General features: G+C 62.0%; 54 protein-coding genes (1 of these 54 running past the window's edge). 20 read left to right on the top strand and 34 right to left on the bottom strand.

Going from position 1 to position 56402, the window contains the following annotated elements; translation table 11 throughout:
- The 3 genes from gltB to CO666_RS28770 form a co-directional block, all read left to right on the top strand.
- Positions 1–679, top strand: partial view of a glutamate synthase large subunit gene (gene gltB, locus CO666_RS28780; RefSeq protein WP_179869779.1) — the 3' end only. Its footprint begins 4046 nt before the window's first position; the window shows 679 of its 4725 coding nt (coding positions 4047–4725); its start codon lies beyond the left edge, outside the window; the stop codon is at positions 677–679.
- Between the two features lie 224 nt (positions 680–903).
- On the top strand, positions 904–2358 hold the full coding sequence (locus CO666_RS28775; RefSeq protein ID WP_097615422.1) for a glutamate synthase subunit beta: 1455 nt from the start codon (positions 904–906) through the stop codon (positions 2356–2358).
- 267 nt (positions 2359–2625) lie between these two features.
- Positions 2626–3252 carry a hypothetical protein gene (locus CO666_RS28770; protein WP_097615421.1) on the top strand — a complete coding sequence of 209 codons (627 nt, stop codon included), beginning with the start codon at positions 2626–2628 and terminating at the stop codon, positions 3250–3252.
- 19 nt (positions 3253–3271) lie between these two features.
- Here the strand turns inward: CO666_RS28770 and CO666_RS28765 are convergent, their stop codons facing one another.
- Together CO666_RS28765 and CO666_RS28760 are read right to left on the bottom strand one after the other, a co-directional pair.
- Complete coding sequence (locus CO666_RS28765) at positions 3272–4507, bottom strand: SGNH/GDSL hydrolase family protein (RefSeq protein WP_179869778.1); 1236 nt, start codon at positions 4505–4507, stop codon at positions 3272–3274.
- A 92-nt stretch (positions 4508–4599) separates the two neighbouring features.
- Positions 4600–5823 (bottom strand): lytic murein transglycosylase, encoded by a 1224-nt coding sequence (locus CO666_RS28760; protein WP_097615419.1) that lies wholly within the window; start codon positions 5821–5823, stop codon positions 4600–4602.
- 203 nt (positions 5824–6026) lie between these two features.
- Here CO666_RS28760 and galU point away from each other — a divergent pair, with 203 nt between their 5' ends.
- Positions 6027–6914, top strand: a complete 888-nt coding sequence (galU, locus tag CO666_RS28755; RefSeq protein WP_097615418.1) for a UTP--glucose-1-phosphate uridylyltransferase GalU — start codon at positions 6027–6029, stop codon at positions 6912–6914.
- A 70-nt stretch (positions 6915–6984) separates the two neighbouring features.
- Here the strand turns inward: galU and CO666_RS28750 are convergent, their stop codons facing one another.
- The 3 genes from CO666_RS28750 to CO666_RS28740 form a co-directional block, all read right to left on the bottom strand.
- Complete coding sequence (locus CO666_RS28750; protein WP_097615417.1) at positions 6985–8220, bottom strand: aromatic ring-hydroxylating oxygenase subunit alpha; 1236 nt, start codon at positions 8218–8220, stop codon at positions 6985–6987.
- Positions 8221–8341: 121 nt separating this feature from the next.
- Entirely contained in the window at positions 8342–10795 is a 2454-nt protein-coding gene (locus tag CO666_RS28745) for a GcvT family protein (protein ID WP_097615416.1), read from the bottom strand.
- Positions 10792–13242, bottom strand: a complete 2451-nt coding sequence (locus CO666_RS28740; RefSeq protein WP_097615415.1) for a GcvT family protein — start codon at positions 13240–13242, stop codon at positions 10792–10794. The genes CO666_RS28745 and CO666_RS28740 overlap by 4 nt, the downstream gene beginning before the upstream one ends.
- 132 nt (positions 13243–13374) lie before the next feature.
- Here CO666_RS28740 and CO666_RS28735 point away from each other — a divergent pair, with 132 nt between their 5' ends.
- The gene (locus CO666_RS28735; RefSeq protein WP_097615414.1) at positions 13375–14226 is read left to right on the top strand and encodes a LysR family transcriptional regulator; all 852 of its coding nucleotides are present in this window, start codon (positions 13375–13377) and stop codon (positions 14224–14226) included.
- A gap of 121 nt (positions 14227–14347) precedes the next feature.
- Here CO666_RS28735 and CO666_RS28730 read toward each other — a convergent pair whose 3' ends face one another.
- The gene (locus tag CO666_RS28730; RefSeq protein ID WP_097615413.1) at positions 14348–15886 is read right to left on the bottom strand and encodes an outer membrane beta-barrel protein; all 1539 of its coding nucleotides are present in this window, start codon (positions 15884–15886) and stop codon (positions 14348–14350) included.
- A 143-nt stretch (positions 15887–16029) separates the two neighbouring features.
- Between CO666_RS28730 and CO666_RS28725 the strand changes: the two genes are divergently transcribed.
- Positions 16030–17025, top strand: coding sequence for a KpsF/GutQ family sugar-phosphate isomerase (locus CO666_RS28725; RefSeq protein WP_097615412.1), 996 nt, complete (start codon positions 16030–16032; stop codon positions 17023–17025).
- 14 nt (positions 17026–17039) lie between these two features.
- On the opposite strand, the gene CO666_RS28720 is transcribed toward CO666_RS28725, so the two are convergent.
- The 11 genes from CO666_RS28720 to CO666_RS28670 form a co-directional block, all read right to left on the bottom strand.
- The gene (locus CO666_RS28720) at positions 17040–17495 is read right to left on the bottom strand and encodes an NfeD family protein (RefSeq protein WP_097615411.1); all 456 of its coding nucleotides are present in this window, start codon (positions 17493–17495) and stop codon (positions 17040–17042) included.
- A gap of 3 nt (positions 17496–17498) precedes the next feature.
- Positions 17499–18533 (bottom strand): SPFH domain-containing protein, encoded by a 1035-nt coding sequence (locus tag CO666_RS28715; protein ID WP_097615410.1) that lies wholly within the window; start codon positions 18531–18533, stop codon positions 17499–17501.
- Between the two features lie 185 nt (positions 18534–18718).
- Positions 18719–19753 carry a ferrochelatase gene (gene hemH / locus CO666_RS28710; protein ID WP_097615409.1) on the bottom strand — a complete coding sequence of 345 codons (1035 nt, stop codon included), beginning with the start codon at positions 19751–19753 and terminating at the stop codon, positions 18719–18721.
- Between the two features lie 123 nt (positions 19754–19876).
- On the bottom strand, positions 19877–21856 hold the full coding sequence (locus CO666_RS28705) for a bifunctional metallophosphatase/5'-nucleotidase (protein ID WP_097615408.1): 1980 nt from the start codon (positions 21854–21856) through the stop codon (positions 19877–19879).
- 170 nt (positions 21857–22026) lie between these two features.
- Positions 22027–22347: a hypothetical protein gene (locus tag CO666_RS28700; protein ID WP_097615407.1), complete on the bottom strand. Its 321-nt coding sequence runs from the start codon at positions 22345–22347 to the stop codon at positions 22027–22029.
- Between the two features lie 25 nt (positions 22348–22372).
- A complete protein-coding gene (gene omp10, locus CO666_RS28695) occupies positions 22373–22741 on the bottom strand; it encodes an outer membrane lipoprotein Omp10 (RefSeq protein WP_097615406.1) in 369 nt (122 codons plus the stop codon).
- 169 nt (positions 22742–22910) lie between these two features.
- Positions 22911–24362 carry a homospermidine synthase gene (locus CO666_RS28690; protein WP_097615405.1) on the bottom strand — a complete coding sequence of 484 codons (1452 nt, stop codon included), beginning with the start codon at positions 24360–24362 and terminating at the stop codon, positions 22911–22913.
- A 151-nt stretch (positions 24363–24513) separates the two neighbouring features.
- A complete protein-coding gene (locus tag CO666_RS28685) occupies positions 24514–24798 on the bottom strand; it encodes a YciI family protein (RefSeq protein WP_097615404.1) in 285 nt (94 codons plus the stop codon).
- Between the two features lie 2 nt (positions 24799–24800).
- Positions 24801–25430, bottom strand: a complete 630-nt coding sequence (locus CO666_RS28680) for an aminotransferase class IV family protein (protein WP_097615428.1) — start codon at positions 25428–25430, stop codon at positions 24801–24803.
- Entirely contained in the window at positions 25427–26581 is a 1155-nt protein-coding gene (locus CO666_RS28675) for an aminodeoxychorismate synthase component I (RefSeq protein ID WP_097615427.1), read from the bottom strand. Before CO666_RS28675 ends, CO666_RS28680 begins: the two co-directional genes overlap by 4 nt.
- 306 nt (positions 26582–26887) lie before the next feature.
- Complete coding sequence (locus tag CO666_RS28670; RefSeq protein WP_097615403.1) at positions 26888–28741, bottom strand: M3 family oligoendopeptidase; 1854 nt, start codon at positions 28739–28741, stop codon at positions 26888–26890.
- A gap of 207 nt (positions 28742–28948) precedes the next feature.
- Here CO666_RS28670 and CO666_RS28665 point away from each other — a divergent pair, with 207 nt between their 5' ends.
- Both CO666_RS28665 and CO666_RS28660 read left to right on the top strand, forming a co-directional pair.
- Positions 28949–30493 carry a sigma-54-dependent transcriptional regulator gene (locus CO666_RS28665; protein ID WP_097615402.1) on the top strand — a complete coding sequence of 515 codons (1545 nt, stop codon included), beginning with the start codon at positions 28949–28951 and terminating at the stop codon, positions 30491–30493.
- Between the two features lie 178 nt (positions 30494–30671).
- On the top strand, positions 30672–32531 hold the full coding sequence (locus CO666_RS28660) for a peptidoglycan L,D-endopeptidase MepK (protein WP_097615401.1): 1860 nt from the start codon (positions 30672–30674) through the stop codon (positions 32529–32531).
- Positions 32532–32694: 163 nt separating this feature from the next.
- Here the strand turns inward: CO666_RS28660 and CO666_RS28655 are convergent, their stop codons facing one another.
- From CO666_RS28655 to CO666_RS28645, 3 genes are all read right to left on the bottom strand, one after another.
- Positions 32695–32958, bottom strand: a complete 264-nt coding sequence (locus CO666_RS28655; RefSeq protein WP_008533181.1) for a DUF2312 domain-containing protein — start codon at positions 32956–32958, stop codon at positions 32695–32697.
- Positions 32959–33049: 91 nt separating this feature from the next.
- Complete coding sequence (locus CO666_RS28650) at positions 33050–33355, bottom strand: DUF1244 domain-containing protein (RefSeq protein WP_097615400.1); 306 nt, start codon at positions 33353–33355, stop codon at positions 33050–33052.
- A 32-nt stretch (positions 33356–33387) separates the two neighbouring features.
- Positions 33388–34176, bottom strand: coding sequence for an N-formylglutamate amidohydrolase (locus tag CO666_RS28645; protein WP_097615426.1), 789 nt, complete (start codon positions 34174–34176; stop codon positions 33388–33390).
- A gap of 202 nt (positions 34177–34378) precedes the next feature.
- On the opposite strand from CO666_RS28645, the gene CO666_RS28640 reads away from it, so the two are divergent.
- The 3 genes from CO666_RS28640 to CO666_RS28630 all read left to right on the top strand — a co-directional run bounded on the left by CO666_RS28640 (position 34379) and on the right by CO666_RS28630 (position 37062).
- Positions 34379–34864, top strand: coding sequence for a DUF1036 domain-containing protein (locus tag CO666_RS28640; protein WP_089152718.1), 486 nt, complete (start codon positions 34379–34381; stop codon positions 34862–34864).
- Entirely contained in the window at positions 34864–36303 is a 1440-nt protein-coding gene (pyk, locus tag CO666_RS28635; protein WP_064822726.1) for a pyruvate kinase, read from the top strand. Before CO666_RS28640 ends, pyk begins: the two co-directional genes overlap by 1 nt.
- A 123-nt stretch (positions 36304–36426) precedes the next feature.
- Positions 36427–37062, top strand: coding sequence for a LysE family translocator (locus tag CO666_RS28630; protein ID WP_097615399.1), 636 nt, complete (start codon positions 36427–36429; stop codon positions 37060–37062).
- 2 nt (positions 37063–37064) lie between these two features.
- Here CO666_RS28630 and CO666_RS28625 read toward each other — a convergent pair whose 3' ends face one another.
- From CO666_RS28625 to CO666_RS28615, 3 genes are read right to left on the bottom strand one after another with little or no spacing between them, the layout of a single operon-like run.
- Positions 37065–37622: a DUF4865 family protein gene (locus CO666_RS28625; RefSeq protein ID WP_097615398.1), complete on the bottom strand. Its 558-nt coding sequence runs from the start codon at positions 37620–37622 to the stop codon at positions 37065–37067.
- Positions 37619–38023 carry a cupin domain-containing protein gene (locus tag CO666_RS28620; protein ID WP_097615397.1) on the bottom strand — a complete coding sequence of 135 codons (405 nt, stop codon included), beginning with the start codon at positions 38021–38023 and terminating at the stop codon, positions 37619–37621. Before CO666_RS28620 ends, CO666_RS28625 begins: the two co-directional genes overlap by 4 nt.
- Positions 38020–38439, bottom strand: a complete 420-nt coding sequence (locus tag CO666_RS28615; RefSeq protein ID WP_097615396.1) for a tautomerase family protein — start codon at positions 38437–38439, stop codon at positions 38020–38022. Before CO666_RS28615 ends, CO666_RS28620 begins: the two co-directional genes overlap by 4 nt.
- Before the next feature lie 117 nt (positions 38440–38556).
- Here CO666_RS28615 and CO666_RS28610 point away from each other — a divergent pair, with 117 nt between their 5' ends.
- Positions 38557–39444, top strand: coding sequence for a LysR substrate-binding domain-containing protein (locus CO666_RS28610; RefSeq protein WP_097615395.1), 888 nt, complete (start codon positions 38557–38559; stop codon positions 39442–39444).
- 23 nt (positions 39445–39467) lie between these two features.
- Here CO666_RS28610 and CO666_RS28605 read toward each other — a convergent pair whose 3' ends face one another.
- The 8 genes from CO666_RS28605 to CO666_RS28570 form a co-directional block, all read right to left on the bottom strand.
- Complete coding sequence (locus CO666_RS28605) at positions 39468–40442, bottom strand: threonine ammonia-lyase (protein ID WP_097615394.1); 975 nt, start codon at positions 40440–40442, stop codon at positions 39468–39470.
- A 123-nt stretch (positions 40443–40565) separates the two neighbouring features.
- On the bottom strand, positions 40566–42302 hold the full coding sequence (ggt, locus tag CO666_RS28600; protein WP_097615393.1) for a gamma-glutamyltransferase: 1737 nt from the start codon (positions 42300–42302) through the stop codon (positions 40566–40568).
- Between the two features lie 114 nt (positions 42303–42416).
- Positions 42417–43469, bottom strand: a complete 1053-nt coding sequence (locus CO666_RS28595) for an alpha/beta fold hydrolase (protein WP_097615392.1) — start codon at positions 43467–43469, stop codon at positions 42417–42419.
- A 71-nt stretch (positions 43470–43540) separates the two neighbouring features.
- Positions 43541–44149, bottom strand: a complete 609-nt coding sequence (locus tag CO666_RS28590; protein ID WP_097615391.1) for a tetratricopeptide repeat protein — start codon at positions 44147–44149, stop codon at positions 43541–43543.
- A 111-nt stretch (positions 44150–44260) separates the two neighbouring features.
- Positions 44261–44386 carry a type B 50S ribosomal protein L36 gene (gene ykgO / locus CO666_RS28585; protein WP_003582204.1) on the bottom strand — a complete coding sequence of 42 codons (126 nt, stop codon included), beginning with the start codon at positions 44384–44386 and terminating at the stop codon, positions 44261–44263.
- A 164-nt stretch (positions 44387–44550) separates the two neighbouring features.
- Positions 44551–45627 carry a 5-(carboxyamino)imidazole ribonucleotide synthase gene (locus CO666_RS28580; RefSeq protein ID WP_097615390.1) on the bottom strand — a complete coding sequence of 359 codons (1077 nt, stop codon included), beginning with the start codon at positions 45625–45627 and terminating at the stop codon, positions 44551–44553.
- Positions 45624–46118: a 5-(carboxyamino)imidazole ribonucleotide mutase gene (gene purE, locus CO666_RS28575; protein ID WP_097615389.1), complete on the bottom strand. Its 495-nt coding sequence runs from the start codon at positions 46116–46118 to the stop codon at positions 45624–45626. Before purE ends, CO666_RS28580 begins: the two co-directional genes overlap by 4 nt.
- Before the next feature lie 17 nt (positions 46119–46135).
- Positions 46136–46339: a YdcH family protein gene (locus CO666_RS28570; RefSeq protein ID WP_003566445.1), complete on the bottom strand. Its 204-nt coding sequence runs from the start codon at positions 46337–46339 to the stop codon at positions 46136–46138.
- A 228-nt stretch (positions 46340–46567) separates the two neighbouring features.
- On the opposite strand from CO666_RS28570, the gene CO666_RS28565 reads away from it, so the two are divergent.
- Positions 46568–46741, top strand: coding sequence for a YdcH family protein (locus CO666_RS28565; protein WP_085738324.1), 174 nt, complete (start codon positions 46568–46570; stop codon positions 46739–46741).
- Between the two features lie 221 nt (positions 46742–46962).
- On the opposite strand, the gene CO666_RS28560 is transcribed toward CO666_RS28565, so the two are convergent.
- A complete protein-coding gene (locus tag CO666_RS28560) occupies positions 46963–47223 on the bottom strand; it encodes an ArsR/SmtB family transcription factor (protein ID WP_097615388.1) in 261 nt (86 codons plus the stop codon).
- 67 nt (positions 47224–47290) lie between these two features.
- Positions 47291–48055: a sulfite exporter TauE/SafE family protein gene (locus tag CO666_RS28555; RefSeq protein ID WP_097615387.1), complete on the bottom strand. Its 765-nt coding sequence runs from the start codon at positions 48053–48055 to the stop codon at positions 47291–47293.
- Positions 48056–48162: 107 nt separating this feature from the next.
- Here CO666_RS28555 and CO666_RS28550 point away from each other — a divergent pair, with 107 nt between their 5' ends.
- A complete protein-coding gene (locus CO666_RS28550; RefSeq protein ID WP_097615386.1) occupies positions 48163–48816 on the top strand; it encodes a thiamine phosphate synthase in 654 nt (217 codons plus the stop codon).
- Positions 48817–48826: 10 nt separating this feature from the next.
- On the top strand, positions 48827–49909 hold the full coding sequence (locus CO666_RS28545; protein WP_097615385.1) for a tetratricopeptide repeat protein: 1083 nt from the start codon (positions 48827–48829) through the stop codon (positions 49907–49909).
- A 9-nt stretch (positions 49910–49918) separates the two neighbouring features.
- On the opposite strand, the gene CO666_RS28540 is transcribed toward CO666_RS28545, so the two are convergent.
- Complete coding sequence (locus CO666_RS28540) at positions 49919–51661, bottom strand: chemotaxis protein (protein ID WP_179869780.1); 1743 nt, start codon at positions 51659–51661, stop codon at positions 49919–49921.
- Between the two features lie 342 nt (positions 51662–52003).
- Here CO666_RS28540 and CO666_RS28535 point away from each other — a divergent pair, with 342 nt between their 5' ends.
- The 5 genes from CO666_RS28535 to CO666_RS28515 form a co-directional block, all read left to right on the top strand.
- Positions 52004–52333, top strand: a complete 330-nt coding sequence (locus CO666_RS28535) for an STAS domain-containing protein (protein ID WP_097615383.1) — start codon at positions 52004–52006, stop codon at positions 52331–52333.
- On the top strand, positions 52330–52698 hold the full coding sequence (locus tag CO666_RS28530; protein WP_097615382.1) for a response regulator: 369 nt from the start codon (positions 52330–52332) through the stop codon (positions 52696–52698). Before CO666_RS28535 ends, CO666_RS28530 begins: the two co-directional genes overlap by 4 nt.
- A complete protein-coding gene (locus CO666_RS28525; RefSeq protein ID WP_097615381.1) occupies positions 52695–54746 on the top strand; it encodes a chemotaxis protein CheA in 2052 nt (683 codons plus the stop codon). The genes CO666_RS28530 and CO666_RS28525 overlap by 4 nt, the downstream gene beginning before the upstream one ends.
- The gene (locus tag CO666_RS28520; RefSeq protein ID WP_097615380.1) at positions 54743–55252 is read left to right on the top strand and encodes a chemotaxis protein CheW; all 510 of its coding nucleotides are present in this window, start codon (positions 54743–54745) and stop codon (positions 55250–55252) included. Before CO666_RS28525 ends, CO666_RS28520 begins: the two co-directional genes overlap by 4 nt.
- A 31-nt stretch (positions 55253–55283) precedes the next feature.
- On the top strand, positions 55284–56402 hold a 1119-nt coding region (locus CO666_RS28515), incomplete at its 3' end, for a methyl-accepting chemotaxis protein (protein WP_097615379.1).

Below are 56402 nucleotides of genomic sequence, written 5' to 3'. Positions count from 1 at the left end.
CGGCGTTACCTTCAACCTGATCGGTGACGGCAACGACTATGTCGGCAAGGGGCTTTCGGGCGGCAAGATCATCATCCGGCCGCCGGAGAATTCCAGGATCGTCGCCGAAAACTCGATCATTGTCGGCAACACCGTGCTTTACGGTGCGACCGAAGGCGAATGCTATTTCCGCGGCGTGGCGGGCGAACGGTTCGCCGTGCGCAATTCGGGTGCGATCGCCATCGTCGAGGGTGTCGGCGACCACGGCTGCGAATATATGACCGGCGGCGTCGTCGTCGTGCTCGGCGCCACGGGCCGCAACTTCGCGGCCGGCATGTCCGGCGGCGTCGCCTACGTGCTCGATGAAACCGGCGATTTCGCCAGCCGCTGCAACATGGCGATGGTCGAGCTCGAGCCGGTGCCGGAAGAGGACGACATGCTGGAGAAGCTGCATCATCACGGCGGCGATCTCATGCACAAGGGGCGCGTCGACGTCTCGGGCGACATGACCCGCCATGACGAGGAGCGTCTCTACCAGCTGATCTCCAACCATCTGCACTATACGGGCTCGGCCCGCGCCAAGCAGATCCTCGATCACTGGGCCGACTACCGTCCGAAATTCCGCAAGGTCATGCCCGTGGAATACCGGCGTGCGCTCGAGGAAATGGAGCGCAGCCGGATGGGCATCGCCGCGGAATGATTTGAACCGGGGCATCCGCCACCTGCCGATCGCAGATGGCGGATGACGGAAACATCTCGATGGTCCGTGCCGATCATGCCGATGGCGGAAAGCCATCCAGATCGCGCGGGTGTTTCAGGAGCGTGTTCCATGACGGTCAAGACAAGCAACCCTCCCGGAACACCGGGGACTGACGACAGACAACTGGCCGCGGTGAGGCGGTCATGAGGGTAAGGGACGAAGACATGGGCAAGGTAACAGGGTTTCTGGAAATCGACCGGCAGGTGGCGAAGTACCAGCCGGCGTCGGATCGCATCCGTCATTTCCGCGAGTTCACGATCCCGATGTCGGACCCGGAAGTGCAGAAACAGGCCGCGCGCTGCATGGACTGTGGCATCCCCTACTGCCACGGTCCGACCGGCTGCCCGGTTCATAACCAGATTCCGGACTGGAACGACCTCGTCTACAACAACAACTGGGAAGCGGCGATCCAGAACCTGCATTCGACCAACAATTTCCCGGAGTTCACCGGCCGTGTCTGCCCCGCACCCTGCGAGGAAGCCTGCACGCTGAATCTCGAGGATGCGCCCGTCGCCATCAAGACGGTCGAACAGGCAATTGCCGACAAGGCCTATGAACTCGGTTTTATCAGGCCGCAGCCGGCGACCGTCCATACGGGTAAAAAGGTCGCCGTCATCGGCTCCGGTCCCGCCGGTATGGCGGCCGCCCAGCAGCTCGGCCGCGCCGGCCACGATGTGCATGTCTACGAGCGCGAGACCAAGCCCGGCGGCCTGCTGCGCTACGGCATTCCCGATTTCAAGATGGAGAAGAACTTCATCGATCGCCGTGTCGAGCAGATGAAGGGCGAGGGCGTCACCTTCCATTGCGGCGTCAATGTCGGCGTCGACGTCAAGGTCGAGCAGTTGCTTGCCGATCACGATGCCGTTCTCTATTGCGGCGGCTCCGAGACGCCGCGTGAGGCGGGCATTCCGGGCACGGAGCTTGCCGGCGTGCATGATGCGATGCCCTATCTCGTGCAGCAGAACCGCCGCGTCGGGCGCGAGAACATCGACAGCGTCGGCTGGCCGTCGGACCCGATCCTGGCGGGCGCCAAACATATCGTCGTCGTCGGCGGCGGCGACACGGCTTCGGACTGTGTCGGCACGGCGTTCCGGCAGGGCGCCGTCAAGGTCACCCAGCTCGACATCCGGCCGCAGCCGCCGGAGAAGGAAGACAAGCTTGCCGTCTGGCCCTTCTGGGCGACGAAGATGCGCACCTCCTCCTCGCAGGCCGAGGGCGCCGTGCGCGAATTCCAGGTGGCGACGCTTGAATTCGTCGGCGAAGACGGCGTGCTGACCGGCGTCAAGTGCTGCGAGGTCGACGAGCGCCGGCGGCCGGTTGCGGGCACGGAATTTGTCATCCGCGCCGATCTCGCCTTCATCGCCATCGGTTTCCGCGGGCCCTTCACAACAAGCGTGCTGAAGGAGCTCGAGGGCAAGCTGACGCTCAACACCGACAAGCGCGGCTCGACCAATGTCGTCGCCAACGACCGCGACTACAAGACCTCGGTCGACAAGTTCTGGACGGCGGGCGACGTGCGCCGCGGCCAGTCGCTGGTGGTCTGGGCGATCCGCGAAGGCCGCCAGGCGGCGCGCGCCATCGACGAGGCGTTGATGGGCTCGACCGTTCTGCCGAATTGATTGCAGACTGCATAAAGTCCCGAGACAAAACTCCGCCTTCCCGGCGGAGTTTTTGTTTGGGTTAGGTGCGACCGCTTGCCGCGCCGGCATGCGCCGCAAGCCTCAAGCAATCCCGGGAAGCGAGATTTTCGACCGGACGCCGGGCTCAAGAGGAGCCGGCGGCGACCGGAGCGGAGGCGCCCCGCCGTTTCGGCCGTACAGGCATTTCACCATCGGCCGCGGCGTCGGAATATTGACCGCTGCGAATGATCGACAAGGATTTTTCAAATGGTTTCCGCACTTGACAGCACCCGGCTGGTTTCGGCCCAGTATGCCCTGAAAAACCTTCGCACCTCCGACGACAGTTCGCAGGATACGCAGAGTTCGTCGGCCGCCAGTATTCTCAGCAGCTACGGACTCGATTCGAGCTCGGCCTCGCTGCTTTCCAACAACGCCCTGTCAGGGCTGCTCGACACGCTCTCATCCCAGAGCGATACGTCTGACGAGACCGAAGCGACCGGCGCCGATGTCACCAGCGCCTCGTTCATGTCGATGCTGAAGAAGCAGCTGCAGGATGCGGCTGCGGCCGAAGGCGAAAGCGGCAAGGCTCACGATATGCTGGCCGCGTTGGAAGCCGGCACGCTCACCATCTCCGATCCGACGCAGGGCGTATCGATCGCCGCCTGGGACGTCGACGATCCCGATGAGGTCGATACGGACAGCAAGACCGGCAAGGCGATCGACGTCAGCGGCTGGAGCGACTTCCTCGATGCGCATCTCGAGCGCGGCGCCGACGCTGCTTTCGTCAAGGAAAACGGCAGCTATGTCGACCAGACGAACGACAGCAATGCCTACTTCGGTCTGATCGGCCAGAACTATTATTATCTCAGCTGGCCGCAGGCGGCGGCGAAGTAAACGGAACGAAGCGGTCCCTTCATTTGACCGAGACTTCGGCCGGCGTCTTTGCCGCAGGCAGGCGGTAATCGTCGACGCGGCCGGGAGGGGGCGGCGTCATTTCGCCCTGCTCGACCAGCAGATCGCGCGGCGACCGCGTCAAAACCATCGGCGGGGGTCTCGCGCCGAGAAGCTCGGCGCCGCCGTCGAGATTGGGATCGGAGAGGCTGATCGGCACGGTATGTTCGACCGGATTGGCGGGAAGGCCGAGCCCGGGCAGATTGCTGGAGTCGAGGCGGACCAGATCGGGGCTTGCCTGGGTGCCGAGAAGACGGCGGGCCGGTTTTTCCACGTAAAAGGCGAGCTTGCGCCGGCCGGCCTGGGTCAGGTTGATGCCGTCGGAGGTGCGCAGGCGCACCTGCTGGCCGTTCACATCCGAACCGGTGACGATGAAATTGCTGTTTTCATCGACGAAGCCATCCCAGATGTCGACGAATTCGCCGCCGATGCTTTCGACCTGGTTGCGGTAGAGCTGGTTCAGCTGGACGGCATCGGCCGTCATCTGATCGGATTCGAAGGCGGGAAGGCCGACCCAGAGCAGCGGGATCTTGCGGTCGGTGACCTCCTTGCCGAAGGAGAGGACACGGCGGCGGTATTCGCTAAACCAGCCGTCGGTGCGGAATTTCTCCTTGGCGATATCGGTCACCATCTGCTGGCGGTCGTTGGCGCCGATCATGACGACGACCATTGCCGGCTTCAGCTCGTCGATCATCTTCGGCAGCTGTTCCGGCCAGTCGTAATAATCGTCGCGGACGAGACCCGATGAGACATTGCCGCGGGCTTCGACGACGACACCCGGCGAGGTCTCGAAGGCGGCGGTGAGGCCGTCGCCGAGGCCGCTGGCCAGGAAATCGCCGACGATCAGGATTTTGCGGGCGTCGCCGAGCTTCTGCACGGTCGGCTCTTCCTGTACGGGAGCGCGGACCGGCGGCGCGGTGCGGGTATTGACCACGGCCTTCGGCGCCGGCGGTTTTTTATGCTGCTGGCGCTTCGGCTGCGGTGCGTCGGGAGCCTGAGGCCCGTCGTCGAGATAGCGCCGGCCAAGGAAGAAATCGAGGATCGAACGGCGCTGATAGCGCTGTTCCTGGGCTTCTGCGACATGCACCGGTGCGACAGCGCCAAGGCATAGCGAAGCCGCCGCCAGGGCGAGCACAAGCCAACGGATTGGGGTCCGATCTGTTTTCTCAGTCATGGGCAGTTCCGCATCTGCCGGCATCTTGCACGCGGGGTAGGCCAGCGTCCACTCCCGCTCTTATCTAGGTCACGGTTCTGCCGCTTCCAATCGGCACCTGCGTTTTGGTGTCTGCTCTAGCGACGAAGTGCGTTGAGAAGCGGCAGCGAGGGCTCGCCGTCCGGCTGCATGCCGATGCGCGACTGGACAGCCGATATCGCCGCTTTCGAACCCGAGCCGAAATTGCCGTCGACCTCGCCATCGTAATAGCCGAGCGTTTTCAAACGGGTCTGCAGCTCGAATTTCTCGGTGATATCAAGGGCGCCGTCCGGGCGCGGCCAGCGCTGCTGCATGCCGCCGTAGCCGGCGATCTGGTCGGCGAGCAGGCCGACGGCAAGCGCGTAGCTGTCCGAGGCATTGTAGTTTTTGATGGTGAAGAAGTTGGCGGTCATCAGGAAGCCCGGGCCGCCCGGCCCAGCCGGCATCTTCAGCATGGCTTTGGTGGCGCTTTCGCGGAAGGCCTTGCCGTTCGGGCGTGTCAGGCCAAGGGCTGCCCATTGGGCCAGCGTGTGGGTCTTGCCGACCTGTTTGGCGGCAGCGGCGGGAACGACGACCTCGTAGCCCCAGGTCTTGCCGGTGTCCCAGCCGTTCTTCATCAGGAGATTGGCCGAGGTCGCCAGCGCATCCGGCACCGAATTCCAGATGTCGCGATGGCCGTTGCCGTCGGCGTCGACGGCATAAAGCAGATAACTTGTCGGAATGAACTGGGTATGGCCCATGGCGCCGGCCCAGGAGCCGGTCATCTCGCGTGCCGGCACATCGCCGTTCTGCAGGATCTTCAGCGCAGCGATCAGCTGCTTCTTGGCGAATTTGGCGCGGCTCGGATCGGCATAGCCGAGTGTTGCCAAAGCGCGCGGCACGTAGTGCAGCCGGTCGTCCTTGTTGAGGATCGCGCCGTAATTCGATTCCATCGACCAGATGGCAAGCAGAATGGTCTTGTCGACGCCGAATCGCTGTTCGATCGCAGCGAGCGTCCTTGCGTGCTTGACGGCCATCTCGCGACCGATCTTGACGGTGTAGGGATTGACGCGGGAATCGACATAGTCCCAAATCTTCGAGGTGAATTCCGGCTGATAGGCTGCCTTTTCGAGCACGGTCGGATCGGGCTCGGTCACCCCGGAAAAGGCCTTTTGATAAGTTGCCTTACTGATGCCACTCTGAGCGGCAGTCTGGTAGAAATCCGCGATCCATTTCTGGAACCGGGAATCAGCTCTCGCGTTGTCGGGGACCAGTCCAACCTGGACGGCGACAACGAGGGCGAGAGCAAGACCACGAAGGGAGTTTTTGTGATTCTGGGTCATCGACAGTCGTATCCGTCATCTTCAGTTTTCGGGACAGCGAGGCATCATGTCCGCGCCAGAACCAAGACTACAGGAACGGAGTCAACAAATTCTTTACCATAGCGGCCGGCTGCGGTCACCATTGCAAAACAGTAGCAATTCTATACTAGTTAAGGCTAAAAAGCCCTATTTCCAAAGCGATATGATCGAAGCAGGAGGCCGGTGTGGCTCAACACAACAAAGTTCGTAAAGCAGTATTCCCGGTGGCTGGATTGGGGACGCGATTCCTGCCGGCGACAAAGGCTGTTCCGAAGGAAATGTTGACCGTCGTCGACAAGCCAATCATTCAATATGTCGTCGACGAGGCGATCGAAGCCGGGATCGAACATCTGGTTTTCGTCACCGGGCGCAACAAACACGTCATCGAAGATTATTTCGATATTCATTTCGAGCTGGAACAGACGCTGCGCGAACGCGCCAAGAAGGCTGAGATCACCCTTCTCGCCCAGCAACTGCCGAAGGCCGGTACGGTGAGCTTCACCCGCCAGCAGGAACCGCTCGGCCTCGGCCACGCGGTCTGGTGTGCCCGCGAGATCGTCGGTGACGAGCCCTTCGCGCTGCTGCTGCCCGACATGATCATGAAGGGCGACAAGGGCTGCATGAAGGGCATGATCGACCTTTACGCTCATAGCGGCGGCAATATCATCGCCGTCGAGGAATGCGCGCCCGACCAGGCGCATAAATACGGCATCGTCGGCGTCGGCGAGGCGATCGGCGAGGGCTTCCGCATCACCGGCATGGTGGAAAAGCCGGCCAAGGGGACGGCGCCTTCCAACTTCTTCATCAACGGCCGCTACATCCTGCAGCCGGAGATCTTCAAGATCCTCGAAACCCAGGAGCGCGGCGCCGGCAACGAGATCCAGCTCACCGACGGCATGCTGAAGCTCTTGAAGGAACAGGATTTCGCAGGTTACCACTTCCGCGGCACGACCTACGACTGCGGCGCCAAGGACGGCTTCATCCTGGCCAACGTCGCCTACGCCCTCGAACGTGCGGACATCCGTCCGTCGGTCGAAGGTGGCTTCAAGGAATTGCTCGCCGGTCTGAGGTAAGGTTCTCCTTAGCGCATAAATGACAGAGCGCCGCGCGTCCCACCGGATGCGCGGCGCTTTAGCAATTCGGTCAGTTCGGTCGACTGATCTCGTCCAGATACCAGTTGATGTAGCGCAGCTCGTTCTGCTCCATCGGCGCGATCGGTCCCGGCACAAAATAGTGCGAGAGCACGCCGCGCGAGGTGTGCTCGATGATGGCCCTGTCCTCGTCCGTCGTCACCGTCCAGAGCCACACGAGCTTGGCGAGATCATAGTCTCTGCCTTCCTCGGCTTCACTATTGACGAGCCAGATCAGTTCCATCTCGCAAGCGTTCGGGCCCTTCGGAATGAAGCGATAGATCATACCATAGTCGGGATAGCAGACGAGAAATGAGGTGCCGCCGAGATGGACGGAGGTGACGCCGCCATCAAATTCCGTAAATCGGCCCATCAGGATGCTGAGCGGCGAGCCGTCTTGGCTGCCGGTCTTGACACCGTCATAAAGCGCATAGCGGAACGCGTGGATGGCTTCCTTGCGCGTCGCGGATGTCTGCCAGTGATCGCCGGAAACGACCTCGATGCCGAGGGCGCGTGTGCGTTCCTCCATCGAGGCGTTCAGCGCCGCAATCATGTGCACCGGCTGCTCCAGCGCGTGAGTCTGCGAATATTCGGGGTGCGCCGGGCCGCAATGGTAGCATTCCACATAGTTTTCCACTGCCAGCTTCCAGTTGGCGTCGACCGGATAGGTCTGCCGATGCGCCACCTTCGCCTGCCCCCAGCCATATTGGCCGCAGGTCGCATGGAGCAGATTCTCGACCTCGGAGAAATCGAGCGGGTCGTCTGCGAAGGAAATGAAGATCAAGCCTTCGACCACCCGGACATGCAGCGTCTTTAGTCCATGATCCTCCCGCTTGAAATCTTTCGGCATCAGCCTTGCTGCCTTCAGGCTTCCGTCATTGCCATAGCTCCAGGCATGGTAGGGGCAGACGAAGATACGGGCATTGCCCTTATCCCGGGTGCAGACCTCGGCGCCGCGATGGCGGCAGACATTGAGCAGCGCATGAATTGTTCCATCGGCATGTCGCGTGACGATCACCTGTTCCGAGGCCATCCGAAACACTTCGAAGTCGTTCGGCTTGGGAACAACGCTCTCATGCGCGACGCAATGCCAATGGCGGCGGAACACCCGCTCCAGATCACGCTCATAAATGTCCGGATCCATGTAGAATGGCCGGGCAAGACCGTGGCCCGGTCTATGAGCCGCAATGAGCTGATCGATACGGTCGACCGATGGCGCAGCAGTTGTTTTGGTTTCAGGTGCTAACATGGGTATGTCTCCGGAAAGTCGCACTCTTCGCAGCACAGCTGAGTTCGCATGGCTATCAATCGTGCCCTGAAGGTGTCACGAGGTGGAAGAATGTCCGCGGCAAATGCCGATATGGCCGTTGTCACATCCGGACCCTCGCAGCATTCGGATCATACATCGGCGCGAGCGATGGCTCGGCTCTCACCCTCGTTCCTGCAATCTCGATCTCGTAAGATGAGCCGAGCACTTCCGCTGCGCTCTCACCCTCACAGGGCACGTAACCCAGCCCAATGGCACCGCCGAGGAAATGGCCGTAGTTGCCGGAGGTTATCGTCCCGACGATCTCTCCGTCGCGTAGGATTGCCTCGTTGTGAAAGAGCAACGGTTCAGGATCTGTGAGCTTGAATTGCACCAGCCGGCGATCGACACCCGTTTCCTGCTTGCGCAAGACGGCATCGCGGCCAATGAACTCCCCTTTGCCCGTCTTAACGGCGAAGCCGAGGCCGGCTTCCAGCACATGGTCCTCATCGGTAATGTCATGGCCAAAATGGCGGTACCCTTTTTCGATACGGCAGCTGTCGAGCGTGTGGATGCCGCAAAGCTTCAGACCGAGGTCCAGGCCTGCCAGTTCCAGCGCCTCAAAAACGTGGGCGGCTTGGTCGGTGGAGACATACAGCTCCCAGCCGAGCTCGCCGACATAGGTGACGCGGTGAGCGCGAGCCAGTCCCATGCCGATTTCGATTTCCCGCGCAGTGCCAAAGGGATGGGAGTCGTTGGAAAAATCGTCAGGGCTGACCCTCTGCATGAGCTGACGCGACTTCGGGCCCATCACACAGAGTACGCTTTCGGCGGCCGTCATATCGGTAACCACCACATTTTCATCGGCCACGTGCCTCCGCAGCCAGGCAAGATCGCGCTGCAGTGTCGCACCGGGAACAATGAGCAGGAAGGCGGTTTCGCTCAGCCGGGTTGCGGTGAGGTCACTTTCGATGCCACCACGACGGTTCAGCATCTGTGTATAGACGATCCGGCCGGCGGGCACGTCTATCTGGTTCGCGCAGAGCCGTTGCAGGAAGCGACAGGCGTCTTTCCCTTCGACCCGGATTTTCCCAAACGAGGTCATGTCGAACAGACCGACGCCGGTCCTGATTGCCAGATGTTCCTCGCGCTGGTTCTCAAACCAGTTCTGTCGCCGCCAGCTATACTCGTATTTCCGCTCTTGCCCTTCCCTGGCGAACCAGTTGGCGCGCTCCCACCCAGCCACTTCGCCGAACACGGCGCCGCGCGCCGCAAGGTGCTCATGGATCGGCGAGCGGCGTATACCGCGCGCGGTCGCCATCTGCCGATAGGGGAAATGGTCCGCGTAAAGCAGGCCGAGGGTCTCCGTGACCCGCTCCTTCAGGTACAACCGGTTTTTCTGGAAGGGCTGGGCGCGGCGGATGTCTACTTCCCAGAGGTCGAAGGGCGGTTCGCCGTCGTTCATCCATTGGGCAAGCGCCATACCGGCGCCACCGGAAGATACGATGCCGATCGAATTGTATCCGGCCGCCACCCAATACCCTTTCAGTTCCGGCGCCTCGCCCAGATAATAGCGATCGTCGGGCGTAAAGCTCTCCGGCCCATTGAAGAAAGTGTGGATGCCGGCAGTTTCCAGCATCGGCATCCGGTTGATCGCCATTTCGAGGATCGGCTGGAAGTGGTCGAAATCCTCCGGCAACTGGTCAAAGCAGAAGTCCTCGCGGATCGCCTCGCCCGCCGGCGGCCAGGGCTTGGCGACCGGCTCGAAAGCGCCGATGAGCATCTTGCCGGCATCTTCTTTGTAATAGGCACATTCGTCCGGCACACGCAGCACAGGCAGGGACTTCAGTCCCCCAACCGGCTCGGTGACGATGTAGAAATGCTCGCAGGCATGCAGCGGCAAGGTGACGCCGGATTGCCGAGCGAGATCTCTGCCCCACATGCCGGCGGCGTTGACGACATTTTCCGTCTCGATCGTGAAACGCTCACCGGCCTGCTCGCAGACGACGCCGGCGACTCGACCCTCCCTGGCCAGCACCTCGATGACCTTGACGCCTTCGATGATGTTCGCACCGTGCTGCCGAGCTCCCTTGGCGAGCGCCATGGCGATGTTGGCCGGGTCGCACTGTCCGTCGAGCGGCAGGTGAACAGCTGCCTTGATGTCGCCGATGTTGAGATGCGGGTAAAGCACCTTCGCCTCTTGCGGTGAAATCTCTCGAACGTCGATTTTGAACGCTCGAGCCAAAGAGGCCTGACGGTAGATCTCTTCCTTACGCTCTTCAGTCAGGGCAACGGTGATCGAGCCATTTTGGCGCATGCCGGTGGCGATGCCGGTTTCGGCCTCCAGCCTGACATAGAGATCGGCGGAATATTTGGCGAGGCGCGTCATGTTTTGCGAGGCGCGGAGCTGACCGATGAGGCCGGCCGCGTGCCATGTGGTGCCTGAGGTGAGCTGTTTGCGTTCGAGCAGGACGACATCGGTCCAGCCAAGCTTGGCCAGATGGTAGGCGATGGAACAGCCTGAGACCCCGCCGCCGATGATCACCGCGCGTGCCTTCTGGGGGATGGGTTTCGTCATGCTCGCAATCTCTCGTTCTCGGGATCCCACAACGGCCGGTCGGGCTGGACGACGGCCTTGAACCGGTCGCCGAAAATTTCAACCTCCAGCTCCGTGCCCGGCGCCGCCAGATCCGACCGCAGCATGCCGAGCGCCACGGACTTGCCGACGCGGTAGCCCCAGTTGCCCGACGTTGTCTCTCCGACCAACTGATCGTCGCGCCAGAGCGTCGACATATAGGGGGCGTCGCATTCGCCGGCATCGACGGCCAATGTGACGAAGCGCTTCGTCACACCTTGCTGCTTCTCGCGCTCGAGCGCCGCCTTGCCCTTGAAATCGGGTTTTGCCCAGTCGACGAAACGCTCCAGCCCGCCCTGCAGGATGGTGTAATCGGTCGAAAGGTCGCCCTTCCAGGCGCGGTAGCCCTTCTCGATACGCAGGCTGTCGAGTGCTTCCATGCCGAATGGCTTCAGGCCATGCTTCCCGCCTGCAGCCCAGACCGCGTCGAAGACTGCGGCCGTGTCGTCCACCTTCGTGTGAAGCTCCCAGCCAAGCTCGCCGACGAAGGAAACGCGCACCAGCTGCAGCTGGCGGCCCGCTATCCGGCAGGACTGGTGCGTCAGCCACGGCTTGGAAAGATCGGCATCCGTGACTTCGGCGAGGATGGCACGCGATTGTGGCCCTGACAGTATCTGGCAGGCCAAATTGTCCGTCACATCGTCGAGCGTGAACCTCGCGTCTTTCGGCAGATGCTTCTGCAACCATGCGAAATCGTGCCACTGCGCCGTCGCTGCGGTGGTCAAGAAGAAAAGATTCTCTTCCAGCGCCATCACCGACATTTCGGTGACGATACGGCCTTTGTCGTCGGCAAAATAGGCAAGTCCGATGCGGCCGGGTTTCGGCACCTTGCCGGTGATCAGGCCGAGCAGCCAGTCGCGGGCGCCATCACCCTGCAGGCGGTAGCGGGAAAAGCCCGGCAGATCGAGAATGCCCGCAGCATCACGCACCGCCAGGCATTCCTCCTCGATCCGTTTCTGCCAGGGCCCCGCCCGATTCCAGGTCTGCGTCGATTGTTCTGACGTGTCATCGCCTGATTTGGCGTACCAGTTGGCGCGCTCCCAGCCATTATAGGGCTTGAATTGCGCACCAAGTGCGGCGATCCGATCATGGATCGGCGAGAGTTTCCTGTTGCGACCGGCAGGCCAGGCGTGTTTCGGGAAATGCATCGCATATTCGTGGCCGTAAACTTCCATGCCCTTGGCGACGCAGTAATCCTGGTCGGAAGCAAAGTGCGTATAGCGACGTGGGTCGCAGGACCACATGTCCCATTCGGTCTGCCCTTCGGTCAGCCATTCGGCCAGCACCTTGCCGGCACCCCCCGCCTGGCAGATGCCGAAAGTGAAGACGCAAGCCTCAAACGCATTCGGCACGCCCGGCATCGGCCCGATCAGCGGATTGCCGTCCGGTGTATAGGGGATAGGCCCGTTGATCATGCGCGACAGACCGGCAGTGCCGAGGATCGGCACGCGCTCGACTGCGTCATTGAGATACCATTCCAGCCGCTCGAGATCGTCGGGAAAAAGCTGGAAGGAGAAATCCTCCGGCATCGGATCGTCGGGCGTCAGCCAATGCGCCTTGCAATTGCGCTCATAGGGACCGAGGTTCATTCCGGTCTTTTCCTGCCTGAGATAATAGGAACTATCGACGTCTCGCAGCAGCGGCAGCTTGTGGCCCACCTCCTTCGACCAGGCGGCAAGCTCAGGAATTTCTTCGAACAGCATGTACTGATGGCTCATCACCATCATCGGCACCTCGCGGCCGAACCATTTGCCGACTTCGCGGGCGTAATAGCCGGCGGCATTGACGACATATTCGCAGCGGATATCGCCCTCCGGGGTGGAAACGATCCATTCGTCGTTTTCCCTGCGTGCACCGGTTGCGGGACAGAAGCGGAAGATCCTGGCCCCCAGGTCGCGAGCGCCCTTTGCCAGAGCCTGGGTCAACTGCGCCGGATCAATGTCGCCGTCATGGGGATCGTGGAGCGCGCCGATGAGGTCATGGGTCTCCACAAAAGGATATTTCGACTTGATCTGCTCGGGCGACAGGATGTCGAGGTCCATGCCCTGGTAGCGTCCCATGCCGACCACACGCTTGAACTCCTGCAGCCGCTCGTTCGAATGGCCGAGCCGGATCGAGCCGGTCACGTGGTAATTCATCGGATAGTCGACCTGAGCGCCCAGCTCGCGATAGAGCGAGGCGGAATAGCGCTGCATATTCATGATCGACCAGGAGGAAGAAAACGTCGGCACATTGCCGGCGGCATGCCAGGTCGATCCGGCAGTCAATTCGTTTTTTTCCAGGAGCACCGCGTCGGTCCAGCCCGCCATGGCCAGATGATAGAGTGCGGAAACGCCGACAGCACCTCCCCCGATGATCACAACGCGCGCGTGAGATGGCAAATTCGACATGGCTGCTCCTCGTTCGAAGGCAAGTCTGGCAACGAACAGGAGCGGCATCAAGCGGAGGGAACTTGCTTTATTGATCGAAGAATTCGATTAGATAATGCGAAAATTGTCCTCGCCAGTGAGCTCGGAAAGAACATGCAGATTGATCTCATCGAGACTTTTCTCGACCTGATGGAAACCCGCAGCTTCAACCGCACGGCGGAGCGGCTAAACATCACGCAATCAACCGTTTCCCATCGCATCAAGGCGCTGGAGGCGCAATTCAACCGAAAGCTCTTCACCCGCAACAAGGGTGGCACCGCACCGACGGCGTCGGGCCTGCGTTTCCTGGATCATGCGAAAGCTCTGCAATACCAGTGGCGTGAGGCAAGTCGGGCGGTCGAGAATGCGGGCGCCTATGAGCGATCCATGCGGCTTGGCATCCAACACGATCTTGCCGAAATCTTTGCCGGGCGCTGGCTTTCTGCGATCCGCGCCGAGCTGCCAGGGACATCGATCTACCTGGAAGCGGACTACTCGAACCAGATGAACCGAGACCTCGCAGTTGGAGATCTCGATCTGGCCGTTCTCTATACTCCGCACTACCTGCCCGACCTTCACTATGAAAGAATCGGGGAAATGACATATAATCTGGTCAGCACCGTCGCCTGCACCGTCGGCGCACTTCGACCCGAAACCTATATTCAGGCCATCTATTCACCGGCCTTCGACCGTGCCCACAGGCTGGCTTTGCCGCATCTGTCGGCAGCACCGCTGGCGTCGGGGCAGAACATCGCCATCACGGATCTGCTGACGACGCTGGGGGGCGCTGCCTACCTCATGAAAAGCAGCGCTGCGCGACTTGCAAAGGAGGGTGTCGTTTTCCCGATAGAGGACGCTCCACCCATTCAACAGACGGTCTATGCCGCAACCAGCATCCGCACACGTCACGCCCATCAGCACCGTCGCATCCTTGGCATCCTGCAGGATCTGATAGCGTCAGCCTGAGCGGGTGGCAGATCGTGGCGATGACTATATCTCGGCGGCAAAACGTTGCGTCGACGCGATTGGCGCCCAGATCTTTCGGAAGACGCTTTCGCGCGTGGCCAATAGGGCAGGTATCGCCGCGCTAGCGTTTCAGCTTCAGGCCGACGCCGGCGCGGAATTGCTGCGAGTCGTCGCCGTCCTTGCGCGTGGTCAGCTCGTAGCCGAGTGTGCTGGTCAGATCGAGATAACGGTTGATGTTCCAGGTCAGCCCGGTCGCAGCGGTATAGACGAGCTCGTCGTTGATGCTGCTGTCAGTGGGGTAATCGCGCCATATGACGCCGCCGATCATCGTGCCCACCAGATTGTCGCGCAGCTGGTGGGTGACCGTCGTGGTCAAGGCGTGCGAGACGTAGCCGCTCTCGCCCGCCGTGGTCGAGGGCTGGATGCTCGTCTGCAGATCGAAATTGACGTCGGTGCCGCGGATCGGCGACCAGAGCAGGCTCGCATCGAGCGTCGCGGTATCGATCGAAGACAGACGGTTGTCTTCAAAATCGGCCATCGCGTAACCGACACCAACCTCACCCTTGAGCTTTTCGCCGAGATCGACTTCAACGCCGGCCTTGGCGCCATAGCTGTGGCCCGAACGTTCGTAACCGGCGGAGTCGCGCGTTTCGTCGTAGATCGTGCGGCCGATCGTGGCTTCGATGAAGGGGATGAGCGCGGGTGACAGCTCATAACCGACGCGGCCGCGCAGCGTGCCCGTCGTCTGGTTGCGGTCGCTCAAGGTCACGGTCGTGCCGTTCGAAAGCGTGGCATCGGAATAGATCGAGCGGCTGAGCGCCAGTGCCGTGGTGCCGCGCAGGATGCCGAAATCGCGTTGGACGGAGGCGCCGGCGGTGAATTCCTGCACGTCGGACTGTTGCGCGGCATCGGCAATGGCGTCGGGGTCGTCTGTATCTTCCCGATAGAAATTATAACCGGCGGTCAGGTGGGCGACCGTATCGTCGGGAAGATCCAGCCTGAGGTCGCTGTTGATCTTGAAGGAAGGCTGTTCTTCGCCTTCGCCGCTGATATTCTTCTGCCAGGCGCCTTCCGAGGTTACGGTTAGCTGGTGTAGGCCCCAGTCCGAGGTGAGCGTCGCGGCCGCGTCGGTTTCGAGGAAGGCGCGCTGCTCTCTGGTATTGCCGTCCTTGGTGGTCTCGGTGTTGATGCTTTGGGTGACGCTTGGGCGGAGCACGAAGGTGCCGATCGGAATGCCCGGTGTTTCCGCCGTCGAGGCGCTTTCTGCAGCCTTGCGGCGCGGCAGCGTCTCGTCGATCGGCGCTTCGCGGGTGTTCAGCCGGCGAATGTCCTCGTCGAGGATGGAGCCGGTAATGTCGTCGCCGGATTGCGCGTCCGGTATGGCAGGCCTTTGGGCATCGTCCGCGGTTGTGGCTGCACTGTTTGCCGCCGGCGTGGTCAAACCGTCGCTCTCGTCATCGAAACCGGCTTCGGATGCCGCACCGGCCGTAGCGCGATTGTTCTCGGAGGAGACTGCGCGGCTGGTCGCCGACTGCAACGAGGCGGACTGCGCGAAAGCCGGCGTCTGGCCGAGAAGCAGGCTGCCGAACGCAGTAAAGCAGACGGCACGGCTCATGGCGCGGAGCGGCGTCACACTGCTCGTCTGTTTTGGCTGGCCCATGCAATTCGCGCCTGACATGCTTTCGGTTCTTACCCAAAGGTAAAGCCTCGTGGTTAATCATTCGTTGCCGGCGGCGGACGCTGTTCACATTTCGGAAAGTGTGCGGGGTGGACTTGGAAAGTGAAAAGGTCTAACGCATTTTCATGAACAGAAGAGCGGTAAACCTCGTTGAAAACGGCGTGCTTGAATCGGCAAAGCGCACGATAGAGACCGAAAGACATGGTCTTGAAGCACTCGAACAGGCCTTTGACGATGGATTGGCCGGCCCGTTCACCCGGGCCGTCGAGACCATCGGCGACATCTCCGGACGGGTCATCGTCACCGGCGTCGGCAAGAGCGGACATATCGGCGCCAAGCTCGCGGCGACCTTCGCGTCGACCGGAACGCCCGCGTTTTTCGTGCATGCGGCTGAAGCCAATCACGGTGATCTCGGCATGATCGCACGCGACGACGTCGTTTTGGCGATTTCCAAAGGCGGCGAGAGCGCCGAACTCAAGAGCATCATCTCCTATACGCGTCGCTTCTCCATTCCGCTGATCGCGATCACCTGCAGCGAACGGTCTTCGCTTGCGACTGCCGCCGATATTGTCCTTCTGGTGCCGAACGAGCAGGAGGCCTGCCCCAACGGCCTGGCACCGACAACCTCGACGCTGATGCAGCTTGCACTCGGCGATGCGCTGGCGGTGGCGCTGCTCGAAGCACGCGGCTTTACCGCCACGGATTTCCACGTCTTCCATCCCGGCGGCAAGCTGGGCGCCAGCCTGATGCATGTCGCCGATGTCATGCATACCGGCGAGCGGCTGCCGCTCGTTGCCAAAGGCACGCCGATGCCGGAGGCGGTCACGGTGCTGTCGCGCAAGCATTTCGGTTGCGTCGGCGTGCTCGACGCGGATGGGCGGCTCTGCGGCATCGTCACCGAAGGCGATATGGCGCGCAATCTGTCGCGCAATCTCGCCGAGCTGGCCGTCGACGATATCATGACCAAGACGCCGAAGACGGTGAAGCAGACAGTGCTGGCGACGGCTGCTCTCGCGCTGCTCAACCAGCATCACATCGGTGCGCTGATCGTCATCGACGACGACAACCGGCCGGTCGGGCTGGTGCATTTCCACGACTTGCTGCGGATCGGCGTCGCCTGATCGAAACCGTCTGATCAGACCGGCTCGACTCTGAGGTCGCGGCCGTTGCTCGAAACCACCTTCACCTGCGTTCCCACGGGAAGATCGGGTCCCATCACCTGCCACAGCGTGTCGTCGAGACGAATGCGGCCGCGGCCCTCGCGGATCGGCTCGTGCAGCGTCGCCGTGCGGCCGACGAGGCTCGCGCTGCGCTGATTGAGGAAGGGTTCGTCGGTCGCGGCATTGCGCAGCGTCAGTCGGCGGCCGGCGAAGGTCGAGGCAACGGCAAGTACGGCAAAAAGGATTGCCTGCAACTCCCAGACCCAGAAGGCGCTCTCCCAGAAGAGCAGCGACAGCGCGCCGACGATCAGGGCGGCAAGACCGATCCAGACCAGGAAGAAGCCGGGAACGATCATTTCCGCCGCAAGCAGCACCAGGCCTGCGACCCACCAGCTCCACGGACCGAGTTCGGCGACGATCTTCGCCAGCATGGCTTAGCGCTCCGGATCGGGGTTGAAGGGATTGGGGTTCGGCGGATTGATCGGCGGCGTCGAACGGACCGGGGCAGGGCGCGAGCGTGGCGGCGCGAGCGGGGCCGGCGGATTGCCGGCATCGCCGAAGACTTCGCGGGCAATGGCGCCGATGCCGCCGAGCGAGCTCAGGATGGAAGAGGCTTCCATCGGCATCATGACGATCTTCGAATTCGGCGCCGAACCGATCGAGGTCAGCGCTTCTGTGTATTTCTGGGCGACGAAATAGTTGATCGCCTGGACGTCGCCGGCGGCAATCGCTTCGGAGACCATCTTCGTTGCCTTGGCTTCGGCCTCGGCGAGGCGCTCACGGGCTTCGGCGTTGCGGAAGGCGGCCTCGCGCTGGCCTTCGGCCTGGAGGATCGCGGACTGCTTGGCGCCTTCGGCTCTCAAGATCTGGGCGTTGCGCGAACCTTCGGCCTCCAGCACCTGGGCGCGCTTTTCTCGTTCCGCCTTCATCTGCCGGGCCATCGCATCGACGAGGTCGCGCGGCGGTTGGATGTCCTTGATCTCGACGCGGGTGACCTTGATGCCCCAGGGCTGGACCGCCTCGTCAACGACGCGCAGCAGCCGGTCGTTGATCGCATCGCGGTTGGAGAGCAGTTCATCGAGATCCATGGAACCCATGACCGAGCGGATGTTGGTCATGGTGAGATTGAGGATGGCGTTTTCGAGATGGGAGACCTGATAGGCGGCCTGGGCGGCGTTCAGCACCTGAAAGAAGGCGACGGCATCGGCAGAAACCGAGGCATTGTCCTTGGTGATCACCTCCTGGGTCGGCACGTTCAGCACCTGCTCCATCACGTTCATCCGGGCGCCGACACGCTCGATGAAGGGAGTGATGAGGTTGAGGCCGGGCTCCAGCGTGCGGGTATAACGCCCGAAGCGCTCGATCGTATAGCGGTAGCCCTGCGGCACGGTCTTGATCCCGGCAAAAAGCACCAGGATAACGAAGATCACAAGCACGATCACGACGATGTCGAAGCCGCCGAACAGCATGAAGAATTCCTCCTATCGGCGCATGCGCGCCTGCCCAACTGATGTGGTGAGTTAGCACGTTATTTGCGAGGAAGAAATGAGGACGCAACCGCCCCGGCTCCAAGTGAAAAGGAGGTTCCGTCTCGACTACGTCACCCGGCCGTTACCCGGCGATTTGTCCGGCGCAGCTTTCTCTCGAGAGTCTCTCAGACCCAGCCCTGCAACTCGCGGCGAACGACCTTTTCCAATACCGTCATGCCGTCCTCGCCGTCATTGAGGCAGGGGATATGCGCGAACTTCTCGCCACCATTCTCATGGAAGGAGTGGGCAGCCTGTTCGGCGATCTCCTCGAGCGTTTCCAGACAGTCGGAGACGAAGCCGGGATTGATGACGGCGATGCGCTTGACGCCGTCCTGGGCGAGCTTCTCCACGGTCTTGTCCGTATAGGGCTGCAACCATTCTTCCGGCCCGAAGCGGGACTGGAAGGTGACCATGAAGTTTTCTTTGGTCAGCCCGAGGCGCTCCCGCAGCAGCCGGCCGGTCTTCTGGCATTGGCAGTAATAGGGATCGCCTTTTTTGAAATAGGACATCGGAATGCCGTGGAAGGAGGCGAGCAGCATCTCCGGCTTCCAGTCGAGCGTCGAAAGGTGCGTTTCGACGGATTGGGCGAGTGCCTCGATATAGGTCTCGTCGTCATGATAGTCGGGCACGGTGCGCAGCGCCGGCTGCCAGCGCATGGTGAGCAGCTTCTGGAAGGCCTTGTCGTTGACCGTCGCGGTCGTCGCCGCCGCATATTGCGGATAAAGCGGGAAAAGCACGATGCGGTCGCAGCCTTCTTGCTTCAGCGCTTCGATGCGCGAGGCGATCGATGGCGTGCCGTAACGCATCGCCCAGTCGACCCTGACGTCGGCGAGATCCTTCAGGCGCTCGGCCATCCGCTCCGATTGGTTGCGCGTGTAGGTGCGGAGATAACTTTCGTTTTTCTCCTTGTTCCAGATCAGCTCATAGGCCTTGCCGACCTTCTGCGGGCGTCTGTTGAGGACGATGCCGAACAGGATCGGATACCACTTCCAACGCGACCATTCGATAACGCGGCGATCGGTCAGGAATTCCCTGAGATAGCGGCGCATCGAGATGTAATCGGTGCCGTCGGGGGTGCCGAGATTGACCAGCAGAACGCCGATCCTGCCTGACTTGACGGCCGGATGGTCCGCCGGACGGAGTGAAATATCTGTTGTCATTCTGGCCCCAACGCTCTTTGTTCCGTCGGCTCATACGCAGCCTCGGGATCATGGTTCACCGTATAGGAAGAAAAGCCGGCCCGGGAAAGCCCGGACCGGCCAATGGCATCGGGACAAATCGTCTTACTTGGCGGGAACCTCGATTTCCTTGCCGACCGTCAGGTGATGCGGGTTCGGCTTGCCGTTGGCATCCGAAAGCTTCCGCCACAGCGTGCCGTCGCCGTAGAAGGTCACGGCGAGATCCCAGAAGGTGTCGCCGGCTGCGATGACGTGGGTGGACGGCGTCGTCGCGGCAGGTGCGGAAGCCGCCGGTGCCGGTGCCGGCTCCGCAGCAGGCGCGGGTGCTGCCGGCGTGGCCGGGGCAGGCGCAGCAGGGGCAGGCTCGGCGGCGGGTGCGGGAGCGGCTGGTGCCGCAGGTGCGGGAGCAGGCTCGCTTGTCGGTGCAGGTGCCGCCGGCGCGGGGGGCGCCGGTTCGGCAGCGGGGGCCTGGGCTACCGTCGCGCCGATTTCGGTGACACGCCCATCGGTATAGGGCTTGTAGGGCGAATGGGCGGCCAGATATCCGGCGGTCACATCGGCAAGATCCGGGCCGAAATCATAGGCGTTCTGGCCTTCCTTGAAGACCGAATAACCATCGCCACCTGATCGCATGAAGTTGTTGGTGGCGACCTTGTAGCTCTTGGCCGGAGCGATCGGAGCGAAGCTGTCGCCATCCTTGACCTGGACATCGCTCACACGGCTGCCGACAGGCTTGGACTGGTCGAAGGAAAATTTCAGGCCGGCAACCTGCGGGAAGCGGCCGGCGCCCTGGTCGATCTGACTGACTCCGTTTTCGAGGGCCTTGACGATGTCAGTACCGGTCAGCTCGAACGTTGCGAGCGTGTTCTGGAAGGGCAGGACGGTAATGACCTCGCCCTGCGTGACTTCTCCGCCGTCGATCGACGCGCGCAGGCCGCCGCCGTTCTGGACGGCGATGGTAACGCCCTGGTTCCTGGTGCGATCGAGCATGGCGTCGGCCACCAGATTGCCCATCGAGCATTCCTTGACGCGGCAGACCTTGCGGTCGCCGTCGATCGGGGCTTCGGAGGAGCCGATGACCTTCTTGCGCAGTTCCTCGATCGGTTTGGCCAGTTCGGCGATGCGGGCAATGACGGCCGGATCGGGCGCAAAGCTGGAATCGATCAGGATCGGATCGCCCTTGGCATCCTTGACGACGCCGTTATCGTCGAAATTGACGACGAGATCGCCGAGATACTTGCTGTAGGAGGCGGCCTGAACGACCGGCACCTTGTAGCCGCCGGGATTGTCGACCAACGTCGGGTAGGGACCCTCGGCTTTGGGATCGGTATTGGAAAGCAGGCTATGGGAATGGCCGCCGACGACAATGTCGACATCGGGAATCTTGGCGATCAGGGCCAGATCGCGGGGATAGCCGACATGGGTGAGTGCGATGATCTTGTTGACGCCCTGGCCTTTCAGCTCCTGAACGGCTGATGTGATGCTCTGGACGTCATCGGCGATTGTGACGTTCGGGCCGGGGGAGGAAAGCTCCGCCGTATCATTGGTGACGGCGCCGACAATGCCGATTTTCTGGCCGCCGACATTGAGCACCAGCGAGGGCTTGATGCGGTCGCCGAGCTTGGAGGCGGCTGTCGCCTTGACGTTTGCGGTGACGACGGGGAATTGTACCTTGTCGAGAAAGGTCGCAAGCCCGTCTTCGCTGTCGTCGAATTCGTGGTTGCCGACGGTCATGGCGTCGAACTTCATCAGGTTCAGGAATTCGGCTTCGGCGGCGCCCTTATAGGTCGTGTAGAACAGCGAGCCCTGGAAATTGTCGCCGGCATTCAGGAGGAGAACGTTCTTGCCGGATAGCGCCTGACGGCGTTGATCGATCGCGGTCTTCAGGCGGGCTGCACCGCCGAAGCATTCGTTCTTGCCTTCTTCTTCGGCCGAGCAGGTGGAGTCGAACTTGTTGATCGATTCGATGCGCGAATGGAAATCGTTGATGTGAAGAATATTGAGTTCGTAATCCGCAAAGGCGGCGCCCGCGCTCAGCGCCAGCATGGACGCGGTCAAAAGACCGAAGCTGAAAGACTTCGTCATCCCTGTTCTCCTGATTGAGGCGAGAGATCCCCCGATCCTCGCCGATCCCTTCCATATCCGCCGGGGCAGTTTCCCGGCGTGCGGATGTTCCATCAGACGATGGGCGACCGCAAGAGAAAGCTGGGCCAAGCCCAGCTCTTTCCAAGGGGGCAGGGCAAAAAAGCCGGGGGTTAACCTCGGCATTCGCCATCGGCGGCGTTTCGGTAGAGTTCGTGCATGGCCTTGGCAATATTCGGAACCGTGGCGAGCGCAACGATCAGGCAGAGGAAGGCAACGAGGCGGTGAAAGCGCCGTCCGGCCCGGTAGGCAAGGAGTGCGCCTGCGCCGTAGATCAGGATGGCGGGTACGGCGAAGATCAGCACCTGCAGCGGCCCGTCGCAATCGGGAGCGGCGATGCCCTGCGCGCGATAGACGTTGGCCGGTAAAACGACAGCAAGTGCCGCGAGCGGCATTGCGAGCAGCAAGATGAGGTAAAAGGCGAAGGCTCGCATGTGTGCTTGCCTATCGCCTCATCTTTCAGCCTCGGCGGGAAAGCGTGAACTGTGCGCCGGAATCGGAGGTGCAATTGAGCTGGCTCGGGTTGACGAGGGCGCAATTGACCTTGGACTGGGTCTTGCGCACCAGCGAGGTCATGTTGATCTCGACCAGCGTCGGCGAGGTGTTGATATAGGTTCCGGAGGCAAGCAGCTGGTTGCTGTCGGTGGTGCGGGTGGTGAACGTACCGCCCTGGAAGGTGGAAACGATGCCGTTCGGGTCGCTCCAGCTGCCTTCGACGCCGGTCGGCGCGGGCGCGGTTGCAACCGGCAGGGGACGAGGCCCTGACCCAACGCAGGCGGCAAGGGCGGCGGCGGCGCCGACAAGAACGAGACCAGTTCTGATTTTCATAAGGCTTCTCCCGGCGAATCGGCGCGGCGGACCCGCTGCGTTTCCGGCAAAACATGGCGTGCGCCCACCGGGATGGCAAGACTTGGAAGGCAGCGGGCGGCATTTATACAGCCGGCGTTACAAAAATGCCCGCCTTGCGGCGGGCATCCTCAAAGTTGTACTGACAGTCTCAGCGAACGAGAATGTTCTTGAACTGCCAGGGATCGCTAGTGTCGATATCCTCGGGGAAGAGGCCCGGACGGCCGTCGAGCGGGGTCCAGTCGGTATAGTGGCCTTCGACCGGGCCGAGATAGGGCATCTGCACTTCGAGGCAGCGCTTGTAGTCGATTTCGTCGGCCTCGACGATGCCGGCCTTCGGGTTCTCCAGCGCCCAGACCATGCCGGCGAGAACGGCGGAGGTAACCTGCAGGCCGGTGGCGTTCTGGTAGGGTGCGATGCGGCGCGTTTCTTCGAGGGACAGGCGCGAGCCGTACCAATAGGCGTTCTTTTCGTGGCCGTAGAGCAGGACGCCGAGTTCGTCGATGCCGTCCTCCAGTTCGTCTTCGTCGAGAACGTGATGGACCGGCTGGGCCGTGCCGCCATTGCCGAACATCTCGTGCAGCGACAGCACGGCGTCGTTGGCCGGATGGTAGGCGTAATGGCAGGTCGGGCGGAAGGTCACTTCGCCGTCCTTGTCGCGAACCGTGAAGTAATCGGCAATCGAGATCGACTCGTTGTGGGTGACGAGGAAGCCGTATTGCGGGCCGGGCGTCGGGCACCAGGTGCGCACGCGGGTGTTGGCGCCCGGCTGCTCCAGGTAGATCGCCGCCTTGTTGCCCTTCTTGTGCTTCTTGGCGTTCTTCGGCATCCATTCTTCATGCGTGCCCCAGCCGAGTTCGGCCGGCTGCATGCCTTCGGAGATGAAGCCTTCGACGGACCAGGTGTTCCAGAAGACGTTGAGCGGCTTCGGATGCTTGGTGCGCTGGGTGTCGCGCTCGGCAATGTGGACGCCTTTGACGCCGAGCTTCTTCATCAGCTTGGCCCAGCCTTCGCGATCGTGCTGGTCCGGTTCGTCGAACTTCAGGCCGGTGTCGTTGGCGAGGTTGACCAGCGCCTGCTTGACGAACCAGGAGACCATGCCCGGATTGGCGCCGCAGGTGGAAACGGCAGTAGCGCCGCCCGGGTTCTTTGCCTTTTCCTTGCGCACGGTTTCGCGCAGCGCATAGTTGGTGCGATCGGCATTGCTCATGCCCTTGTCGAAATAGAAGCCGAGCCAGGGTTCGACGACGGTGTCGACATAGAGCACGTCATGCTTGCGGCAGAGCTTGATGAGATCGAGCGAGGAGGTGTCGACCGAGAGGTTGACGCAGAAACCCTGGCCCTCGCCTTCCGTCAACAGCGGCTTCAGCAGCTCCTTGTAATTGTCCTTGGTGACATATTCCTTGATGTGGCGGACGCCGTGCTTCTTGAGGATCTCCATGTCGGAGGGTTCTTCGCGCGGGTCGATGACGACCATCCGGCTCTTGTCGAATTTGAAGTGGCGCTCGATCAGGGGCAGGGTGCCGCGACCGATGGAGCCAAAGCCGATCATCACGATCGGACCGGTGATTTCGGCATATACCGGATAGTTTTGTTCCGTCATTCTTTTCTCCTGTGGAAGGGGACGAAGGCGCTCAGCCCGAAGAATTCTTGTGAGATTGCCGCAGAAATTGCGAAGTGACCGGCTCTAACCATAAAACCGCGTCACAATAAAGAGCGTTGACCGGGAAAGGGTAAATATCGGGCGGGCGGAATCAGCGTTGCAGGATTTCCAGCCCTTCGGCCGTCGTCGTCACCGCAAGTTCGGTGATGTCGTATTGGGCGACGCCGTGGATGGTGAAGGGATCGGCGGCGACATAGGCCTCGATCGCGGCGCGGTCGCCGATCGCCAGGATCGCGCCGCCGGTGCGCGGCACCTTGCGGCCGGAGGCGAGGAACCAGCCCTTGGCATAACCCTCCCTTACCCAGGCCATGTGCGGCTCCATGTGCGTGTCGGCTTCATCGTTGGATTTGAGATAGGTGAGGGAGAGAATGAACATGGTCAGTTCCTGGCGAGGTTGGCGCGGATCAGGCCGCGCAGCGAATTGCCGATATAAACTGTGCCGGCATCGAGATCGGCAAGTGTCAGGCGGCCGACACGGGCTTTGCGCGCGCAGATGAGTTCGGTGCGCAACACGCCGGCGAGCAGGCCGCAGGAAATCGGCGGGGTGCGCAGCATGCCGGTCCCGTCATCCAGGAAGATCGAGGTGATGGTGCCCTCGCAGACGTCGCCGCGCTCGTTCAACAGGATGACTTCATCCGCCTCGGCAGTCGCATATTCGGCGCGCGCGGCCTCGTAGACGCCGCGACGCGTGGTCTTGACGCGCAGCAGCCTGTCGGCGGAATTCAGCCGGGTCTCGGCGAGCCGCACGGTCCAGGTGGTATCCGGCGCGAGCGGCGCGAAAGCGGCGCTCGTCACCGCGATGCGGCCCTGCGCGTCGAAAGTCAGGCGGACACGCAGCGGGCCGGCAGCACCTGCAACGGCTTCTTGGAGTTTTGCTACAGCGTCGACCGGTTGCGGGAAGCCCAGGCGGCGGGCGGAGCGGGAAAGCCGGGCGAGATGCAGCCGCAGGCGAATGAAGCCCTCGCCGGGCTGCCAGCGCAGCGTCTCGATCAGCGAAAAATCGATCATCGTGCGATCCATTGGTCGCCGACGGCGAAGCGGGCCTTGAGCAGGCATTCCTCATATTCGGCCTCGGCGGTGGAATCGAAGACGATGCCACCGCCGACATTGAAGACGGCCTTGCCGCCTTCGAAAAGCGTGATGGTGCGGATGGCGACGGAAAACCGCGTGGCGCCGGTCGGCGAAATCATGCCGATCGCGCCGCAATAGGCATCGCGCGGGACATCCTCGAGTGCGTGCAGGATTTCCATCGCCCTGATCTTCGGCGCGCCGGTGATCGAGCCGCAGGGAAAGAGGGCGGAAAAGATGTCGCGGATCGAAAGGCCGGGGCGCAGCCTTGCCTGCACATGGCTCACCATCTGGTGGACGGTGGGATAGGTCTCGATGTCGAAAAGTTTCGGGACATCGAGCGTGCCGACCTCGGTGATGCGGGAAATATCGTTGCGCAGGAGATCGACGATCATGCGGTTTTCCGCCTGCGTCTTGATATCGGCACGCATCGCCTCGATGATTTCGGCGTCTTCAGCGGGGCTGGCGCCGCGTTTTGCCGTGCCCTTCATCGGATGGGTCTCGATCCAGCCGTCTTCATCGGTGCGGAAGAAGAGTTCGGGCGACCGCGACAGGATGACCGGGCCGCCGAGATCGACGAGCGTGCCGTATTTGACCGGCTGGCGTTCGATCAGCGACCAGAAGGCGGCGCGGGGATCGCCGTTCCAGCGGGCCTCGACCGGCATGGTGAGGTTCGCCTGATAGGCGTCGCCGAGCCGCAGGTGCTCATGAAGGCGGTCGAAGCGCTCTTTATATAAAGGGAAATCCCAGGCCGCTTTCGGGGCGGTGAGGAATTCCTCGTTTTCGAGGCGCTGTTTCGGCTGGGCGAGCGGATGTGTGTCCGGCTGCGGAGCGTCGAAGACGCCGAAACAGAGCAGCGGGGTTTCGCGGTCTTCTCCGGCGAAGGGGGCGAGTTTCTCTTCGAAGAAGTATCCGGCCTCATAGGCCATGTAGCCGGCAAGCCATTTGCCCTCGGCCTTGGCCTCTTCCATGCGGGAAAGGCCCGCAAAGAATTCGGTGCGTGTTTTGGCAAGGATGATCTCTACCGGTTCGGCGAAAAGCATCACCTGGCCTGATGTGTCGTCGCGGAAGAGGATGTAGGGGTCTGACATTGTTCGCGGCATCTTGTTCATTTATCCGATGATCGCGACGATATCCGCTTCCCTCATTCCTGTGCTTGTCACAGGAACCCAGCCACGGCGCGTCCGCGCCGTGAATGACTTATTTCCGGCGGCTATGGAGTCTCCGGCGCCCAAGGACTTGGGCGCGCTGGATTCCTGTGACAAGCACAGGAATGAGGGAGAGGAGGCTGCCGTCATGGTTCCTCATGGACGTTGCAGAATGCGCCTTGCTGATCAAGCATTGCCAAGTGGCTCGTCACGGCGATCGCTCGCTCGTTTCAAATTTTCGACCGGATTTCAGACCTTATCTAGCGCCTCCAACTCATCGATCAGCCCTTCGATCATCGACAGGCCCTGGCTCCAGAACGACGGATCGGTGGCATCGAGGCCGAAAGGCTTCAAGAGTTCCGAGTGGTGCTTGGTGCCGCCGGCCTTCAAGAGCTCGAAATACTTCTCCTGGAAACCTTTCTCGGCCTTCTGGTAGACGGCATAGAGCGAATTCACCAGGCAATCGCCGAAGGCATAGGCGTAGACATAGAAGGGCGAGTGGATGAAGTGGGGGATATAGGCCCAATAGGTCTCGTAACCTTCGGAAATATTGATCGCCGGCCCGAGGCTTTCCGACTGGACCGAGAGCCAGAGTTCGCCGATGTCGTCGGCGGTGAGCTCTCCTGCCTTGCGGGCGGTGTGGAGCTTGCGCTCGAATTCGTAGAAGGCGATCTGGCGCACGACCGTGTTGATCATGTCCTCGACCTTCTGGGCGAGCATCGCCTTGCGCTGGCGCTTGTCGCCGGTCTTTTCCAGGAGCGCGCGGAAGGTCAGCATCTCGCCGAAGACGGATGCGGTTTCGGCCAGCGTCAGCGGCGTCTGGCACATCAGCGCCCCTTGCGCGCCGGCGAGAACCTGATGCACGCCATGGCCAAGCTCATGGGCCAGCGTCATCACGTCGCGCGGCTTGCCCATGTAATTGACGAGCACGTAAGGGTGAGCCGAGGGCACCGTCGGATGGGCGAAGGCGCCGGGCGCCTTGCCGGGGCGGACCGGGGCGTCGATCCACTGCTCGTCGAAGAAGCGCCTGGCAATATCAGCCATCTCGGGAGCGAAATTGCCGTAGGCCGAAAGCACCGTCTCCTTCGCCTCGGCCCAGGAGATGATGGCGCTGGAGGTTTCGGGAAGAGGCGCGTTGCGGTCCCAGAAGTTCATTTGCTCCATGCCGAGCCACTTCGCCTTCATTTTATAATAGCGGTGCGAAAGGCGGGGATAGGCTTCACGGACGGCTGCCGCCAGCGCATCGACGACCTCGCGCTCGACGCGATTTGCCAGGTGCCTGCTGTCGGCGATGTCTTCGAAGCCGCGCCAGCGGTCGGCGATCTCCTTGTCCTTGGCAAGCGTGTTGGTGATCAGCGTGAAGGTGCGGATATTGGCCTTGAAGGTTTCGGCAAGCGCCATGGCCGCTTTGCGGCGGACTTCCGGATCCTTTTCCTGCAGCCGGTTCAGCGCCACTTCGAGCGGCACTTTCTCGCCGTCGATCTCGTAGCGAAGTTCCGCCATGGTTTCATCGAAGAGGCGGTTGAAGGCGGCGGCCGATGTCATCGACTTTTCGAGGAAGAGCTGTTCCAGCCGGTCGTCGAGCTGGTAGGGCTTGTCTTTCCTGAGGTCGATGAGCCAGGGGCGGTAATGTCCCGCAGCGGGATCATTGGCCATGCAGGCGTCGATCACCGCGTCGTCGATACGGTTGAGTTCGAGCGCGAAGAACAGCAGGTGGCCGGAAAATTCGGTGATCTTGGCCTGCACGTCGCCGTAGAGTTTACCGTTCGCCGGATTGGTGGTGTCGGAGAAATAGGTGAGGCCGGCAAAAGAGCCGAGGCGGCCGATGATATCGTCCAGCGCCTCATATTCCTTCAGCGCGGCGCCGATGCCCTCAGCGCCGGTTTTCGTTGCCGCGTCAGCGAGGTTGCCCTTCCATTTTTCTTCGAAGGCGATCGCGGCCTTGCCGGCCTTTTCCATGTCGGCGACGAAAGCGGTCGAGGTGGCGGAGGGATAAAGATCCTGCAGCCTCCAGACCGGCAGATCGCCGAGCGCCGGATCGGCGGCCCCAGCCGGCGCTGCTGGCGACAAATGAAGGCCGGCATGCGGGAGCTTGATTTTCATGGGCGCAATTCCTCTCCACTTTATAACAGGTCTGTTTGAATAGGCGTGAGAAGGTCCCGTATCAAGGGTCTTTCAGCGCATGAAAGGCGTCGCTTCGGCACGAAAACGACCCGCTGCAATCGTTAAAATGCAATTATTTCTCAAAACTGGATGTTCAAGCCTTTCTGTCAGAGTGCGCTCCAGGGTTTCGCATGAAGTGGAGCGACAATGACCGGTTACAATGAGCTCAAGGGAGCAGGGCAAATCCTCGTGGTCGAGGACGACCCGGTGCAGCGCCGTCTGCTCAAGAATGCAATCGAGCGTCACGGCCATGTCGTGCACCAGGCGGAAAACGGCCGCATCGGGCTGGAAATGGTCAAACGCGACAGCGGCCTTTTCAACGTCATCGTGCTCGACCTGATGATGCCGGAGATGACCGGCCTCGAATTCCTCGACGCGCTGCACGAATTCGGCACGCAGATCCCGGTCATCGTGCAGACGGGACAGGGCGGTATCGAGACCGTGGTGCAGGCAATGCGCGCCGGCGCCTTCGATTTCGTCGTCAAGCCGGTCTCGCCCGAACGCATCGCCACCTCGATCTCGAACGCGATGAAGCTCGATCAGCGCGAGGTCAAGGCGCGGGCCGGACGCCGGTCGCGCTCCGGCGCGGTCGGTTTCGACGACATCGTCTCGGCAAGCCCGGCGATGATCCGCGTCATCGATCTCGCCCAGCGGGCGGCGCAGTCCAACATTCCCGTCGTGCTCGAAGGCGAATCCGGCGTCGGCAAGGAGCTGGTGGCGCGTGCCATCCAGTCCGGCGGCGACCGCTCGAACAAGCCGTTCGTCACCGTCAATTGCGGAGCGATCCCGCATAATCTTGTCGAGAGCATCCTCTTCGGCCACGAGAAGGGTGCGTTCACCGGCGCGACCGAGCGCCATATCGGCAAATTCATGGAAGCCGACGGCGGCACCATCTTCCTCGACGAGATCGGCGACCTGCCGCTCGAGGTGCAGGTGAAGCTGCTGCGCGCCGTGCAGCAGGGCGAGATCGAGACCGTCGGTGCGCGCACCGCCCACAAGGTCAATGTCCGGCTGATTTCGGCGACCAACAAGGATCTGATCGAGGAAGTCAAGAACGGCCATTTCCGCGAGGATCTCTATTATCGCCTGAACGTCTTCCCGATCACCATTCCGGCGCTGCGCAAGCGCAAGGAGGACATTCCGCATCTGGTGCGCGTCTTTGCCGACCGCTTCTCCAGCGAGCAGAAGAATGGTCGACGCATGACGGTAAACGCAGGCGCGCTGGCGCTGCTGACCGCTTATGACTGGCCGGGCAATATCCGCCAGCTCGAAAACGCGATCTTCCGTGCTGTCGTTCTGGCCGAAGGGGCGGAGCTGACCGAGGCGGACTTCCCGCAGATCGCCGCGCAGCTTCCGGAATACGAGGTCGTGGATCATCTGGCGCTCGTTGCCGACAATACCGGCCTCGATCCCGACGACAATTATGGGGAGGATTTCAGGGCATCGATCGCGGGAGAAGTACACCATCGGCTGTCGGAAGCCTCCGAAAACGCGATCGCCAGCGTCAATCCTGCCGGCGACGTGCGCAAGCTTGCCGATGTCGAGGAGGAGCTCATCCGATTCGCGCTCAAATTCTATCGTGGACAGATGAGTCAAGTGGCGCGCAAGCTCGGCATCGGCCGGTCCACACTTTATCGCAAGCTCAAGGACTACGGTATAGACCCCGACAATCCCCAGAAAGATGCGGCTTAAGCGCTTTTTGTTAAGACTAAGGCAACCACGATTTGTTACTGATCATAAACCACTTGTTAGTGGCTCGTTCACTATGTAAAGAAAAGGTTGATCATGTGTGGCATTTTTGCCATCGTGTGACCGCATTTGACAGTCATCTGGGACAGTACGGGACATTGTCTGTCTGACGGGGATCGAGTTGCCGAATCTGAATGGGAATTCCAAGCCTTCGCGCTTGAGCTGGCGTTCTTTGTGCGCCGACATCTGCGGAAAGGCAGTAAGGACGGCAGCGGCCGCCCTTCTGGCGCTCGCGGTTTCCTCACCAGTATTCGTCAGTACACCTTCCGAGGCCGCGGGCGACACCCGTAGCCTCAAGCTCTATTTCATCCACACCGGCGAAAAAGCCGTCATCACCTACAAGCGCAACGGCAAGTTCGACCCCAAGGGTCTGGAGCAGCTGAACCGCTTCCTGCGCGACTGGCGCAAGAACCAACCGACGAAGATGGATCCGCGCCTGTTCGACCTGATCTGGGAAGTTTATCGCCAGAGCGGTTCAAAGGATTATATCAACGTCGTCTGCGGTTTCCGTTCGCCGGGAACCAACGAGATGCTGCGCGGCCGCTCGCGTAACTCAGGCGTCGCCGAAAAGAGCCAGCACATGCTCGGCAAGGCGATGGATTTCTTCATCCCCGACGTCAAGCTGGCGACGCTGCGCGGGATCGGCATGAAGATGCAGGTCGGCGGCGTCGGCTTCTACCCGAAATCGGGTTCGCCCTTCGTGCACATGGATGTCGGCGGCGTTCGCGCATGGCCGCGCATGAGCCGTGACGAGCTCGTCCGGCTTTTCCCGAACGGCAACACCATTCATATTCCGGCCGACGGCAAGCCGCTGCCGGGCTATCAGCAGGCGATGGCCGATTACAAGCGCCGCGTCAGCGGTACGCAGATCGAGATTGCCAGCGCGTCCGAATCGGCGCCGAAGCATAAGACGCTGTTCGAAGCACTCTTCGGCGGCGGAGCGGACGAGCAGGAAGACGAGAGCGACGATTCGACGCCTGTCGCCGTTGCCAAGGCAACGCCGCCGAAGGCCGAGCCCGCGCCTGCCGAACCGCAGCAGCAGATCGAAGTTGCCGATGTGAACGCACCGGTGCCGCAGGTTCGTCCGGCCTTCAGCAACCAGCCGGCCGGCAGCGAAATGGCGAGCGCGCTGGTAGCGCCGTCTTCGGGTAACGCCGCGCAGCAGGCTCTTGCCGCGGCGATTCCGGTCGATCAGGCCCAGCCGCAGCAATTTGCCGATCTCAGCGGCTACAGCATTCCGGTTCCCTCGCTTCTCGGCCAGCGCCGCGCACCCGGCGACGCCGAACTTGCGTCAGCCGATCCGAGCATGCTGACGGGCGCGGGGATGCCGGTTCCGACGCCGATCGAACGCCCCGCCGTTGCAGAGAACCTTCTTGCCGCGGCCGATGCCGATCCGGAAGCCGAGGCCGACGAAGCCGATCAGGACGCGCTGTCTCCCGCGGTTGCCGAAGCGCTTGATCAGCAGAATAAGGGCCAGCAGAACAAGGGTGTCGAAAACCAGGTTGCCTCGCACGCGCCTGAGATGACGGTAGAGCAGGCGATCAACGCCGCGATGCCGCAAAAAGCGCCTGCCGCAAAGGCGCCGCTCGAGCTCGCAGCTTTGGCGCCGACCAAATCGGCAAGCTTTGGCGACGGCTTCGACGAACCGGCGGCCGAAAGCGCTGTGGCCCAGGGCCTGCCTGCCAAGGGCGGCCGCCCGACGCAGAAGGAAGCCGCCGCAGCCGATGCCAGCCGCACGACGGTCCGGACCGAGCCGAAGCTGACGCAAAAGATGATCTCGCAGTGGGCGCTGACCAATGCCCGCCTCGAAATGGCCTCCAAGCAGGTCAAGGCGCCGCGTTTCGTCAGCCAGACGATGCGCGCCCAGCCGACATCCGTCTATGCCGAGGGCTTCAACGTCAAAACCGCTTCGGTCGATCCCGCCCGCTTCAGCGGCACGGCAGTCAATTTCATGGAAGTGCGCAAGTTCAACACGAACTGAGCCGGCCGATCATAAAATACCGAAACCGCCGGAGCCATCCGGCGGTTTTTCTTTTAGCCGCTTCGAGCCGGGCGGAGTGGCCGTTTGGTCGGGCGCGTTCTATGCAAAAGAAAAGCCGCCGGATCGCTCCAGCGGCTTGGTCAACATCGGTATGTCAGGCCGATCAGCCTTCCGGCGGAGCCTCGATCATGCCGAGCGCGTGCAGGTAGGTGTCGAGGATGGCTTCCTCTTCCATGCGCTCCTGCTCGTCCTTCTTGCGCAACGCCACGACCTTCTTCAGGATCTTGGTGTCGAAGCCCATTCCCTTGGCTTCGCCATAGACGTCCTTGATGTCGTCGGCGATGGTCTTCTTTTCTTCTTCCAGCCGTTCAATGCGCTCGATGAAAGCGCGAAGCTGGTCGCGGGCGACGCCATGAGCATCAGACATCGTGTTCTCCTGATTTTTCGGTGATCAATTTTGGATGCACGTGACTGCCGCGAAGCGGCGTCACGGTCAAGCCCGTTAGGGGGCAAGCGGGTTATTTGTGTGGCTTGTTCAGTTCAAAAGCAGCCTTTTGCACAGGCGAGGCCTCGTTCTGGTGGAGTTTCTTCCAGTCCTCGTAGGGCATGCCGTAGACCATCTCGCGCGATTCGTCTCGGGTCACCGCGACGCCCTCGGCCTCGGCGGCTTCGCGGTACCAGTTCGACAGGCAGTTGCGGCAGAAGCCGGCCAGATTCATCATGTCGATGTTCTGGACGTCGCTGCGTTCCCGGAGATGCGCGACAAGGCGGCGGAAGGCGGCGGCCTCGAATTCGGTCTGTTGTTCCTTGCTGAGCGCGGTCATCTCGCTTTCCTTCCGTTCAATGGGGCTTTCGTTCAATAGGGGCCGGTGCGCGACAGGTGCACGTCGTATTCGTGCAAGGCGGGATCGGCATTCATCGCCGCAAAGATCGGCGTCAGGCGTTGGGCCCATGCGGATATGCCGGTCTCGTCTGCGATCAGGTCCTGCCGCACCTCGAGCAGCGCATGCGGAATGCCTGTGATCATGCAGTGGCGGTACATGGTATCGCCCTTCAGTGCGCCGTCATAGGGTTCGTTGTCGCCGACGACAAGATCGGGATCGGCGCGCAACCCGTCGAGTAGCGGGCCGACGGCGCGACGGTCGCTATCCCAAAGCACCGCGGCGTGCCAGGGGCGGGGAATGCCTTTCCAGGCCGGGGTGAAGGAGTGGAGCGACAGCACCAGCGGCGCTCGGCCGGTAGCGTTCGCCACCTTGTCGATCGTCGCGGCGACGGCACCGTGATAGGGGCGGTGGAAGGTTTCGATGCGGTGGTCCCACTCCTGCGGCGTGATCGGATGATTGCAGGGTATGACGGCGCCGTCCGATATTTTCATGATCAGCGTCGGATCGTCTTCGCCGCGGTTCGGGTCGATCAGCAGGCGCGAAAAGCCGCCGAGCACGGCGGGCACGCCGAGCCTCGCCGAGAGCTGCCGCGTCAGCCCCTCGATACCGATGTCATAGGCGATGTGACGGGTGAAGGCCGCCTCGGGCAGACCGAGTCGGCCATATCGGGCGGGAAGGCGGTTCATCGCGTGATCTGCTAAGATCACCATGCCTTTGTCATGTTTGCCGGATAGGATTTCGAAAGATTGGAAGTCATCCATCAGGAATTGCCGTTCATCATTTTGCGCAGTCGGCGCAGTGATCGCATGCGTCTGCGGCAGGTTCAAGCGCCGCAGGCGGACAGAGGTTGAGCCGGACCCTCGACGGGTGGTTTGCGAAAGGAAATATAATCGATTAGCATTGCGTTGACTTTCGCTTGACGGCGGCGCAAGAAGACACCGATACGAATAACCGTGGAGCTATTTGGGAGCCGTGTTGATCCAAGCCGCGCCAAGTTTCCTCACGCGGTCCGGACCGCTGGTCCGTCTCGCTTTGTTCGCTCTTGCAGCCATCATGCCGTTTTTCATCGCAGATGCCGCACGCGCCGATTTTCGCGTCTGCAACGGAACGCAAAACCTCGTTGGCGTTGCGATCGGCTATCGGGCCAAGGATGGCTGGATGACGGAGGGGTGGTGGCAGGTCCCGGCAACGACCTGCGCCACGCTCATCGAGGGAGAGTTGCAGTCGCGCTATTATTACCTCTACGCAGAGGACGCCGCCCGGGGAGGACGATGGACGGGTGACGTGCAGATGTGCGTGGCGGAAAATGAGTTCAAGATCACGGGTGTGCAGGATTGTTACGCCCGCGGTTACCAGAAGATGGGATTCAAGGAATATGACACGGGCCGCCAGGGTAGCTGGATGGTTCAGCTCTCCGACACCCCAGGGACGCAAGAAAGCCAGAATTGATGAAGCGTAATCGCAAAATTAAAATCCTCGCCACCCTCGGGCCCGCCTCCGCCGAGGAATCGATGATCGAGAAGCTGCACCAGGCGGGTGCCGACGTCTTCCGCATCAATATGAGCCATGCGAGCCACGACCTGATGCGTACGCTCATCCAGCGCATCCGCTCGGTCGAAGCGCGCTCCGGCCGGCCGATCGGCATCCTCGCCGACCTGCAGGGACCGAAACTGCGCGTCGGCAAGTTCGTCGACAGCAAGGTCGATCTGAAGCCGGGCCAGACTTTCACGCTCGACAACAACGAAGCGCTTGGCGACCAGAACCGCGTCTATCTGCCGCATCCGGAGATCCTGGAGTCGGTACAGCCCGGCCACCGCCTGTTGATCGACGACGGCAAGCTCGCGCTCCGCGCAGAAAAATGCGACGGCAAGAGCATCGTCACGACAGTTATTTCGGGTACGCGCATCTCTGACCGCAAAGGCGTCAGCCTTCCCGACACGCTGCTCGGCGTCGGCGCACTGACGGATAAGGATCGCGCCGATCTCGACGCCGTGCTCGCCACCGACGATGTCGACTGGGTAGCACTGTCCTTCGTCCAGCGTCCCGATGACCTTGCCGAAGTGCGCAAGATCGCCCGTGGCCGTGTCGGCCTGATGTCGAAAATCGAAAAGCCGCAGGCGCTCGAGCGCATCGAAGAGATCATCGAGCTTTCCGATGCATTGATGGTCGCCCGCGGTGATCTCGGCGTCGAAATGCCGCTTGAATCGGTCCCCGGCATCCAGAAGCAGCTGATCCGTGCCTGCCGCCGTTCGGGCAAGCCGGTGGTCGTCGCCACGCAGATGCTGGAATCGATGATTTCGGCACCGGTGCCGACGCGCGCCGAAGTCTCGGACGTCGCGACCGCCGTCTTCGAAGGCGCGGATGCGGTCATGCTCTCGGCCGAATCGGCCTCGGGCGACTATCCCGTCGAAGCCGTTTCGACCATGGCGTCGATTGCCACCGCCATCGAGCGCGAGCCGCATTATCCCGGCATCATCTATGCCCAGCGTGCCCAGCCGGAAGCAACCGGCGCCGATGCGATCTCGCTTGCCGCCCGTCAAATCGCCGAAACGCTGAAGCTGTCGGCGATCGTCTGCTACACCTCGTCGGGCACGACAGGCCTGCGCGCCTCGCGCGAGCGTCCGCAGGTGCCGATCCTGGCGCTGTCGCCGATCATCAAGACGGCGCGCCGTCTGGCGATCGTGTGGGGCCTGCATTGCGTCGTTACCCACGACGCGACCGATCTCGACGATATGGTCAACCGCGCCTGCCGCATCGTCGCCGACGAAGGCTTCGGCAAGCCGGGCGACCGCATCATCATCTCGGCCGGCGTGCCGCTCGGCACGCCCGGCGCCACCAACATGATCCGCATCGCCTATATCGGCTCCGACGGCCAGAGCGGCATCTGATCCGATCGCATCCCTTTAGAAGCCCGCTGCCTCGGAGAGGCGGCGGGCTTTTTGATGACGGAACCGCATTGCCAAGGGCTGCTGTGCGTGCAAGTTTCGATCCCGGGATTGGGAGGGATCGTCATGGATATCGTCACGCTTGTCGCTTTCGAAGCTGTTTCCTTCGTCGGCATTGCAACGCCGGGGCCGACGGTGCTGCTGGCGCTGACCAACGGTTCGCGGCATGGCCTGCGCCGGGCGATTGCCGGCATGATCGGCGCGGTGCTTTCCGATTTCGTGCTGATCGGCGCCGTGGCGATCGGGCTCGGGGCGCTGCTCGCGGCATCGGAATTCTGGTTTTCGATGCTGAAATGGGCTGGCGCTGCCTATCTCGCCTTTCTCGGCATCATGCTGCTGCGCTCGAAGGGCACGATCGATGCAGCGTTGAAGTCCGGGACGCCTGCGGGCGCGACATCGCCTTTCTCGATCGGTCTGAAGAGTTTCATGGTCGCGGCAACCAATCCGAAGGGCTATCTGTTCTTCTCAGCCTTCCTGCCGCAATTCATCGATCCGACCCTGCCGCAGGCAACGCAGTATGCGCTGCTCGCACTGGTTTTTGCCGTGCTCGATTTCCTCATCATGTTCGGCTACGCCTTTTTCGGCTCGCAGGCGGTGCGTTTTCTGAAGACCTCAGGCGCCCTATGGCTGGAGCGGGCCTGCGGCGGGGCGCTGCTGGCGCTTGCCGGGTCGCTCGCCTTCTATCGCCGGGCAACGGTTTGAGTTTAAGGTCGAGCCAGGGACAGGTGACCGACGCGATAGCTTTGTGTCTCTGCGTCGATTTCGGGAAGCTCTCGCCATAGCCTGAAGCGCACCCGCGTCCATGTCGTCGGCTCGAAACCGCAGACGGAGGCGAGGGCGTCGCCCGTCGCAATCTCGGCTTCCGTCTGCGCGCTTTCGGCGCGGCGGATATCGGCGAGCGGCGCGTAAGCCTCCGTCTGCAGGATATCGCGCGTGGCGAACCTGGCTGAGGCGATATCACCCGAGATTTCTGCTTGCCAGACGATCCAGGTCCTCACCTGCGGCCAGCCGAAGGCGCTTGCGAGCGTTTCGAAGCCGGGGCCGCAGAGGAAGTCGCTCGCTCCTTCCGGTTTCCGCCAGAGATAGAAGGGCGCATAGAGATTGTCGCGGCTGCCGAACTCTCCCTTGCGGGCGCTGAGATAGGCTTTGAAACCGAGATTGGGAAAGCCGTCGAGCAGCGGACCCTTGTCCCGGATGCGGCGGTCGATGATCGACATGTCGTAATCGGCCGGCAGGGTGAAGCTGTATTGCATGGCGATCATGAGCGTGTCTCCACCCGATGCAGCCATTCGACGATGCTGCCGCTCTCCGCCGTCTGGATGCTGATATAGCTGAAGGGGCTGTCATCGGCGGCGCCATGCCAGTGGCGCTCGCCGGGCGCAAACCAGACGGCGTCACCGGCACGCAATTCTTCGAGCGGCCCGCCCTCGTTCTGCGCCAATCCACGGCCCGAAAGCACATAGAGCAACTGGCCCTTCGGATGCGTATGCCAGTGGGTGATGGTGCCGGGATCGAGTGTGGCGCGCATGGCCGTGTTCTCGCCGTCGGCGCTGCCTTCAAGCAGCATCTCGACCCAGAAGGGCGCCGTTGCGACGCCTTCCGGCGAGCGGGTCGCCGTGCCAGGGCGTCTGACGGTCATTGCCTTCGGGTTCGAAGCGCTCATGACCGGCCTCCGGCTGCCCGCAGCCGCCAATCCGGGTCGGTCATCTGGGCGATGCCGTTGCCGAAGGACCAGTCTTCCGGGGCGCTGGTGCTGATGACGATCATTATATCCTCGGGCCGGAGGCCCGGCGATTGCGCCAGGCGTTCGGCGAGCCGCCGGTAGAGCGCCGCCTTCATCTCGGCCGTGCGGGGTCTGCCTGTTGTGATCGAGATGTAGACGAAATCGTCGGAGCGCGGACCGGCGAGATAGCTGCGGTCGAAGATCAGCTCGTTCTCGTCATGCTGATGGATGGCCTGGAAACGGTCGTTTTCGGGCACGTCGAAGGTCTCGACCAGAGCGCGCTGGATGGTGTCGGCGAGTGCGACGAGATAGTCCGGCGACTTGCCTTTGCGAAGGGAAATTCGAACGAAGGGCATCGGGGTCTCCATGGTGCAGGCCGTTCGCCGGCCTTGACAGCAAAACCATCGCACGGCACGATAATGCTGAAAATCAGAATTTTATGGATTAATGATCCTTAAAAATGGGATTATCTGATGCGGCGAACGATTTTCGATCTCGATGTGCTTCGCACCTTTTCGACCGGCATGGAGCTCGGCAATTTCGCCAAGGCGGCCGAGCGGCTCGGGCGTTCGACCTCGGCGGTCAGCGCCCAACTGAAGAAGCTGGAGGAGCAGGCGGGCACGCCGATCTTTCGCAAGGCCGGACGCGGGCTGGCGTTGACCGACGCCGGCGAGACGATGCTCGGCTATGCCAGGCGGCTGCTGGAACTCAACGACGAGGCGGCTGCGGCCGTCAACAGCGTCGAACTGGAGGGCTGGGTGCGGCTCGGCTTGCAGGAGGATTTCGGCGAGAATCTGTTGCCGGAGGTGCTCGGCCGCTTCGCGCGCGCCCATCCGAAAGTCCGGATCGAGGCGCGGGTGGTGCGCAATGCCGAACTCATCGAACGCGTCACCTCGGGCAAACTCGATCTGGCGCTTGCCTGGAGCGACGGAATGCTGACGGCGCATTGCGAGCGGATCGGTGACGTGCCGATGTGCTGGATCGGGCCTGCCGAGGGGCCGCCGGCCTGGCAAGCCACAAGCGGCGAGCCGATGCCGCTCGCCTCGCTGGAAGCGCCGTGCCTGCTGCGCAGTGCGGCGACCAAAGCGCTCGATGAGGCGGGAATCTCGTGGCGGCTGGCCTTCGTCAGCCCCAGCCTCGGCGGTCTCTGGGCGGCGACCGCGGCAGGTCTTGGTCTGACCATTCGCACGCCGATCGGCCTGCCGGCGAAACTCCGGCCGCTGGCGCCCGAGGCGTTCGGTCTGCCCGACTTGCCGAAGCTCGGTCTGGTCCTGCATCAGGCGGAAGCCGAACTGCAGCCGGCCGCGGCGCGGCTCGGCGAACTCGTGCTGCAGTCGGTGCATGGCGCTTTGCCCGACTGAGCAAGCTGACAGCAGCGAATATCTCAGCCGTAGCGTTCGAGCGCCATGGCGAAAATATCGGCGTCGACGTTTCCGCCCGAGGTGACCGCGACGACCATATCGCTTTCCAGCGTCTCACCATGGAAGAGAGCGGCGGCGAGCGCCACCGCACCGCCTGGCTCGACGACGATCTTCAGCCTGACGAAGGCGAGCGCCATGGCGCGAAGCGCCTCCTCGTCGGTGACGACGATGCCGGGGCCGGCGAGACGCTTGAGGATCGGAAAGGTGATGTTGCCGGGCTGCGGCGTGACGATCGCATCGCAGATCGAGCCCGATACCGACAGGTTGCGTTCGATCTTGCCGGAGGCGAGCGAGCGGGTGGTGTCGTCGAAATCCTTGGGCTCGCAGGGGCGGACGCGAAAGCCGGGGGCGCTGGCTTCAAGGGCAAGCGCGATGCCGGAGGTCAATCCGCCGCCGCCGCAGGGAACGAGGACTTCGGCCGATGTCACGCCTTCCTCTTCGGCCTGCTCGGAGATTTCGAGGCCGGTCGTGCCCTGACCGGCGATGACAAGCGGTTCGTCGAAGGGTTTGATCAGCGTCAGCCCGCGCTCGGCCGAAAGCCTCGCGCCGATCGCGTCGCGGTCTTCGTTGATACGGTCGTAGAGCACCACTTCGGCGCCGAAGGCGCGGGTGTTGGCGATCTTCAGCTTCGGCGCATCGCTCGGCATGATGATGACGGAGGGGACATCGTGCAGCTTGGCCGCAAGCGCAACACCCTGGGCGTGGTTGCCGGAGGAGAAGGCGATGACGCCTTTCGAGCGCACCGCTGGATCGAGGCCGGAGACGGCCGACCAGCCGCCGCGAAACTTGAACGAGCCGGAATGCTGCAGGCACTCGGCCTTGACGAACAGGCGCCGGCCGGCGATCTCGTCGAGGAAGGGAGAGGAGAGAAGCGGCGTGCGCCTCGCATGGCCGCGCAGACGGGCGCGGGCGGCGACAATCATTTCAATGCTGGCCATTCGGGAATCGTCCTGCTTGCGGGGTTCATCCATGCATAGGGCGCGGCAAAACAATTGTGAACGGCGACTTTGTCACCGTGACATGAATGGAGATTACGGATGCCGCCCACACGCAGCCAATCGTCAATAACCGTTCGCCGAGCCTTCCCCAGCGCGACTGTCCATGGCGCCGTTGTATCGGGCGCCGCCGCCCTTTTCGATGGCGGCGAGGCTTTTGCCGCCGACCAGGATGCCGGCGGCCTGGCCCCAGACCGGCCCGTCATTGCCCCCATCGAAGCTGTAGCCCATGGCGGCGAGGGTCTTTTCCGTATCGGGCGAAAGCGCATAGGGTTCGAGATAGATTTTGTCGGGCTGCCATTGATGGTGGATACGCGGGGCGTTGACCGCCTGGCTGATATCCATGCCGAAATCGACGACGTTGAGGATCGCCTCCAGCGTGATGGTGATGATGCGCGAGCCGCCGGGGCTGCCGATCACCATGAAGGGTTTGCCGTCCCGGGTGACGATCGTCGGGCTCATCGAGGAGAGCGGTGTCTTCCTCGGTGCGATGGCATTCGCCTCGCCCTGGACGAGGCCGTAGAGATTCGGCACGCCCGGCTTGGAGGTGAAATCGTCCATCTCGTTGTTGAGCAGCACGCCGGTGCCCGGCGCCACGACGGCGGCGCCAAACGAGCCGTTCAGCGTATAGGTGACGGCAACCGCATTGCCCGCGTCGTCGATGATCGAATAATGCGTCGTCTCGGTGCTTTCCTTGCCGCCGAGCGGTTTCAGGTTCGCCGACGTGCCAGCCTTATAGGGATCGATCTTGGCGGCGATCTCCTTGGCGTAGGTTTTGTCGATGAGCTTTGCGACCGGATTGTCGACGAAATCGGGGTCGCCGAGCGCAGCATTGCGGTCGACATAGGCATAGCGCATGGCCTCGACCATGACATGGACGGTGTCAGCTGAACCGTAGCCCAGGTAAGAAAGCGGATAACCCTCGAGAACGTTGAGGATCTCGCAGATGATGACGCCGCCGGAGGAGGGCGGCGGCGAGGAGATAATGTCGTAGCCGCGGTAATTGCACTCGACCGGTTTCAGTTCGCGAACGGCATATTGCTCGAAATCCTCCTTGGCGAGAATGCCGCCCCTGGCCTGGCTCGCCTTGACGATCGCCTCGCCGGGCGCGGCCTTGTAGAAGGCGTCCGGGCCCTTTTCGGAAATGCCTGCCAGGACGGCGGCAAGGTCGGGCTGCTCAAGCTTTTCGCCCGATGCATATGGGCTGCCATCGGGTTTCAGGAAGATTTTCGCCGCCGTTTCGTCCTTGGCGAGGCGCTTGGCGCTGCCGGCAAGGCTTGCGGCGTCGCCCTGTTCCAGGGTGAAGCCGTCTTTGGCGAAGCGGAGTGCCGGTGCGATCAGGTCATGGCGCGATTTCGTGCCGTATTTCTCGCGTGCGGTTTCGAAGCCCATCACCGAGCCGGGAACGCCGACGGCGAGATAGCCGTCGAGGCTGGCGCGCGGCACGATATCGCCCTTGGAATCGAGATACATGGTCTTCGTGGCGGCCAGCGGCGCGCGTTCGCGAAAATCGAGAAAGGTCTTGGTGCCGTCTTTCAGGCGGATGGTCATGAAGCCGCCGCCGCCGAGATTGCCGGCCGAGGGATAGACGACCGCCAGTGCATAACCGACGGCGACCGCCGCATCGACGGCGTTGCCGCCGCTCTTCAGCACCTCGACGCCGACATCGGTCGCCAGATGCTGGGCGGTGACCACCATGCCGTGCTCGGCTTCGACAGGGGCACGCGAGGCGGCGAGAGCCGAAGTCAGGCTCAGCGACAGTGCCGATATGACGGAGATCGTCCCGATATGCAGGCGGCCCATGAATTCCCCTCCTATGGACAATGATGGAAACATATGGGGCCGCTGCGGCCCGAGACAATGCAGCGGATTGGCTTTAAGCGGGGAGATTTGCTGCCGGTGATCCAGCCGGAGACGTCAGGCGCCGCGCAGCGCCTCCGGCGTCGGCGAGGAGAGGGTCGCGCGCGTCTGTTCGCGCGAAGCGGCGAGCCTCTCTTCGGCCCTGCGGGCCGCCGCCTGCAGGTCGCGCGGCTGGCCGGATATCTTTTCCATGGCTGCGATGGCGACATCGGTTGCGAGATAGTCCGGCTTATGGCCGACGCCTTGTACGGTGATCAGCTCGGAACCGGATATGTCGCGGGCAAGGCCGCGCGAATGCAGGTGCTCCCAGACGACCTCGTCGCTGTCGCCTGTTATGATGACGGTCGGAGCGCTAATCTCAGCATAGAGCGGTGAGTGTGCCTTCACGTAGGCGAGCAGCCTTTTGAAATCGGCGGCGTTGCTGTGGAAAGCGTTGGGTCGCAGCACCAGCGACGGACCGGTCTTTTCGATGTAGTCGGCCGGGCGTGGATTGGGACGAAAGACGTTCAGCGTGCCGCGCTCCAGCCGGCGCAGCCCGAGCGGCACGACGATCGCGTGGTTGAAGAGCCAGCCGACGATCGGTGCGGTGGCGACATGATAGTACCAGTCGATGCCGCCCGGCCAGGGATGGGTGGCGGGTGCGAGAAAGAGCAGGCCAGCGGCCTTTTCGGGATGGCGCAGGCCGAAGGCGGCGGTGATCGCACCGCCGAAGGAATGGCCGACGATGATCGCCTTTTCGATGCCGCGCTTTTCCATCAGCCTGGCGATCGCATCGGCCTGGCCGGAGGGGATAGCGTTCTCGGGGCCGCCGCGCTCGGAGTAACCGTGACCGGGACGATCGACGAAGAGCATTTCCGCTCGGCCTTCGAGTGCGGTGCGAAAGGCGACGAGCTGATCGAGCAGATTGCCGCTGGCGCCGTGAATGAAGACGAGCGCCGGCAGATCCGCATTTTCGGGACGCTCGATATGGACGGCATTCATGCGGTAGCCGCCGACATCCGTCAGTTCGCCGATATTCGGATAGGTTCGTTCGAATTGCCGCGCCTTATAGGAGGAGTAACCGATGGCGGCGGCGAGCGGGGCGAGAAGAGCGGAAACTTCGGCAAGCATGATCTTGGGACGTGTTGCGACGGTTCTAAAATTGCGCGGCGCGGCCGAGCGTCAAGATCGGGCGAGCCGAATCAGGTGCGGTTGCCGGCGAGTTTTTCCGACAGCGTATTGACCTGTTCCTGCGCAGTGCGTTCGGCGGGATAGACATCGAGGAAACGCTCCCAAGCCTTCAAGGTCAGCTGGTCGTTGCCGGAATTGCTGAGGATCGCCGCCATGCCGGAGAGCGCGCCGAAATGGCGCGGCTCGAGATCGAGCACACGTTCGATGTCGGACATCGACTTGCGATAATTGCCCATGACGAAGTTCAGTGTGGCGCGACGGTTCCAGCTTTCGGCATAGTCAGGCTTCAGCGCGATCGCCTCGTCAAGGAAGTCGAGGGCGGCGGGATTGCGCTTTTCCTCGATCGCTTTGTCGGCCCACTGCATCAGCAGATTGACGGTGGCGCTGCCGGAATCGTTCCATTCCGTGCGGATCTCATTGGCGATGCTGCTGGCCTTATCGGGGTCGCGCTCGCGTTTCAGCTGGGCAAAGAGCTGGTCGAGGTGCTGCTTCGGTGAAGAATTGACATCCGCCTGCTCGACGATAACGTCCTTTTCAGCCGCAGCGGCCGGAAAGGTGGGGATGAAGAAGATGAGCGGCAGCGCCGCTGACGTCAAAGCAAAAAAGCGCATGGCGGACATATTAGCCCGCCAACGCCGAAGATCAAACAAATTTGACGTGATCACCGCAGCGATCCCCCGGATATATCTGCCGGCGCAAATGGCACGGCAAGACGATCCGGACTCGCGAAATCAGCCCTGACGAGCCTTGTAGCGCGGGTTCAGCTTGTTGATGATGTAGATGCGGCCCTTGCGGCGAACCAGACGGTTGTCACGGTGACGAGCCTTGAGCGACTTGAGCGAATTCTTGATCTTCATTTTTCTGATCCGCGATCTCTATGGGGGAATTCACATTCGCCCGTATCTTTAACAATCAAAAGCGCGCCGTCGGGCGCGCTCTTTAGGTGGGGGAGCAGATACCCCGTCACCTCCACCGTGTCAACCACATGACGGTGTTTTTCCCAAGGCGCAGAGGTGTTTTCTCACCTGAAAACCGGGGATTTCGGCGCCAAGGTCGTGACATGGCCCATCTTGCGGCCGGGGCGCCATTCGGTCTTGCCGTAGAGATGAACCAGCGTATCGGGGCGCTGAAGCCAGTCGGGAACGGCAAGGATATCGTCACCGATCAGGTTTTGCAGAACACAGTCGGAATGGCGATCGGCATTGCCGAGCGGCAGGCCGGCGACGGCGCGGATATGCTGCTCGAACTGGCTGACGACGCAGGCGGCCTCCGTCCAATGGCCGGAGTTGTGCACGCGTGGCGCCATCTCGTTGGCGATCAGGCCGCCATCGGCAAGCACGAAGAATTCGATGCCGATGACGCCGACATAGTTCAATGCGGCGAGGATCGTTTCGGCCGATCGGCGTGCGGCTTCGGCTGTCTGCGCGGAGATTGCGGCAGGAACCGTCGAGGTGTGGAGGATGCCGTTGCGGTGGACATTCTCGGCGGGATCGAAACAGACGACCGTACCGTCCGTGGCACGGGCGGCAATGATCGAAACCTCGCGCTCGAAGGCGACGAAGCTTTCGAGGATGAGCGGTACGCTGCCCAGCGCGGCATAGGCGCCGTCAGCGCTGTCGGTCGCCGAGCGGAAAACCCTCTGGCCCTTGCCGTCATAACCGAGACGGCGGGTTTTCAATACACCCTGGCCGCCGAAATCCTGAAGCGCCATCTCCAGATCGGCCTGGCTGTCGACCGCGTGGAAGCGGGCGGTGGATATGCCGCAGCCATTGAGGAAGCGTTTTTCGACAAGACGGTCCTGGGCGGCTTCCAGCGCCTTCGGCGGCGGATAGACCGGCACGTTTGCCGAGAGCGTCTCGGCGGCAGCGACGGGCACGTTTTCGAATTCGTAGGTAACGATATCGCAGGCATGCGCCAGTTCGGACAGTGCCGCCGGATCGTCATAGGCGGCGACAATCTGCCGGTTGGCGAGCTGGGCGGCCGGGCAGTCCGTCTGCGGTTCGAGAATGATCGTGCGAAAATTCAGCCTGGCGGCGGCAATGGCCAGCATGCGGCCGAGCTGGCCGCCGCCGATGATGCCGATCGTTCTTGCCGTCATAGGTCGTCCATCGGGTATTCGGCGACAGCAGCACTCTGGCGCTCGCGCCACTCGTCGAGCCGGTCGGCGATTTCGTCGTCGGAAAGGGCAAGGACGGCGGCGGCGAGGAGGGCGGCGTTGACCGCGCCCGCCTTGCCGATGGCGAGCGTTCCCACCGGAATGCCGGCCGGCATCTGCACGATGGAAAGAAGGCTATCCTGGCCGGAGAGGGCTTTGGACTGGACCGGCACGCCGAAAACCGGCAGCGGCGTCATCGATGCGGTCATGCCAGGCAGGTGGGCTGCGCCGCCGGCGCCGGCGATGATGACCTTGAAGCCTTCCGCCCGTGCGCCCTTGGCAAAATTGACCAGCCGGTCGACGGTGCGGTGCGCCGAAATGATGCGCGCATCATACGGGATCTCCAGCGCCTCCAGCGTGTCGGCGGCGTTCTTCATGGTCTCCCAGTCGGACTGGCTGCCCATGATGATGGCGACGGACGGTCTGTCTGTCATCGTTGTTGTTACCCCTCTCAAGCGATGATGTCAGGGATGATCTGATCTTCCAGCTTCGAGAGCCTGTCCTTGATGACGAGCTTCTTCTTCTTCATGCGCTGGATCCGCAGAGCATCGCATCCGATCTGGATCATGGCGTTGATCGCGGCGTCGAAATCCTCGTGCTCCTGGCGCAACCGTGCTACCGTCAGCCTGATTTCCGCCTGTTCCTGATCGGCCATATGCATTCCCCGTTATCGTCCTCGGATCTTGTCCGATCTGCCGATGATTTCCGCAAGCTCCTATCACCAAATACAGGTAACGGCTAGTTAGTCTTGATCATGAAATTGCCATCCAGTCTTCATCTTTTGGCCTTCGACAAGCCGTCAAAAATATGTCACAGTCCCCGCCGTTGACACCTTGATCCCCGACGATGATGGCCGGGGAGGGTAAGAGGAAGGAAGGGTCAAATGACAGTTGAAGCTCATCTTGAATCACTCCAGAAAAAACATGTCGCTCTCGAGGAAGAGTTGCATACGCTCAGAACAGCTCCCTCTATCTCCGATACGGAAATTGCCGAATGCAAGCGCCGCAAGTTGCGCATCAAGGACGAGATTCAGCGTCTCAAGTCATCCGTCCACTAATCCTCCCAAGAGATCGACGGTGGATCATCTTGTGTTAGAAGAGGTAAAATCCATCCATTCCGCCTGAAATCAGCAAGATCCGGTGATCTCTACCAGATTTGCGCCAGCTCGATGCTTGAGGCATTGCGGCTGGCGCTCTTGCGATAAGGATGTGCGTAAAATCAAGGACCTGAAGCGGAAGGAGCGATCCTGAAAGATCGCGACGCGCTTTAGCCGAGTCCTTAAGCCCAGAACTGATCCAGCCATAAATTGAGGCTGTCGAAACCGCGGTTGTTGACCGTGTAGATGCGTTTCGTGCCTTCCGATGTCACCGAGACGAGGTTGCTGTCGAGCAGCGCCTTCAGGTGCTGCGAAACAGCGGGGCGGCTGATCGGCAGGCCCTCGGCGAGTTCATTGACCGTCCGTGGTGCGCGGCGCAACTCCTCCAGCAGAAAACGCCGGTTCGGATCGGCAATCGCAGAGAAAGGGTCCGTGTTCGACATAACGGGAACGCTACGTCAAACCGGCCGCCGCAGCAAGGAAATTGTGCAATGCAGCGTGGGGGAGTCCTTACCAGCCAAGGCCCTCGCGCACGATCAGCAATGCGGCGATCAGGGCCATCGCATACATGAACGGATAGAAGATCGCCGGTCTCATGCGGCGCACGCACCAGGCGCCGGCGAGGGTGGCGAGCGGAGCGAAGGGCAGGAGCGTCGCGGAGGTCGCAAGGTTCTGGGTGTCGAGCTGGCCGAGCGCGAAATAGGGGATTAGCTTGATCGCGTTGAGGATCGCAAAGAAGCGCACGCTGGTGCCGGTATATTCGCGCGGCGGGAGCTTCAGCGGCAGCGCATAGATCTGAAAGGGTGCGCCGCCCGCATGGGCGACGAAGCTGCCGTAACCGGAAAATGTGCCCCAGAGGCCGGCGGCCACCGGCCGCTGGCCGCGCGGTGGGATTATCTGGCCGGCGCCCGGGCCGTAATTGTTCCAGAAATAGCGCAGGCAGAAGAGGATGGTCACCGCGCCGATGACGATGCGCAGCACATTGCCGGGGACGAGCGCCGAGGTCGCCCAGCCGAGCGCAATGCCGAAGACAGCGCCCGGCAGCATGATCTTCAGCGTCGCCCAGTCGCCATGCTTGCGCCAGATGACGAGCGAGATCATGTCCATGAAGACCAGGATCGGCAACAGGATCGCCGCCGCCTCGACCGGCGAGACGACGAGGGCGAGGAAGGGCAGGCCGATCAGCGACAAAGCGTCGCCCATGCCGCCCTTTGCGAGGCCCACCAGCAGAACCGCGGGCACGGCGGTGTAGTAGAATGACAAATCCTGCAGCATGCTTTCGACGTCCTCCTCTTGCAAGCCTCGTCTAACGGAACTACTCACACAAAACGAGTGCGGTTCCCTCATTTCGAGGGGGAATTCGCAGGAAACGGAAAGACCTCATGACCGAACCGGAAAACCGCTGCCGCCTTGTGCTCATCGCACCCGATATTGCCGATGCCGATGAACAGGCGAGGATCGTTGCCGACGCGCTGAAGGGCGGCGATGTCGCCTCGGTGATCGTGCCGCAATATGGGCTCGACGACGGCACCTTCCAGAAACATGCGGAGAAGTTGGTGCCGCTGATCCAGGATGCCGGAGCGGCGGCGCTGATATCAGGCGACAGTCGTGTTGCAGGCCGGGCGAAGGCCGATGGCCTGCATATTTCCGGCAATGCGGAGGCGCTTTCGGAAGCGATGGACAAACACGCGCCGAAACTGATCGTCGGCGGCGGCAACGCAGCCGACCGTCACAAAGCGCTCGAGATCGGCGAAGTCAGGCCGGACTATATCTTCTTCGGCAAGCTCGACGGCGATATCAAGCCCGAGGCGCATCCGAAGAACCTTGCGCTCGGCGAATGGTGGGCCTCGATGATCGAGATCCCCTGCATCGTCATGGGCGGCACCGATCCGGCCTCGGCGCTCGCCGTCGCGGAGACCGGAGCGGAGTTCGTGGCGTTGCGGCTGGCGGTCTTCGGCGAGCCCGCCCGGGCGCCATCTATCGTCGCCGAAATCAACGCGTTGCTTGACGAAAAAGCGCCACGGTTTGAGGATTGAAATCGCGCTCATGCCGATCCAGACCGCCCGCCAGTTGAAATTTGTCCTTGCCAGCATGGCCACCCTCGTAGCGGCCGGGCCGGATGTCGCCTTGGCGCAAGCAACCGATAGCGTCATAAACCAGCCAAGCTCGGGACCGACTTCGACTTTCCGCACCGACCGGCCCTCCGGCCCGGTGGTGCGGCCCTCCGATGGTGTCGGTGTGTTCGATCGCATGGGTGCGAAGCTGCCGGACCTGCCGCCGGAAAAGGATTACAAGGGACCTGTCGACGAGGCTTACGGCGCCTTCCAGCGCGGTTACTACCTGACGGCAATGGACAAGGCGCTGCCGCGCGCCCAACTCGGCGATGCCGCGGCGCAGACGTTGATCGGCGAGATTCTCTCGCAGGGTCTTGGCGTCAAGAAGGACGTGAAGAATGCGGCCTTCTGGTACGGCAAGGCGGCCGAAGGCGGCGATGCGGCGGCAATGTTCAAATATGCGCTGATGCTGATGGAAGGCGAGGGCGTCCCGCGCGATAAGGCCAAGGCCGACGACTACATGCACAAGGCGGCCGAGGCCGGCAATCCTTCGGCGGAATTCAACTGGGCGCAGCTCCTCGTCGCCGACAATCCCGGCGAGAAGGGACTGAAGCTCGCACTGCCGTTCTACGAGAAATCGGCCGAGCAGGGCATTGCCGATTCGCAATATGCCGTAGCGCAGATCTATGAGACGCTGAAGGACTTGCCGGAGGAAAAGAAGCAGCTCGCCCGGGAGTGGATGGCGCGCGCCGCGCGCGCCGGCTTCGACACGGCTCAGCTCGATCTCGGCATCTGGCTCGTCAATGGCGTCGGCGGGCCGAGGGATTACGTCAAGGGCTTCGAATGGCTGAAACTTGCCGCCAATGGCGGCAATGTCGCTGCACAGAACAAGCTCGCCCATCTCTATATCAACGCCATCGGCACGCCGCCCGACCCGGTCGAGGCGGCGAAGTGGTATGTGCTGTCACGCCGGGCCGGGCTTGCCGATCCGTCGCTCGAGGATTTTTACCTCGGCATCGAGGACGACCAGCAGAAGGCGGCAATCGAGGCCGCCAACAAGTTCCGGCGGCGATAGCGGGCGCTTTTAAAAAAGCGCGTCGGCGAAAAGGTCCTCGTCGCTTTCGGCTTTGGCGGTCTCGGCGGGGACGGGCGTGCTGTCGTCGTTTGCCGGGAAGATGTCGCGATGGATGTTGCGCTCCTGGACCATCGTGTAGGCCTTGAAGATCTTGCGGTCGAGCGGGGCGATTGCCTCGGCGAGATCGGAGATATCGGCGAGCTCGGTGCCGGCGGCGCTTTCCAGCAGATCGGCGCAACGGGCAAAGACCTCACCGAGATCGCGCTGAAAATCGAGTTTGCCGATCAGCAGGCTGATCTTGGTGGCCACCTCACGACCGTTCTCGGCGAGCACCTTCAGTTCGTTTTCCATCATGTTGGCCGCTGAGCGGATGTTGCCGACGGCCGACGTCAGGCTTTCCCCCAGGCCGCCGGTGCCGACGTCGGAGACGGGGGCAACGCGCCCGGCCGCGGCTTCGAGCGCCGGCAGGCCGGTGTCGATGGCGTCGGCGGATTCATCGAGCTTGCCGGCGAAGATGCGCAGCTCGGCAGTAACGACGTTGATCGACCTGCCTTCCTCGCCGAGGCGGCTGCAGCGCAGGTTGGTGTTCAGGGCCATGTAATGAATGTCGGTCTTGACGGCGCGGATGTTGGCGATCGCTTCGGAAAGCTTGGCGGCCGTACCTGATGTCGATTGGCTCACCTGGTTGGCCTGGCGGCTTGCCGTGTCGACCTGCTGGACGATTTCGTGGGCGGCAGAAACGCTGGATTCCAGAGCCCGCATGAAGTTCCCGCCGGCTTCACCGCTCTCACCGCTCATCTGGTCGCGCAGCTTGAGGATCTCCCGCATGTCGTGATCGAAACTGGCGATCGTCGTGACGACATTTTCCGAATCCCGCTGGAAATTGGCGCACATATCGCTCATCTGCGCTGCGGTCAGATGGTGGATGACGTTCTGCAGGCGCTTGCGGGCACCGGCATCGAGCTTTGCGCCGTCTTCGCCGGCAAAGAATTCCTCAAGCAGCGAAAGGGTGGCCTGCACATGCTCGATGCGCTGGCGGGTGATATCGCCGATCTGCAGGGCAGAGAGCGTCGAGGCAACCTTGCTCTGGACGCCGCGGGCAATCGCACCGACCTCGCGGGCGACGACGCCGAGATGTTTGCGGTGTTGGGCGATCTTGGCGGCATCGTCGCGCAGGGCGGCGGCGACGGCCGGAACGGTGTCGGCATAGCCCCTGGAGACACTGGCGCCGAAGGAGGCAGCGAGTTTGACCTCCTTGTCGAGGCTGTCGAGATGGGTGGCGAACCGGTTGACCTCATCGGTGCCGGAATAGATTCGTTCGAGAATCTCCTGTGCGAAGCCGGCGAATTCAGGAAGGCCGGCGCCGGTGATCTTCACGGTGACGGCGAAGGTTCTGAGATAACGCATCGTCTCCTGCATGTCGGAGACGTATTTGCGCAGCTCCCTGCCGGTCTGCGCCAGCGAGACGAGTGCCTGCTGACGATTTTCCTCGATGACCGGCAGCGCCGTCAGGCTCTCCACCGTGGCACGGAGGTCGGCGCCGGTATCGCTCGACTCTCCATTGTCGAGCGCCGCGCTGACGCCCTCGAGAGAGTTCAGCAGGCGGTTGAGGACATCCATCACCGAGAGCAGCACCGTGCCGCCTTCGAGAAAACGTTCCTCGACCCGGCTGCGGGCGGATTCCAGGGTCCGGCCGATGTCCCGCCCGGATGTGTAGGCTGCAGCGTTCGGCGATACCAGAGCGTGTGCCAACATTTGTACCTTTTCTTAAAACACAGGCTAATCTGACTCTATTTCTACGGGCAGGATGGAAACGTCCGGTAAACGCGCCGGACTCGTCAGCGTTGTGATTAACGAAAGATGTGGACGGGGTGCCGTGCCGGGTCCTGTAATGGTTAATATTGCTTAACTTGTTGCTTTTATTTTATTTATTTCTAAATTCTGAGAGAATAATACAACTTATTCCCCATGAGAATTGGGAGTCTCGAGACTCGTTATACGGTAGTTTCATACAACCGCTGTTTACCCTGCATTAACGCTGCCGTGAGAGTCCTTTTAGGGTCATCAAGTATTTCTCTGGCCGAGGAGGCTGCGTTGGATACTCCTAAACAATATCACGAATCTATAAATCTGCCGGATGTGCTGAGTATTCGCTCCGTATCCGAACTATATTCAAAGTTTTCTGATGCATTTCAGGGTCGTGATACGATCGTTGTCGACATTCCCGAAAGTGCGGAAGCGGATCTGAGTTTCGTTCAACTCATAGAGTCATCGCGCCGCCAAGCAAAATCTGACGGAAAGACATTCAAACTTTCTACGCCTGCTCGCGGCTCGGTCCTGAAGGTACTTGAGCGCGCAGGTTTCATCGAATCCTTCGATCAAGAAGATGCCAAGTTCTGGTTGCATAAAGAGGTAGCGTTATGAGTGCAAATATCCTGACTGTTGACGATTCCGCCAGCATCCGCCTGACCACCAAGGTCACGCTGTCGAATGCCGGTTACAGCGTCACCGAGGCCGCCGATGGGGCCGAAGGCCTCGCGAAGGCCAAGAGCAGCAGCTTCGATCTGATTGTGACCGATCTCAACATGCCTGTTATGGACGGGCTGACGATGATCGAGGAATTGCGCAAGCTGCCGGCCCAGGCCGGTGTTCCGATCATCTTCCTGACGACGGAATCCGATGCCGATCTCAAGGCTCGCGCCAAGGCCGCGGGTGCAACGGGCTGGCTGACCAAGCCCTTCGATCCGGAAAATCTGGTGAAGATCGTCAAAAAGGTCCTCGGAAGATGAGTACGCTCGATCCGGTCGCCGTATTCCGCATGGAAGCAGCCGAATGCCTCGAAACGATCGAGGCCGGTCTTCTCGATCTGACCCACGAGCTCGACAACAAGGACCTCGTCGATGCCGTGTTCCGCGGGCTGCACACGCTCAAGGGCTCCGGCGCGATGTTCGGCTTCGAGGCGCTCGCCGCCTTCACTCATCATTGCGAAACGGCCTTCGACCGCGTCCGCAAAGGAGAGGTCGCGGCGACAAGCGAGCTGGTCGCCGCCGTTCTCGCCACCCAGGACCACATGCGCGCCCTCGTCGACCAGCCGGACGCCGATCATGGCGATACCGGCCAGAAACTTCTGGCGCAGCTGCAGTTGGCCGTCGGCGGCAAGGCGCCCGCGCCGGCGGTGGCGATAGTTGCCGCCCCCGCGGCCATAGGCGAAGCCCCGGCAAAGAAAAAGAACAGCTGGCGCATTCGCTTCAGCCTGCCGGCCAATTCGATGGCCAACGGTACCAATCCACTCGGCCTGCTGGACGAACTGCGCGATCTCGGCGAATGCACGGTGCGCGCCAACACATCGGCCATTCCGTCTCTCGACGAGCTCACTCCGACGGAACTCCACATTTCCTGGGATGTGACGCTGGTGAGCGAGCAGGATCGCTCGGCGATCGACGACGTCTTCATCTTCGTGCTCGACGATATGGAACTCAGCGTCGAGGAAATCGGCGATGCGGCAGCGGCAACCGCCGCTCCGGTCGAAGCAAAGCCGACACCTGCTCCCATCGCCGCAGTATCGGCGGTGCCGGTTCCGCCGGCTGCCGTTCCGCAGTTCCGTCCCGTCGAGGCGGTTCCGGCCAGGCGCGAGGCGTCCGCGCCAGCCAGCCAGGCGAAGTCGGCCGAGAATGTCCGCGTTCCGGCCGAGCGTCTCGACGAACTGATGGACCGTGTCGGCGAGCTTGTCATCGCGCAATCGCGGCTCAGCCAGCTCGCCAGCGCCAGCACCGATATCGCGCTGCGCTCCGTCTCGGAAGAAATCGAGCGCCTCTCCGGTGAATTGCGCGACACGATGATGGTGCTGCGCATGGTGCCGGTCGCAACCCTCTTCTCCCGTTTCCGCCGCCTCGTCCACGATCTCGCCCGTGAGACCGGCAAGGTGATCGAACTGGTGATGGAGGGGGAGACCACCGAAGTCGACAAGACGGTTATCGAGCGGCTGGCCGATCCGCTGGTGCACTTGGTGCGCAACTCCATCGATCATGGCCTCGAGATGCCTGGCGACCGTCTCGCCGCCGGCAAGACCGAAGCCGGCACCGTAACGCTTTCGGCCCGCCAAGCCGGCGGCGAAGTGATTATCTCGATCAAGGACGATGGCCGCGGCATCAATCGCGAACGTGTTCGCGCCAAGGCGGAATCTTCCGGCCTCATCCATCCCGGCCAGCCTCTTTCCGATTCCGAGCTGCTGCAACTGATCTTCGCTCCGGGCTTTTCGACCGCCGCGGCGATCACCAATCTGTCCGGCCGCGGCGTCGGTATGGACGTGGTCAAGAAGACGGTCGAAGAGCTTCGCGGCGCAATCGATATCGTCAGCGTGCCGGGACAGGGTTCGGAAGTGTCGCTGCGCATCCCGCTGACGCTTGCCATCATCGATGGGCTGCTGGTGCGTGTCGGTTCCGGCCGCTACGTCATCCCGCTCTCGGCGGTCGAGGAATGCCTCGAACTGTCGCTGGAGGAGGATCTGCGTTCGCGCGGCCGCAGCTTTATCTCGCTGCGTGACAGCCTGGTGCCGTTCCTGCGCCTGCGCGACCTGTTCCGCACCGGCACCAAGCCGGATGTGCATCAGAAGGTCGTTGTCATCTCCACAGGCACGGAGCGCGTCGGCCTCGTCGTCGACCAGATCATCGGCGACCATCAGACGGTGATCAAGTCGATGTCGAAACTGCACAACGACGTGGCGGCCTTTTCGGGCGCGACAATTCTCGGCGACGGCAGCGTCGCCCTCATTCTCGACGTCGGGCATCTGGTTGCCGCGGGTCAGCAGCAGGAGGCGCAATTGCGGGTAGCAGGATGAGTGCAGCAGCAACAGCCGAACGATTCGACAATCATTGGAGCTATGCCGAGGAAGTCGAGGTACTGACCTTCGATCTCAACGGCGAAACTTTCGCGCTGGAAGCGGTCATCGTCCAGGAAATCCTGGACCTGCTTCCGGAGACCGCGGTGCCGGGAAGCCAGCCTTTCGTCGCCAGCGTCATCAATTTCCGCGGCAAGGTCATTCCGCTCGCCGACCTGCGTCTTGCCTTCGGGATGGAGGCGGCGGAGGCCACGATCGACAGCCGCTTCATCGTCATCGAGATCGATCTGCAGGGCGAGCGGACGCTCGTCGGGCTTAGAACCGACAAGGTGAACGAGGTGACGACGCTGGCAAAATCCGCGAGCGAGGCGCCGCCGAGCGTCGGCATGCGGTGGCGCGCCGACTACATCAACTGCCTGGTGAAGAGGGGTGGAGAGTTCATCATTCTCCCCAATCTGCAGGCGATTTTTTCATCGCGGCACAATCCAACGCGTGCCGTCACTTGACGCTGCATGAAGTCAACATGGGGGTTTGACGATGCGACTGACAATCAAGACGAAACTGGTGACGGCGTTCACCTTCATCATTCTGATGCTCGTGGGCACCGCCGCTTACGGTGTCTTCAGCCTCGGATCGCTGAATAACACGATCGACAGGCTTCTTGCCGGCCCGGCAGCCCGGCTCGATCTCGCGCAGCAGATCAATATTGCTCAGCTCGAGGCGATCCGCCAGCAGAAGAACCTGCTCACGGCGCGCAGCGCAGACGAGACGACCCGCGCGATCGCGAAGGGCGATCAGGCGCGCAAGGACTTCGCCAGTGCGTTCAGCCAGGTGCTGGCGCTGGCAACGGAAGAGGGCAAGGCGCGCTGGGCGCGCATCGCCGAACTTTCCAAGACCTTCGATGCCGCCGACGATCAGATTCGCGACTTCGTCAAGGCCGGCAATACCGAAGGCGCGAATACCATTTCCGTCACCACGGCGCGGGCCGCCGCCAATGACATCGACTCGACGCTCAGCGAAATTCTGGCCCTTGAAAAGCAGCGTATGAAGGCTGCCGACGACGGCGCTCAGAACCAGTACGAGACGACGCGCACGACGATGGTTGCGGTCGCCGCCGCCGCCCTGCTGATCGCGGCTCTCACCGCTTTCTGGATCGCCAACACAATCAGCAAGGGCCTTGGCCGCGCCAACACCGTGGTTCGCGAAGTCTCCGAAGGCGATCTGACGAAGATGGCCGAGATCACCAGCCACGACGAAATCGGCGAGCTTCTGGGCAACGTCAACACGATGATCGAACGCCTGCGCGGTGTTGTTGCCGACGCCTTGTCGGCCGCCGACAATGTCTCTTCGGGCAGCCAGGAACTTTCGTCAAGCTCGGAACAGGTGTCGCAGGGCGCCAGCGAACAGGCAGCTTCCGCCGAAGAGGCTTCCGCCTCGATGGAGCAGATGGCGGCCAACATCAAGCAGAATGCCGACAATGCCGCCCAGACTGAGAAGATCGCCCGTCAGTCGGCCAAGGATGCCGAGGTGAGCGGTGAAGCGGTGACGCGTGCTGTCGATGCCATGCGCACGATCGCCCAAAAGATCGGCATCGTCCAGGAAATCGCCCGCCAGACCGATCTTTTGGCGCTCAACGCCGCCGTCGAAGCGGCACGT

It is taken from the genome of Rhizobium chutanense, from assembly GCF_002531935.1.
Taxonomy (GTDB): Bacteria; Pseudomonadota; Alphaproteobacteria; order Rhizobiales; family Rhizobiaceae; genus Rhizobium; species Rhizobium chutanense.
Note: the sequence above shows the minus strand (reverse complement) of the source record. Positions and strands in the feature narration are given on the sequence as shown.

Bases quoted from the DNA above. Each gene is read 5' to 3' on its own strand.
- pyk (WP_064822726.1), top strand. From the start codon at position 34,864: ATGAAGCGTAATCGCAAAATTAAAATCCTCGCCACCCTCGGGCCCGCC.
- CO666_RS28770 (WP_097615421.1), top strand. From the start codon at position 2,626: ATGGTTTCCGCACTTGACAGCACCCGGCTGGTTTCGGCCCAGTATGCC.
- CO666_RS28520 (WP_097615380.1), top strand. From the start codon at position 54,743: ATGAGTGCAGCAGCAACAGCCGAACGATTCGACAATCATTGGAGCTAT.
- CO666_RS28605 (WP_097615394.1), bottom strand. From the start codon at position 40,442: ATGGCCAGCATTGAAATGATTGTCGCCGCCCGCGCCCGTCTGCGCGGC.
- CO666_RS28735 (WP_097615414.1), top strand. From the start codon at position 13,375: ATGCAGATTGATCTCATCGAGACTTTTCTCGACCTGATGGAAACCCGC.
- CO666_RS28690 (WP_097615405.1), bottom strand. From the start codon at position 24,362: ATGACGGAACAAAACTATCCGGTATATGCCGAAATCACCGGTCCGATC.
- CO666_RS28645 (WP_097615426.1), bottom strand. From the start codon at position 34,176: ATGGATGACTTCCAATCTTTCGAAATCCTATCCGGCAAACATGACAAA.
- CO666_RS28765 (WP_179869778.1), bottom strand. From the start codon at position 4,507: ATGCCGGCAGATGCGGAACTGCCCATGACTGAGAAAACAGATCGGACC.
- CO666_RS28530 (WP_097615382.1), top strand. From the start codon at position 52,330: ATGAGTGCAAATATCCTGACTGTTGACGATTCCGCCAGCATCCGCCTG.
- ggt (WP_097615393.1), bottom strand. From the start codon at position 42,302: ATGGGCCGCCTGCATATCGGGACGATCTCCGTCATATCGGCACTGTCG.
- CO666_RS28650 (WP_097615400.1), bottom strand. From the start codon at position 33,355: ATGACCGCGCTCAGCAAGGAACAACAGACCGAATTCGAGGCCGCCGCC.
- CO666_RS28670 (WP_097615403.1), bottom strand. From the start codon at position 28,741: ATGAAAATCAAGCTCCCGCATGCCGGCCTTCATTTGTCGCCAGCAGCG.
- CO666_RS28595 (WP_097615392.1), bottom strand. From the start codon at position 43,469: ATGCTTGCCGAAGTTTCCGCTCTTCTCGCCCCGCTCGCCGCCGCCATC.
- CO666_RS28570 (WP_003566445.1), bottom strand. From the start codon at position 46,339: ATGGCCGATCAGGAACAGGCGGAAATCAGGCTGACGGTAGCACGGTTG.
- CO666_RS28680 (WP_097615428.1), bottom strand. From the start codon at position 25,430: ATGATCGATTTTTCGCTGATCGAGACGCTGCGCTGGCAGCCCGGCGAG.
- CO666_RS28580 (WP_097615390.1), bottom strand. From the start codon at position 45,627: ATGACGGCAAGAACGATCGGCATCATCGGCGGCGGCCAGCTCGGCCGC.
- CO666_RS28665 (WP_097615402.1), top strand. From the start codon at position 28,949: ATGACCGGTTACAATGAGCTCAAGGGAGCAGGGCAAATCCTCGTGGTC.
- CO666_RS28745 (WP_097615416.1), bottom strand. From the start codon at position 10,795: ATGACGAAACCCATCCCCCAGAAGGCACGCGCGGTGATCATCGGCGGC.
- CO666_RS28700 (WP_097615407.1), bottom strand. From the start codon at position 22,347: ATGCGAGCCTTCGCCTTTTACCTCATCTTGCTGCTCGCAATGCCGCTC.
- CO666_RS28655 (WP_008533181.1), bottom strand. From the start codon at position 32,958: ATGTCTGATGCTCATGGCGTCGCCCGCGACCAGCTTCGCGCTTTCATC.
- CO666_RS28675 (WP_097615427.1), bottom strand. From the start codon at position 26,581: ATGTCAGACCCCTACATCCTCTTCCGCGACGACACATCAGGCCAGGTG.
- CO666_RS28545 (WP_097615385.1), top strand. From the start codon at position 48,827: ATGCCGATCCAGACCGCCCGCCAGTTGAAATTTGTCCTTGCCAGCATG.
- CO666_RS28560 (WP_097615388.1), bottom strand. From the start codon at position 47,223: ATGTCGAACACGGACCCTTTCTCTGCGATTGCCGATCCGAACCGGCGT.
- CO666_RS28525 (WP_097615381.1), top strand. From the start codon at position 52,695: ATGAGTACGCTCGATCCGGTCGCCGTATTCCGCATGGAAGCAGCCGAA.
- CO666_RS28725 (WP_097615412.1), top strand. From the start codon at position 16,030: ATGAACAGAAGAGCGGTAAACCTCGTTGAAAACGGCGTGCTTGAATCG.
- CO666_RS28775 (WP_097615422.1), top strand. From the start codon at position 904: ATGGGCAAGGTAACAGGGTTTCTGGAAATCGACCGGCAGGTGGCGAAG.
- CO666_RS28730 (WP_097615413.1), bottom strand. From the start codon at position 15,886: ATGGGCCAGCCAAAACAGACGAGCAGTGTGACGCCGCTCCGCGCCATG.
- CO666_RS28760 (WP_097615419.1), bottom strand. From the start codon at position 5,823: ATGACCCAGAATCACAAAAACTCCCTTCGTGGTCTTGCTCTCGCCCTC.
- CO666_RS28565 (WP_085738324.1), top strand. From the start codon at position 46,568: ATGACAGTTGAAGCTCATCTTGAATCACTCCAGAAAAAACATGTCGCT.
- CO666_RS28750 (WP_097615417.1), bottom strand. From the start codon at position 8,220: ATGTTAGCACCTGAAACCAAAACAACTGCTGCGCCATCGGTCGACCGT.
- CO666_RS28630 (WP_097615399.1), top strand. From the start codon at position 36,427: ATGGATATCGTCACGCTTGTCGCTTTCGAAGCTGTTTCCTTCGTCGGC.
- CO666_RS28625 (WP_097615398.1), bottom strand. From the start codon at position 37,622: ATGATCGCCATGCAATACAGCTTCACCCTGCCGGCCGATTACGACATG.
- purE (WP_097615389.1), bottom strand. From the start codon at position 46,118: ATGACAGACAGACCGTCCGTCGCCATCATCATGGGCAGCCAGTCCGAC.
- CO666_RS28615 (WP_097615396.1), bottom strand. From the start codon at position 38,439: ATGCCCTTCGTTCGAATTTCCCTTCGCAAAGGCAAGTCGCCGGACTAT.
- CO666_RS28715 (WP_097615410.1), bottom strand. From the start codon at position 18,533: ATGCTGTTCGGCGGCTTCGACATCGTCGTGATCGTGCTTGTGATCTTC.
- CO666_RS28555 (WP_097615387.1), bottom strand. From the start codon at position 48,055: ATGCTGCAGGATTTGTCATTCTACTACACCGCCGTGCCCGCGGTTCTG.
- CO666_RS28550 (WP_097615386.1), top strand. From the start codon at position 48,163: ATGACCGAACCGGAAAACCGCTGCCGCCTTGTGCTCATCGCACCCGAT.
- CO666_RS28705 (WP_097615408.1), bottom strand. From the start codon at position 21,856: ATGACGAAGTCTTTCAGCTTCGGTCTTTTGACCGCGTCCATGCTGGCG.
- CO666_RS28590 (WP_097615391.1), bottom strand. From the start codon at position 44,149: ATGTCCGCCATGCGCTTTTTTGCTTTGACGTCAGCGGCGCTGCCGCTC.
- hemH (WP_097615409.1), bottom strand. From the start codon at position 19,753: ATGACAACAGATATTTCACTCCGTCCGGCGGACCATCCGGCCGTCAAG.
- CO666_RS28685 (WP_097615404.1), bottom strand. From the start codon at position 24,798: ATGTTCATTCTCTCCCTCACCTATCTCAAATCCAACGATGAAGCCGAC.
- ykgO (WP_003582204.1), bottom strand. From the start codon at position 44,386: ATGAAGATCAAGAATTCGCTCAAGTCGCTCAAGGCTCGTCACCGTGAC.
- CO666_RS28720 (WP_097615411.1), bottom strand. From the start codon at position 17,495: ATGCTGGCGAAGATCGTCGCCGAACTCGGTCCGTGGAGCTGGTGGGTC.
- omp10 (WP_097615406.1), bottom strand. From the start codon at position 22,741: ATGAAAATCAGAACTGGTCTCGTTCTTGTCGGCGCCGCCGCCGCCCTT.
- CO666_RS28610 (WP_097615395.1), top strand. From the start codon at position 38,557: ATGCGGCGAACGATTTTCGATCTCGATGTGCTTCGCACCTTTTCGACC.
- CO666_RS28740 (WP_097615415.1), bottom strand. From the start codon at position 13,242: ATGTCGAATTTGCCATCTCACGCGCGCGTTGTGATCATCGGGGGAGGT.
- CO666_RS28620 (WP_097615397.1), bottom strand. From the start codon at position 38,023: ATGAGCGCTTCGAACCCGAAGGCAATGACCGTCAGACGCCCTGGCACG.